General features: G+C 65.0%; 51 protein-coding genes and 3 pseudogenes. 33 read left to right on the forward strand and 21 right to left on the reverse strand.

The annotated features are described in order from the left end of the window. Nucleotides 1-55 precede the first annotated feature (55 nt). From ACFTS5_RS06510 to ACFTS5_RS06525, 4 genes are all read left to right on the forward strand, one after another. Entirely contained in the window at nucleotides 56-289 is a 234-nt protein-coding gene (locus ACFTS5_RS06510) for a hypothetical protein (protein ID WP_378628005.1), read from the forward strand. Between the two features lie 115 nt (nucleotides 290-404). After that, a complete protein-coding gene (locus ACFTS5_RS06515) occupies nucleotides 405-995 on the forward strand; it encodes a DUF1877 family protein (protein WP_378628007.1) in 591 nt (196 codons plus the stop codon). A 491-nt stretch (nucleotides 996-1,486) separates the two neighbouring features. Further along, the gene (locus tag ACFTS5_RS06520; RefSeq protein ID WP_378628009.1) at nucleotides 1,487-2,143 is read left to right on the forward strand and encodes a nitroreductase family protein; all 657 of its coding nucleotides are present in this window, start codon (nucleotides 1,487-1,489) and stop codon (nucleotides 2,141-2,143) included. A 394-nt stretch (nucleotides 2,144-2,537) separates the two neighbouring features. Beyond that, the gene (locus ACFTS5_RS06525; RefSeq protein ID WP_063005764.1) at nucleotides 2,538-2,783 is read left to right on the forward strand and encodes a CsbD family protein; all 246 of its coding nucleotides are present in this window, start codon (nucleotides 2,538-2,540) and stop codon (nucleotides 2,781-2,783) included. 630 nt (nucleotides 2,784-3,413) lie between these two features. Here ACFTS5_RS06525 and ACFTS5_RS06530 read toward each other — a convergent pair. Together ACFTS5_RS06530 and ACFTS5_RS06535 are read right to left on the reverse strand one after the other, a co-directional pair. After that, nucleotides 3,414-3,782: pseudogene (locus ACFTS5_RS06530) on the reverse strand (Lsr2 family protein). Nucleotides 3,783-3,829: 47 nt separating this feature from the next. Further along, entirely contained in the window at nucleotides 3,830-4,246 is a 417-nt protein-coding gene (locus ACFTS5_RS06535) for a hypothetical protein (RefSeq protein ID WP_378628013.1), read from the reverse strand. Nucleotides 4,247-4,701: 455 nt separating this feature from the next. On the opposite strand from ACFTS5_RS06535, the pseudogene ACFTS5_RS06540 reads away from it, so the two are divergent. Then, nucleotides 4,702-4,977: pseudogene (locus tag ACFTS5_RS06540) on the forward strand (tetratricopeptide repeat protein); the annotation flags it as partial. On the opposite strand, the gene ACFTS5_RS06545 reads toward ACFTS5_RS06540, so the two are convergent. Continuing rightward, nucleotides 4,921-5,100, reverse strand: a complete 180-nt coding sequence (locus tag ACFTS5_RS06545; protein WP_378628015.1) for a hypothetical protein — start codon at nucleotides 5,098-5,100, stop codon at nucleotides 4,921-4,923. The pseudogene ACFTS5_RS06540 and the gene ACFTS5_RS06545 overlap by 57 nt on opposite strands. Nucleotides 5,101-5,205: 105 nt before the next feature. After that, nucleotides 5,206-5,502 carry a putative quinol monooxygenase gene (locus ACFTS5_RS06550; protein ID WP_378628017.1) on the reverse strand — a complete coding sequence of 99 codons (297 nt, stop codon included), beginning with the start codon at nucleotides 5,500-5,502 and terminating at the stop codon, nucleotides 5,206-5,208. Nucleotides 5,503-5,857: 355 nt separating this feature from the next. Here ACFTS5_RS06550 and ACFTS5_RS06555 point away from each other — a divergent pair, with 355 nt between their 5' ends. Both ACFTS5_RS06555 and ACFTS5_RS06560 read left to right on the forward strand, forming a co-directional pair. After that, complete coding sequence (locus ACFTS5_RS06555) at nucleotides 5,858-6,997, forward strand: glutathione-independent formaldehyde dehydrogenase (RefSeq protein ID WP_378628020.1); 1,140 nt, start codon at nucleotides 5,858-5,860, stop codon at nucleotides 6,995-6,997. Between the two features lie 140 nt (nucleotides 6,998-7,137). Continuing rightward, nucleotides 7,138-7,551 (forward strand): heme-binding protein, encoded by a 414-nt coding sequence (locus ACFTS5_RS06560; RefSeq protein WP_378628022.1) that lies wholly within the window; start codon nucleotides 7,138-7,140, stop codon nucleotides 7,549-7,551. Nucleotides 7,552-7,938: 387 nt separating this feature from the next. Here the strand turns inward: ACFTS5_RS06560 and ACFTS5_RS06565 are convergent, their stop codons facing one another. Beyond that, the gene (locus ACFTS5_RS06565; RefSeq protein ID WP_378628024.1) at nucleotides 7,939-8,247 is read right to left on the reverse strand and encodes a MerR family transcriptional regulator; all 309 of its coding nucleotides are present in this window, start codon (nucleotides 8,245-8,247) and stop codon (nucleotides 7,939-7,941) included. Nucleotides 8,248-8,401: 154 nt separating this feature from the next. Here ACFTS5_RS06565 and ACFTS5_RS06570 point away from each other — a divergent pair, with 154 nt between their 5' ends. The 3 genes from ACFTS5_RS06570 (at nucleotide 8,402) to ACFTS5_RS06580 (ending at nucleotide 9,772) form a co-directional block, all read left to right on the forward strand. Then, nucleotides 8,402-8,827, forward strand: coding sequence for an Hsp20/alpha crystallin family protein (locus ACFTS5_RS06570; protein WP_378628027.1), 426 nt, complete (start codon nucleotides 8,402-8,404; stop codon nucleotides 8,825-8,827). A gap of 461 nt (nucleotides 8,828-9,288) precedes the next feature. Further along, the gene (locus tag ACFTS5_RS06575) at nucleotides 9,289-9,432 is read left to right on the forward strand and encodes a hypothetical protein (RefSeq protein ID WP_378628368.1); all 144 of its coding nucleotides are present in this window, start codon (nucleotides 9,289-9,291) and stop codon (nucleotides 9,430-9,432) included. After that, nucleotides 9,407-9,772 carry a cold-shock protein gene (locus tag ACFTS5_RS06580; protein WP_378628364.1) on the forward strand — a complete coding sequence of 122 codons (366 nt, stop codon included), beginning with the start codon at nucleotides 9,407-9,409 and terminating at the stop codon, nucleotides 9,770-9,772. The genes ACFTS5_RS06575 and ACFTS5_RS06580 overlap by 26 nt, the downstream gene beginning before the upstream one ends. 714 nt (nucleotides 9,773-10,486) lie before the next feature. Here the strand turns inward: ACFTS5_RS06580 and sigJ are convergent. Next, nucleotides 10,487-11,377 (reverse strand): RNA polymerase sigma factor SigJ, encoded by an 891-nt coding sequence (gene sigJ / locus ACFTS5_RS06585; protein ID WP_378628029.1) that lies wholly within the window; start codon nucleotides 11,375-11,377, stop codon nucleotides 10,487-10,489. A gap of 133 nt (nucleotides 11,378-11,510) precedes the next feature. Between sigJ and ACFTS5_RS06590 the strand changes: the two genes are divergently transcribed. From ACFTS5_RS06590 to ACFTS5_RS06605, 4 genes are all read left to right on the forward strand, one after another. Then, a complete protein-coding gene (locus tag ACFTS5_RS06590; RefSeq protein WP_378628031.1) occupies nucleotides 11,511-12,098 on the forward strand; it encodes an NADPH-dependent FMN reductase in 588 nt (195 codons plus the stop codon). Next, a complete protein-coding gene (locus ACFTS5_RS06595; protein ID WP_378628033.1) occupies nucleotides 12,095-12,583 on the forward strand; it encodes a YybH family protein in 489 nt (162 codons plus the stop codon). Before ACFTS5_RS06590 ends, ACFTS5_RS06595 begins: the two co-directional genes overlap by 4 nt. A gap of 354 nt (nucleotides 12,584-12,937) precedes the next feature. Continuing rightward, nucleotides 12,938-13,393 carry a hypothetical protein gene (locus ACFTS5_RS06600; protein WP_378628036.1) on the forward strand — a complete coding sequence of 152 codons (456 nt, stop codon included), beginning with the start codon at nucleotides 12,938-12,940 and terminating at the stop codon, nucleotides 13,391-13,393. 1,041 nt (nucleotides 13,394-14,434) lie between these two features. Further along, nucleotides 14,435-14,770, forward strand: a complete 336-nt coding sequence (locus tag ACFTS5_RS06605; RefSeq protein WP_378628039.1) for a hypothetical protein — start codon at nucleotides 14,435-14,437, stop codon at nucleotides 14,768-14,770. Here ACFTS5_RS06605 and ACFTS5_RS06610 read toward each other — a convergent pair. The 3 genes and pseudogenes from ACFTS5_RS06610 to ACFTS5_RS06620 all read right to left on the reverse strand — a co-directional run bounded on the left by ACFTS5_RS06610 (nucleotide 14,767) and on the right by ACFTS5_RS06620 (nucleotide 17,845). Next, nucleotides 14,767-15,138 carry an STAS domain-containing protein gene (locus tag ACFTS5_RS06610; RefSeq protein WP_378628041.1) on the reverse strand — a complete coding sequence of 124 codons (372 nt, stop codon included), beginning with the start codon at nucleotides 15,136-15,138 and terminating at the stop codon, nucleotides 14,767-14,769. The genes ACFTS5_RS06605 and ACFTS5_RS06610 overlap by 4 nt on opposite strands. Continuing rightward, nucleotides 15,135-16,565: a PP2C family protein-serine/threonine phosphatase gene (locus tag ACFTS5_RS06615; protein ID WP_378628044.1), complete on the reverse strand. Its 1,431-nt coding sequence runs from the start codon at nucleotides 16,563-16,565 to the stop codon at nucleotides 15,135-15,137. The genes ACFTS5_RS06610 and ACFTS5_RS06615 overlap by 4 nt, the downstream gene beginning before the upstream one ends. A 548-nt stretch (nucleotides 16,566-17,113) precedes the next feature. Further along, nucleotides 17,114-17,845, reverse strand: a pseudogene (locus ACFTS5_RS06620) (transposase). Between the two features lie 389 nt (nucleotides 17,846-18,234). Between ACFTS5_RS06620 and ACFTS5_RS06625 the strand changes: the two are divergent. Then, on the forward strand, nucleotides 18,235-19,365 hold the full coding sequence (locus ACFTS5_RS06625; protein ID WP_378628045.1) for a LysM peptidoglycan-binding domain-containing protein: 1,131 nt from the start codon (nucleotides 18,235-18,237) through the stop codon (nucleotides 19,363-19,365). A 927-nt stretch (nucleotides 19,366-20,292) separates the two neighbouring features. Here ACFTS5_RS06625 and ACFTS5_RS06630 read toward each other — a convergent pair. The 4 genes from ACFTS5_RS06630 to ACFTS5_RS06645 all read right to left on the reverse strand — a co-directional run bounded on the left by ACFTS5_RS06630 (nucleotide 20,293) and on the right by ACFTS5_RS06645 (nucleotide 24,731). Beyond that, nucleotides 20,293-21,288: an SDR family NAD(P)-dependent oxidoreductase gene (locus tag ACFTS5_RS06630; protein WP_378628047.1), complete on the reverse strand. Its 996-nt coding sequence runs from the start codon at nucleotides 21,286-21,288 to the stop codon at nucleotides 20,293-20,295. 1,088 nt (nucleotides 21,289-22,376) lie between these two features. After that, on the reverse strand, nucleotides 22,377-23,312 hold the full coding sequence (locus ACFTS5_RS06635; protein ID WP_378628049.1) for an alpha/beta hydrolase: 936 nt from the start codon (nucleotides 23,310-23,312) through the stop codon (nucleotides 22,377-22,379). 311 nt (nucleotides 23,313-23,623) lie between these two features. Then, complete coding sequence (locus ACFTS5_RS06640; RefSeq protein WP_378628051.1) at nucleotides 23,624-23,992, reverse strand: hypothetical protein; 369 nt, start codon at nucleotides 23,990-23,992, stop codon at nucleotides 23,624-23,626. A gap of 106 nt (nucleotides 23,993-24,098) precedes the next feature. Beyond that, nucleotides 24,099-24,731 (reverse strand): TetR/AcrR family transcriptional regulator, encoded by a 633-nt coding sequence (locus ACFTS5_RS06645; protein WP_378628052.1) that lies wholly within the window; start codon nucleotides 24,729-24,731, stop codon nucleotides 24,099-24,101. Nucleotides 24,732-24,912: 181 nt separating this feature from the next. Here ACFTS5_RS06645 and ACFTS5_RS06650 point away from each other — a divergent pair, with 181 nt between their 5' ends. Both ACFTS5_RS06650 and ACFTS5_RS06655 read left to right on the forward strand, forming a co-directional pair. After that, nucleotides 24,913-25,431, forward strand: a complete 519-nt coding sequence (locus ACFTS5_RS06650) for a nuclear transport factor 2 family protein (protein ID WP_378628054.1) — start codon at nucleotides 24,913-24,915, stop codon at nucleotides 25,429-25,431. 387 nt (nucleotides 25,432-25,818) lie between these two features. Then, entirely contained in the window at nucleotides 25,819-26,763 is a 945-nt protein-coding gene (locus ACFTS5_RS06655) for an FAD-dependent monooxygenase (protein WP_378628055.1), read from the forward strand. 128 nt (nucleotides 26,764-26,891) lie between these two features. Here ACFTS5_RS06655 and ACFTS5_RS06660 read toward each other — a convergent pair whose 3' ends face one another. From ACFTS5_RS06660 to ACFTS5_RS06670, 3 genes are all read right to left on the reverse strand, one after another. Then, the gene (locus tag ACFTS5_RS06660; protein WP_378628058.1) at nucleotides 26,892-28,370 is read right to left on the reverse strand and encodes an aldehyde dehydrogenase family protein; all 1,479 of its coding nucleotides are present in this window, start codon (nucleotides 28,368-28,370) and stop codon (nucleotides 26,892-26,894) included. Between the two features lie 78 nt (nucleotides 28,371-28,448). Continuing rightward, nucleotides 28,449-29,390, reverse strand: a complete 942-nt coding sequence (locus ACFTS5_RS06665; RefSeq protein ID WP_378628060.1) for a LysR family transcriptional regulator — start codon at nucleotides 29,388-29,390, stop codon at nucleotides 28,449-28,451. Nucleotides 29,391-29,469: 79 nt separating this feature from the next. Further along, the gene (locus tag ACFTS5_RS06670) at nucleotides 29,470-30,825 is read right to left on the reverse strand and encodes a phenylacetate--CoA ligase family protein (RefSeq protein ID WP_378628062.1); all 1,356 of its coding nucleotides are present in this window, start codon (nucleotides 30,823-30,825) and stop codon (nucleotides 29,470-29,472) included. 376 nt (nucleotides 30,826-31,201) lie between these two features. Between ACFTS5_RS06670 and ACFTS5_RS06675 the strand changes: the two genes are divergently transcribed. Genes ACFTS5_RS06675 through ACFTS5_RS06700 form a run of 6 tightly spaced genes read left to right on the forward strand, consistent with a single transcriptional unit; the run spans nucleotide 31,202 to nucleotide 36,903 of the window. After that, on the forward strand, nucleotides 31,202-32,347 hold the full coding sequence (locus ACFTS5_RS06675) for an acyl-CoA dehydrogenase family protein (protein ID WP_378628064.1): 1,146 nt from the start codon (nucleotides 31,202-31,204) through the stop codon (nucleotides 32,345-32,347). A 47-nt stretch (nucleotides 32,348-32,394) separates the two neighbouring features. Then, nucleotides 32,395-32,898: a MaoC/PaaZ C-terminal domain-containing protein gene (locus ACFTS5_RS06680; RefSeq protein ID WP_364708891.1), complete on the forward strand. Its 504-nt coding sequence runs from the start codon at nucleotides 32,395-32,397 to the stop codon at nucleotides 32,896-32,898. Between the two features lie 4 nt (nucleotides 32,899-32,902). Continuing rightward, entirely contained in the window at nucleotides 32,903-34,108 is a 1,206-nt protein-coding gene (locus ACFTS5_RS06685; protein ID WP_378628066.1) for a thiolase family protein, read from the forward strand. A gap of 19 nt (nucleotides 34,109-34,127) precedes the next feature. Next, a complete protein-coding gene (locus ACFTS5_RS06690) occupies nucleotides 34,128-34,544 on the forward strand; it encodes a Zn-ribbon domain-containing OB-fold protein (protein WP_378628067.1) in 417 nt (138 codons plus the stop codon). Between the two features lie 51 nt (nucleotides 34,545-34,595). Further along, nucleotides 34,596-35,756, forward strand: a complete 1,161-nt coding sequence (locus tag ACFTS5_RS06695; protein ID WP_378628069.1) for a CaiB/BaiF CoA transferase family protein — start codon at nucleotides 34,596-34,598, stop codon at nucleotides 35,754-35,756. Continuing rightward, nucleotides 35,749-36,903 (forward strand): CaiB/BaiF CoA transferase family protein, encoded by a 1,155-nt coding sequence (locus tag ACFTS5_RS06700; protein ID WP_378628070.1) that lies wholly within the window; start codon nucleotides 35,749-35,751, stop codon nucleotides 36,901-36,903. Before ACFTS5_RS06695 ends, ACFTS5_RS06700 begins: the two co-directional genes overlap by 8 nt. Nucleotides 36,904-36,971: 68 nt before the next feature. On the opposite strand, the gene ACFTS5_RS06705 is transcribed toward ACFTS5_RS06700, so the two are convergent. Further along, nucleotides 36,972-37,652, reverse strand: coding sequence for an AIM24 family protein (locus ACFTS5_RS06705; RefSeq protein ID WP_378628071.1), 681 nt, complete (start codon nucleotides 37,650-37,652; stop codon nucleotides 36,972-36,974). Nucleotides 37,653-37,841: 189 nt separating this feature from the next. After that, a complete protein-coding gene (locus tag ACFTS5_RS06710) occupies nucleotides 37,842-39,062 on the reverse strand; it encodes a CaiB/BaiF CoA transferase family protein (protein WP_378628072.1) in 1,221 nt (406 codons plus the stop codon). Between the two features lie 320 nt (nucleotides 39,063-39,382). On the opposite strand from ACFTS5_RS06710, the gene ACFTS5_RS06715 reads away from it, so the two are divergent. Then, nucleotides 39,383-40,297: an alpha/beta hydrolase gene (locus ACFTS5_RS06715; RefSeq protein ID WP_378628074.1), complete on the forward strand. Its 915-nt coding sequence runs from the start codon at nucleotides 39,383-39,385 to the stop codon at nucleotides 40,295-40,297. Nucleotides 40,298-40,372: 75 nt separating this feature from the next. Here the strand turns inward: ACFTS5_RS06715 and ACFTS5_RS06720 are convergent, their stop codons facing one another. After that, a complete protein-coding gene (locus tag ACFTS5_RS06720) occupies nucleotides 40,373-41,521 on the reverse strand; it encodes a lactonase family protein (protein ID WP_378628075.1) in 1,149 nt (382 codons plus the stop codon). A gap of 28 nt (nucleotides 41,522-41,549) precedes the next feature. Continuing rightward, on the reverse strand, nucleotides 41,550-41,843 hold the full coding sequence (locus ACFTS5_RS06725) for a putative quinol monooxygenase (protein WP_378628076.1): 294 nt from the start codon (nucleotides 41,841-41,843) through the stop codon (nucleotides 41,550-41,552). Between the two features lie 336 nt (nucleotides 41,844-42,179). Here ACFTS5_RS06725 and ACFTS5_RS06730 point away from each other — a divergent pair, with 336 nt between their 5' ends. The 8 genes from ACFTS5_RS06730 (at nucleotide 42,180) to ACFTS5_RS06765 (ending at nucleotide 51,267) form a co-directional block, all read left to right on the forward strand. After that, nucleotides 42,180-43,649: an aldehyde dehydrogenase gene (locus tag ACFTS5_RS06730; RefSeq protein WP_378628077.1), complete on the forward strand. Its 1,470-nt coding sequence runs from the start codon at nucleotides 42,180-42,182 to the stop codon at nucleotides 43,647-43,649. A 29-nt stretch (nucleotides 43,650-43,678) separates the two neighbouring features. Beyond that, on the forward strand, nucleotides 43,679-44,455 hold the full coding sequence (locus ACFTS5_RS06735) for an N-acyl homoserine lactonase family protein (protein WP_378628080.1): 777 nt from the start codon (nucleotides 43,679-43,681) through the stop codon (nucleotides 44,453-44,455). Beyond that, on the forward strand, nucleotides 44,455-45,867 hold the full coding sequence (locus ACFTS5_RS06740) for an MmgE/PrpD family protein (protein ID WP_378628081.1): 1,413 nt from the start codon (nucleotides 44,455-44,457) through the stop codon (nucleotides 45,865-45,867). Before ACFTS5_RS06735 ends, ACFTS5_RS06740 begins: the two co-directional genes overlap by 1 nt. A gap of 32 nt (nucleotides 45,868-45,899) precedes the next feature. Continuing rightward, nucleotides 45,900-47,027, forward strand: a complete 1,128-nt coding sequence (locus ACFTS5_RS06745) for a lactonase family protein (RefSeq protein WP_378628084.1) — start codon at nucleotides 45,900-45,902, stop codon at nucleotides 47,025-47,027. A gap of 187 nt (nucleotides 47,028-47,214) precedes the next feature. Then, complete coding sequence (locus ACFTS5_RS06750) at nucleotides 47,215-48,768, forward strand: aldehyde dehydrogenase family protein (protein ID WP_378628086.1); 1,554 nt, start codon at nucleotides 47,215-47,217, stop codon at nucleotides 48,766-48,768. 69 nt (nucleotides 48,769-48,837) lie between these two features. Beyond that, nucleotides 48,838-49,287, forward strand: a complete 450-nt coding sequence (locus ACFTS5_RS06755; RefSeq protein WP_378628088.1) for a VOC family protein — start codon at nucleotides 48,838-48,840, stop codon at nucleotides 49,285-49,287. Beyond that, complete coding sequence (locus ACFTS5_RS06760) at nucleotides 49,284-50,777, forward strand: aldehyde dehydrogenase family protein (RefSeq protein WP_378628090.1); 1,494 nt, start codon at nucleotides 49,284-49,286, stop codon at nucleotides 50,775-50,777. The genes ACFTS5_RS06755 and ACFTS5_RS06760 overlap by 4 nt, the downstream gene beginning before the upstream one ends. Nucleotides 50,778-50,898: 121 nt before the next feature. After that, nucleotides 50,899-51,267: a nuclear transport factor 2 family protein gene (locus tag ACFTS5_RS06765; protein WP_378628092.1), complete on the forward strand. Its 369-nt coding sequence runs from the start codon at nucleotides 50,899-50,901 to the stop codon at nucleotides 51,265-51,267. Between the two features lie 61 nt (nucleotides 51,268-51,328). On the opposite strand, the gene ACFTS5_RS06770 is transcribed toward ACFTS5_RS06765, so the two are convergent. Continuing rightward, the gene (locus ACFTS5_RS06770) at nucleotides 51,329-52,483 is read right to left on the reverse strand and encodes a low temperature requirement protein A (protein WP_378628095.1); all 1,155 of its coding nucleotides are present in this window, start codon (nucleotides 52,481-52,483) and stop codon (nucleotides 51,329-51,331) included. Between the two features lie 272 nt (nucleotides 52,484-52,755). Between ACFTS5_RS06770 and ACFTS5_RS06775 the strand changes: the two genes are divergently transcribed. Further along, a complete protein-coding gene (locus ACFTS5_RS06775; RefSeq protein WP_378628097.1) occupies nucleotides 52,756-53,121 on the forward strand; it encodes a nuclear transport factor 2 family protein in 366 nt (121 codons plus the stop codon). Nucleotides 53,122-53,236: the final 115 nt, after the last annotated feature.

The following is a 53,236-nucleotide window of genomic DNA, read 5'->3' on the forward strand; positions in this document are numbered from 1 at the left end:
TCAGGGGGTTTCGATCCATGTCTAAATACCCGTGTTTCACACTAGGCTCGCTCGCATGCTCGTGAACCGCATTGCTGCCCTTGCCATCGCGGTCGCCGCGTTCGGCGCCGCCTCCACCGGACTCGCCATCGCCGTGCCCGAAACGCCGACGCAGCCCACCATCAGCCACACCGCCGCACCCGAGCCGGTCGTCCTACAGACCGGCTCGGCTGTAATCGATCTACTCGCGTACATCGCTGCGGGCTGCATCGGCAGCTGGAGCCCGGCCCCGCCCGCACACTGCGTCTGACATCGACCAGGCGGGCCCGTCGGACAATCCGCGGGCCCGCTCCACTGAACGCACGCTCATGCCGATTATGTAATGCCGGGTAGGGCCTGCTCGAGCTGAGTCCTATGGTCTGGGGATGGCCCTCGATGCTCGGTACCAGGCAGTTCCTTACGAACCGCTGCTCGAACGTGCGATGCGTGATCGTGGGGCCGCCGAGAACGCGATCCAGTTCTTCAGCAGCTTGGCTACCAGCGATGGTGCCGATTCGCAGTACTGGAATGACCCGATCTGGGCGGAGCTGGCCCCGGTCGCTCGTCAGATCGTGAGGCAGCGGCCCGACATTCTTAACCGGACTTTCTCCACGCGGGCGTGGGACGCGGCGTACTGGTTGCTTGCGCCCAACCGTCGGAAGCAGGAAGAACGCAATCCAGTCGGGTTGGCTGAGATCGCAGTATTCGGGGCGGAGCCCCTCGCTTCGGGTGCGACTGCGGGGCAAGGAAATCCGCTTCGGTTTGTGCGCCCGACTACTGCGCGAACCATAGCTGACTATGTGGAGAACAATCTGGAGACTGCTTCACATCTGTTCGACGCTGAAGCGATGGAAGCATCCGGTGTCTATAAAGGACCATGGGATCGCGACTACCTTCTCGATCAGCTGGCCCGGTATGCCGAGTTGTACCGACTTGCCGCCGACCTGGACGAATGCGTACTGGTAACACTCGACTGAACCAGCAGCTCGGTCAAGCGATGAGTGTGCCGCGATCGACTCACGACCGGATGCCTCCTGCTGCCTAGACCCGCGCGGCCTGAGATCGTGACGAAAGATCAATAGCACGACATGATCTCGAAAGCCTGCATCGGTGGAACGTCCGCAATTGCCGAGTTGAGCGTGGTTTGACGGGCCGGAGGCGCGGTGCGCCGGATCGAGGCTTGGGCAAGATCTGGCCTGCGGAGCTGATCGCATCGGTGATCAGCGATTTCTTCGTGCCAGGGCTGGCAGGGTGGGAGCGGGGATCGCGGGGCACGCTCATTCTCTGCCCCTCGGGCCGAATTTCTGATAACAGCCGGATCGCCGAGCCCGCGACCGGATCGGCAGTCGGATTCGTGGTGTGCTGGGGGATGGCGATGCCCGTGAAGGGATCTTCGCATACGTTGATGGGCGCACCGTCGACTACATGACGGGGCGATCCTGAGACCGAGCGCAAGATGGGAGAACGTATGACTGTCGAGTTCCCGCATCTCGACCTGTCCGCCGACGAGGTACTGACCACGACCCGGTCGGTGCGCAAACGTCTCGACCTGGATCGGCCGGTGCCGCTGGAGGTGGTCACCGACGCATTGGAGGTAGCGCTCCAGGCGCCGTCGGGCAGTAACCTGCAAGCCTGGCATTGGATCGTGCTGACCGATCCCGAGCCCAAGAAGATCGTGGCGGAGTATTACCGCAAGTCCTACACCGCCTACGCTGCGGCGGGTGCGGCCGTGCGGCAGGCGAAGCCGCCGAAGGACGCCGATACCGCGGAGAAGGTGGCTTCGAGTGCGACCTATCTGGCGGAGGTGATGGAGCAGGTACCGGTGCTGGTGATCGGTGCGATCCACGTTCCGGGTGGGCAGATGCCGGAGGGGAACCAGGCCGGTCTGTGGGGTTCGCTGCTCCCCGCCGCCTGGAGCTTCGCGCTCGCACTGCGTGAGCGTGGCCTCGGGTCTGCGTGGACCTCACTGCATCTGGAGTACGAACGAGAGGTCGCCGAGGCGCTGGGAGTTCCGCCGAGTATTCGGCAGGGCGTGCTCTTGCCTGTTGCCTACACGAAGGGCACCGACTTCAAGCTCGCCAAACGCGCCCCGCTCGAAACAGTACTGCACGTCAACAAATGGTAGTGCTGAGCCGATTCGCCCGAAGCTTCATCGACGTCGGCGGCGAGAAGCTCTACTTGGCAGCGGCGGGTAGATAGGTCTGTCTTTCTGGACTGCGCAACACGTTCACTCTTGCCGTCTCGGTCGGCTGATCTGACACTGTTCGGCTGTGTGCTCGATGGTGTTGCCGAACCCTTCGAATCGATCTCCGCCGAGAGCATGCCTTCAGGTTGATCGCAGAGTCCGGTGACCGAAGCCGACGCTGAGGATCGGAGAGAAATCGTCACCGTACCGGGCCGCAGTCAGCTACTTCGGCGGCGTTGACCTCGACGCTGTTGACTTCGACGACCCTGGTTGGTTCGGAGGAGTCGGGGTATGCCGGAAACGACAGTTCATCCTTGCGACGAGAGGTCAAACTATGCCCGAGCACGGTAATGGAGTTCGCGAAGGCGTCGAAGGCGTCGTCGAAGACGTCAAAGGCAAGGCCAAAGAAGCCGCCGGTGCGCTTACCGGCGACGACAACCTCAAAGAAGAGGGTCGGGCCCAGCAGGACAAGGCCGAGTCCCAGCGCGAGGCTGCCAGCAAGGAAGCCGCGGCGGAGAAAGCACGCGCTGAAGCCGACATCGACGAGGCGCGCCAAGCAGCGCATCAGCGCGACCGCTGATTTGGGCTGCTGACACGGTGGGAGGGGCTCGGACGAATTCGTCCGAGCCCCTCCCACCTCTTGTATGCGTGTCCTGCCGAGAGTTCAGATACCGCTAGTCAAGCGGTGGCCGATGCCTACCGGAAACCGAAGGATCTGGTTTCGAGCCAGGTTTGTCCATCGAGTATGGAATCGCCAGAGCGCCAACTCAATTCGGCCGCCCGTGCGCTGTGCTACTCGAGGATTTACAGCACGTAGGCGCCGCGAGTGATCAGAGGTTGTTGGCCGCTGCACAGACGCAGCTCGCGGTCGTGCGTGCGCACGAGGCCATTGCGGGTGTGGATGTGGTGTCTGCGGCGGCATTGCGAAATCGGGAGGTCGCGTCAACCGGGGCTGATCCGGGTGGCCGCAAAAGAGTTAGTAGGCGACATCGACAGTGGGTGGGTCGAAGTGGTCCGCAGCGTGAAGAACCTCCGTCGACGCGCCGGTAGTACCCGGCCCGGTCGCGTCACCCGAACTGCAGGGAACCACCGCAGGGCTGCTCGCCGTTGGCGGATGGTCGGGACTGGTGTCGCTGACGGGGGTCTCCGCAGGTGGGACGTCGATATCACGGTGAACATCACACAGCTTCGTGCCGACCAACCTTCTGCTCTACGCAGACGCAGCCTCGCAGGCGGCGATAACTTCGGTCGAGATCCGTCCGCGGGGCGACACTGTGTGACCGTTCTTGCTGGCCCATGCGCGAATGTCAGTGAGATCGTTGCGTCGAATCGGTGCGCTCGCAGGAGTTTTCGCGGTGAGTCGGTCAGTGGATGTCTTGGCGCGGCCGATTCGGCGGGCGTAAGGGAGTCACTGGTCGAACGTGTCGCGCAACTTGGTGGCGTTGGTATCGGACAGGCCGATTTCGTAGGTGACTCCGTCGATTCCGAAGGTGACGGTCTCGTCGGCCTCGGAGGTGCCGTGGAAGTCACCGGGAGCGGATGTCGATCGCGTGGACGCTACCGGTCTCGCGGTTGGCAACTAGGCAATGTGTCGGTGGGTGCCGATGACGATTCCGTGCGGTCGGGTCAGTGCGTCACGGCGTCGGCGGAGCGGTCACCGAAGGGATGTCGCCAGGTGCGGCGTGCGCTCGCACTACGCGGTGTCTTCGCGAGCGCGGTCCCCTTCTCCTTCGGTTCGGCCGAAGGACGGAAGGCCCGCTTGCTCGTGCCGGTGCGACGGGCGAGCCGAAGATCGGCCTTGGTCTGACGCAGGCGCTGCGACGAACGGTGCGCGCCGGCGGTGAGCAGGACCAGGCCGAGCATGCCGAGGGCCCCGAGCACGACTGCCCACAGGAACAACGTGCCCGACGTTGCGGTGATGTGGTAGCCGAGCAGGCTGAAGTCGTCGCTGAGCGTGTGGGCGGGTCCGCTGTTGCTCAGCACGCCCGCCGTGCCGATCACCACCGCGGCGATGAGCAGGACCAGGCCGAGGAAAACAATCATGACAGTCTCCGAATCCGGTTACACCGGTATACGTGTGGTGCCGCCCGCCCGCCGGTCGCGTGCGAGTCGAGCCGATGAGCGGACCGACGATCGTGATGCCACGGTGCACAGCGACCCGGCGTCACCGCCCTTCACTCCGTGGAATACCCCGATCCGAGCGGGCGACGCAGCTGCCGGGGCGCGATCGTCGAGATGTCACCGCTGGCGACCGGAAGGCCGGTCCCCGAAAGCCCCACCGCGGGTAAGCGATTCGGGGTGGTACCGGCAGGGCGGGGGCGGCGAACCGCCGCAGCACGAGTACCGCGAAGAGCCCGTTCGGCTCGAGCCCCTCGCCGGCCGCCCCGCCAGATCTTCCGTGGTGGCCTTCCCGACCAGGGAGCACCGGGCCAACCCGCGCCGGGTTGTCGCAGGCTCAAATCCTGTCAGTCTGAGAGGCCAACACTTCTGTCCGGGTCAGGGCTGACCAGCTGGCGGCAGTCGGGCGCCTCGACGATGCGTTGACCGCCGCCGAGGAAGCCGTCGCGATCTATTGCGGGTTGGCCGAGGACAACAACACGGCCTGCCTTCCAGACCTGGCGATGTCATTGAACAATCTCGGCAGCTGTTTGTATCAGGCCGGGCGCCTGAACGATGCGCTTCCCACGGTCAAAGAAGCCGTCGCGCTATACCTTGACCTATTCCAGGACAATCCGGCGGCTTGTCCAGACGCAGCAGACGTTCGGCAAAGCTAGATAGGTTTCGGCTTTTGCCGGGGTGATACCTCCGGGTGGGCAGAATATGATGTCTGGAAGTGGACCGGCGAGCGCTTGCAAAGCTCTTGTGCCACCGGCTGATTCGGCGGGAAAGAATTTCATATGGGTGACGCCGTGTTCGACCAGTGTGATCTGGGGTGGCGTTCAGAGTGTGTGGAGTCTGTCGAAGAGGGTAGAAGTGTTGCGAGTCAACGAGATCGCCGAGTTTCAGAGCTTATTGGCGAGCACGTCGAGCTCGCTGATTTCGGGCGGGGTAGCGAAGAGCTCGTCGGCGCGTTCACCGAGGGCCTTGCCGACCGGCCCATCGAGATGGGTTTCACGGGCAGCCTGATCTGGGAATGCGTCGATGATGCCGAACGTCGAGGGGCCGAACCGTACCGCGAACCAGGGCTTCGTGCCAGGCTCTTGCTCGACGAGTGGCAACGCCGATCGGAGGAATTCCTCGACTGCGTTTTCCTTGCCGGGTTTGGCTTCGAGTCGGACCAGCAGCGCCTTGGTGGCCATGTCGGATCTCCTGTTCGAGGTGGTGGATACGGTCCAGCATCACACCATTTACCTGTGAAGGGAAGGAGGCACCCGAACTCTCGGATAATTAAAACAATTCTCAACCCCTAGCGATCGTGGAGCTATAGGAGGAGACTTCGTGGTGGAGGGAATGCGACGCTCGAAATGCACCCACTGCTCGTCGGCCGTGACGCGAAATATGGTGTGTCAAACGTTTTGGTGTGGTTGTCGTTCCGTGCGATGTCGTGTCGTCTGCCCTCAGGAGCACGATTCATTCGGCCGGTCGCTCGTATGTAGCCCCTTGGCGGTGCGGGCCGGGCATCAATCGGAAACGCGCATGTGAGGGAGTGTCGAGATGAAAGCGCTTGTGTACGACGGACCACGTGAGGTCCATGTGAGGGATGTGCCCGATGCGAGGATCGAGCGACCGACCGATGTGCTGGTGAAGATCACCAGCACCAACATTTGCGGATCGGATCTGCACATGTATGAGGGCCGCACCGACCTGGAGCCCGGGATGGTCCTCGGTCACGAAAATCTGGGGATCGTCGCAGAGGTGGGCAATGCGGTGGTCAAGGTCTCGGCCGGGGATCGGGTGTGCTTGCCGTTCAACATCGGCTGCGGTTTCTGCCAAAACTGCGAGGAAGGACTGACCGCGTTCTGCCTGACGGTGCACCCGGATCCGAAGATGGCCGGCGCCGCGTTCGGTTTCGCCGGGATGGGACCGTTCTGGGGCGGACAGGCGGAGTATCTGCGGGTGCCGTTCGGCGACTTCAACTGTCTGCGCCTGCCCGAGGATGCGCAGGACAAGGAAACCGACTATGTGATGCTCTCCGACATCTTTCCCACCGGATGGCACTGCACCCGCCTGGCCGACATGCAGCCCGGCGATTCGATGGTGATCTACGGGGCAGGGCCGGTCGGTCTGATGGCGGCATACTCGGCGATGATCCAGGGCGCGAGCACGGTGATGATCGTCGACCGTCACCCCGACCGGCTGCGGCTCGCCGAGCAGATCGGGGTCATACCCATCGACGACTCCACTGGCGACCCGGTCGAGCAGGTCCTCGATCTGACCAACGGGCGCGGTGCCGACAAGGGTTGTGAGTGTGTCGGGTACCAGGCGCACGACCCGCAAGGTCATGAAGACGCCGCGATGACGATGAACCGGCTCGTCGACTCGGTGCGCTTCACCGGCCACATCGGCGTGGTCGGCATCTTCCTGCCCCAGGACCAAAACGGCCCCGACGAACTCGAACGCCACGGCAAGATCGCCTTCGACATGGGCAAATTCTGGTTCAAGGGGCAGAAGGTCGGGACCGGACAGGCCAACGTCAAGCACTACAACCGGCAGCTGCGCGACCTGATCCACGAGGGCCGGGCCACACCGTCCTGGATCGTCTCTCACGAGCTCCCTTTGGCCGAGGCCGAGTCCGGATATCGGCATTTCGATGCCCGGGACGACGGATGGACCAAGGTCGTCATGCATCCGTGAGGCGTCCAGGACCGACATGAGCACAACCATGGCAATACCTACAACCATGGCAACGGCACTGCAGGCCAAGCGGATCGCGAAACACGTTGCCGCCGGGCCGACGTCGTCGCGGAGTCCACGACGCCCCAAAGGAGCAGATCATGACAGTGAACCAGACCTCGGTGACCCTCGACGATGCGCAGAGGTTGATCGCCGCCGGACAGGCCAAAGCCGACGAGATCGAGTCGCCGTCGAACATTGCGGTGGTCGATGCCGGCGGCAACCTCGTGGCCCACGTGCGAATGGACGGTGCCTGGATCGCCAGCATCGACATCTCGATCAACAAGGCGTTCACCGCGCGGGCGCTGGACATCTCGACCGAGGACCTCGCGGCCGCCGCCGGTCCGGGCGAGCAGTTCTACGGGATACACGCCTCCAACAGCGGGCGCATCATGATCTTCGCCGGCGGTGTACCGCTGCGGCACAACGGCCAGGTCGTCGGAGCGGTTGGCGTCAGCGGTGGCACCGGAGAGCAGGACAAGACCGTCGCCGAGGCTGCCGTGGCCGCGATGTGAGCAGTGAACTACGTCGACACCGTGTTTGCTTGGTCGACGTGGCACGTGGCACCGAGCTGAACGGCACCAGCCACGCACTGCCCTTCATCACTCACGTCTGACCACGGGCGTGGCTCAGGCCGTGTGGCGGTCGCAGGTGGAACGGACAGCAGGCAAGGGATGTGACGCACAGCGGTCAGCGGCGGGGGTGCGCGTCGTCTACATCAGGGTCTCGACCCTGGACCAGAACACCATTCGTCAACTCGACGGGATCGACGTCGAACACGTCTTGGCCGACAAGGACGCCACCGGCCCGCTCTCGATGAGATGGACATCTGGGTGCTGCCCCTTGACGAACTTGGGCTGCCGCTGGGCGGCGAGCCGGATCGACTGCGGTCGCGCCAATCGTTACTTCGGTTTGGCGCGTAGTCGATCGCGTTCGGCGGTTAGGCGAGCGACGGTGTCTTCGAGTTCGAGTATGCGAGCCACCGCGGTCAGATTGACCCCGTCGCCGGTAAGGGTGGTGATGCGGTGCAGGCGCGTCAGGTCCTCGCCGCTGTAGCGGCGGGTGCCACCGGCGCTACGCGCGGGTGTGACCAGTCCGTGCTGCTCGTACAGGCGCAGGGTCTGGACCCCGATGCCGGCCAGCTCCGCGGCAACGGAGATCGCATACACCGCCTGCGCTGGCGACGGCCCTGAGTTGTGCGGGGAGACCATCTGCGTCCTCTCGATTCCTTCGATTCTCTCCTAGATTACTTGTTTCCAGTACTTGCACTCATCTAGGTGGAGTGCTAGAAAATATCTATGTCAGATGACAGAGGTTATCTGATCGTCATACTAGTGAGAATGGAGTGAGTTGGAGGTGGCGACCATGTTGATGCGCACCGATCCTTTCCGTGATCTGGACCGGTGGACCCAGCAGATGTTCGGCACAGCAGCACAGCCGGCGGCGATGCCGATGGATGCTTGGCGCGACGGTGATGAGTTCGTGGCCGAGTTCGATCTGCCCGGAATCGACCCGGACTCGCTGGATTTGGACGTCGAGCGCAATGTGGTGACGGTGCGCGCGTGCCGACCCGGCCTCGACGCGAATCGGTCGATGATCGCCGCGGAGCGCCCGCGCGGGGTGTTCAGCCGTCAGTTGTTCCTCGGCGAGAGCCTCGACACCGATCAGATCCGCGCCGACTACCGCAACGGTGTGCTGCGGTTGTCGATCCCGGTCGCGGAGAAGGCCAAACCCCGCAAGATCGAGATCGCCCGCGATCACGACCGTGAACCCCAGGTGATCAACGCCTGAGTCGGTGAGGGAGGTCGGCGATGTCTGCCCCGATTACTGACACGATGCCTGGTCGAGCGTGGTGGGTCGATACCGCGCTGGTGGCGCTCGATCCCGACTACGTCGCGTTGATCGCCGAGATCGACCTCATCGGTGTTCGAGCAGGTCGGTCCCTGTGTCGCTTGCGGAAGCCGTCGCGGCATCGCGTGAGAACGCCGACGTTGTCGAGGTGCTGGTCACCGAGGTGGCCGGTCGACGTAGCGCCCACTCAGCGCAGCCCTCCTCGTGCAATGGCGTAGCAGCTACAGCGTCCTCCGATTCGCGACCACTGAGTACCGACAGTGAGGGAGGTGACGGTATCGAACGATCTCCGAAGCCTTTTCGCATGAGCTGAATTCGACTTCTTGCAAGCCGGTGGCCGGGTCTACGGACCGGCTACCGGCTCCACCCGTCCGATATTCGACCGATTCGAGGAGGACCCGATGATCGTTTTACCGACGGCTTTCGCGGTCCACGCTGACGAGTCCGAGCGTGGCGCCGACCTCGCCGACTCAGTCGACCGTATCGACCAAGCCCGGAGTATCCCCTGTGCCGACGATGATGAGCTCTCCTGCCTCGCCTACTGAGCACTGCGCGCACCCGGACCCGCACCAGTGCGAGGCCGGGGAATCCCAGTACTGGCAGCCCGGTCACGTTTCCTGGTTCGACGCCGCGAAAGGGTTCGGTTTCTTGATCCCAGACCGGGGTGGACCGGCGGTGTTCTGCGACTACACCGCCATCGCCTCACCGGGTTTCAAGATTCTGCACGCGGGACAACGCGTGATCTTCACTATGACCGATGTCGGTCGCGGACCCGAAGCCATCCAAGTGCTGACCTATGTCGAGCCCGGTACTGATATTGCGGTCCCGGTTTCGCGGCCACGGGCGTGGGCGCGATCGCTGGTGCGCGCTCGCAAGGACCGATGACACCGAACGCACGCAGTCTGACCTATTGCGGAGGAACAGCAATGCCTACCGATAACGCCGTCGATCGGCAGGAACCAGCGACGCCGACAACCGGAACGACCGTAATCCGGTGGCCCGAACCCAGCCCTCTCGATATGTGGTGGACCGAGATCATGGATGGTGTCTCTCCATTGCACGAACCGCGATTCCGTCGCTGACCGCCACGACCACGGCCCCTTCGGCTGCGGCCACCCGGCCGGACCGCCGCACTCTGGTCGGGTGGTATTCACCGGCGCTGCGGAGCGACGACGGGCGGGAAGCGGTTCTCGTGTGGAGCTGAGCAACGGTGTTGCGCCGTCGCGGTGGGCCTCGGCGGCGCGGCTGGTCGTATTGCTCGGTCGGGCTCGGATACCGTATTCGGCGCACGCTCCTGCGTGGTGAACACAACTGAGTTCGTCCCTGTGGACCCGGTCGTGGTGGTGCTTCATAAGTAGCAGCGCGATGACTGGTCCACCGCGGTTCACGCTGCGGTCTCCGACCCGCCACCAGGCCGACTACCGGCTGGCCTGCCTACGCGGCGCCATGGCTTGCGGCCATGGAGGTGGGTTGCGCCTTGATCGAGCGCCGAAACGCCGACAGCGTCTGCGAAGGGCGCGACGCAGTGAATATCCGATACACCGTGCATTCGGTCAACGGGGCGGCGGCTTCTGACAGTCACGTTTCCGCCGCCACAGTTCAGCCGGTTGTCCAGAGACGTAGTTTCTCCGGGTTGCGGATTGCCCAGATGCGGGTGATGCGGTTGCCGACGATGTCGAAGGCGTAGACCGAGATGACGGCGTCACGCAGCTGGGCGACCAGGCCGGGCTGACCGTTGACTGTGCGCTCGAGCAGCGCTACCCGGGGGCCGCGGGTAGCGATTTCGATCCAGGCGCTGGCGATGTGTTCGCTGCCGGTGATCGGGTCTCGGAAGGCCGGAGCGAGACCGCCGCTGTCTGCGGTCGCGATTGCGGTCGGGTCGAGCAATCCGATCAGGGCCTCCATATCGTTTGTTTCCCACGCCCGTTTGAAGTCTCTGACCACGTCGGCGCGCTGGGCGCTCGATGGGCGCTGCGAGGTATCGATGCGGCGGCGGGCGCTGTAGGCGAGCTGGCGGCATGCCGCGGGGGTTCGGCCGACGATGTCGACGATCTCGGCGAAGGAATAGCGGAACACGTCGTGCAGGACGAACGCCACTCGCTCGGCCGGCGTCATGGAATCGAGCACGACCAGGAAGGCCATCCCGATCGACTCGTCGAGGGTGACCCGGTCGGCGGGGTCACCAGGGGCGAGACCACCCAACCACTCGGAGTGGTTGGGTATCGGCTCCGGAATCCATTCGCCCACATACTGTTCCCTCCTGGCACGCGCCGAGCCGAGCAGGTCGAGACAGATGCGGCTGGCGACTGTCGTCAACCACGCCCCAGGGGTCACGACGTCCTGTCGCTGTCGCTCGGAGAGCGCGTACCACCGCACGTAGGTCTCCTGCACCACATCCTCGGCTTCGGCCAGCGAGCCGATCAGGCGGTAAGCGAGATTGATCAGTTGACGGCGTTCGTCGATCACCGCGCGCAGGTGCGGATCGGTCATGGTGTTGGGCTCCTCGTGTCGACAGCACTCACTGATCCGACGAAACAGCGACTCGAATTGTGAGGCCTGACATTTGTCCCGGCTACGTCGTCGGAAGGTTGTAACGGTCTCAGCAGAGCAGGAGTTTCCGGAAATGACCAAGATCGGCATCATCCTCGGCAGTACCCGGTCCAACCGCAATGGCCCGCAAATCGCACAGTGGGTTCTGGACACGGCATCGCAGCGTGGCGACGCCGAGTTCGACCTGATCGACCTGATCGATCACCCGCTACCGCATCTGGACGAGTCCGCGCCGCCGATGTTCGGCCCGTCGGCGCACGCGCACACCCGCGCGTGGGCCGAGCGGATCGGCCCGTTCGACGGCTTCGTGATGGTGACCCCGGAGTACAACGGCGGCATCCCCGGAGTGCTGAAGAACGCAATCGATCACTTGTACGTGGAATGGACCGACAAGGCGGTCGGCTTCGTCTCCTATGGGGTGAGCGGCGGTGCCCGTGCCGTGGCGCAGCTGCGGGTGGTCTGCAGCGGGCTCGGTTTGGCGGATGTGAGCCGTCCGGTAGAGATCTCTCTGCTCACCGATTTCGAGAACCACGTCACCTTCATACCGGGCGACCACCACATCGCCGCCCTGAACAAAACGCTGGATCAGGTCATCGCCTGGAGTGCTGCGCTCGCGCCGCTGCGGGCGGCGCAGGAGCAGTTCATGGGGAGTCGATCATGACCGCATCCAACGACTTCCAGTCACGCGCTGACCGCATCGAAGCCGATGGCGCCGAGATCCGGCGGCAAATCGACAAGGCGATCGAAGGAGTACGAGCTAAGGATCTCGAGGTTCTGAAATCGCTGTACACAAGTGACGTCGTGTCCTTCGATCTCGAGCCGCCGCACCGGCACGTCGGGAGAGCGGCGAAACTCGAGAACTGGGCGAGAGTGTTCCTGTTCTTTGAGAGTGTGACCTATGACGTTCGCGATCTGACGCTCAGTGTCGGCGATGGTGTGGCCTTCGGGCATGCCTTTGCACGTCTGCGCGGCACACTGAGAAACGGCGAGGCAACGAACGGTATATGGGTCCGGGTCACCTACGGACTGCAGAAGATCGCCGACACCTGGTTGATCGCACACGACCAGGTCTCGGTGCCACTCGACATGGCGAGCGGCAAAGGCGTGGTCGACCTCGATCTAGGGGGCGCAGAGCGCCCGTATTGACCGGTCAGCGACCCGGTTGCGGTGCGACCGGCTAGCACGCTCGACGCCGAATGCGAACTCGATGTCGGGATAGGGTTGCTCGGTTTCGAGGACGCGGCGGGTGAGCTTCGATGCTCACCCGCCGCGCGGACCTCGCCGAGGTAGGGGCCCGACACGGCGCTGCCACTGTCCCCTTTGCTGGCGGTCGGCCTGACGTCCGCTCATGCCGATGAGCGGTCACCTCGCGCCACCGAGCTGCGCGGCGGATCGCGCACATCCTTGCCCCGAGCTTGGCCGACCTCTGCTTCGCTAGGTCGGCCCGGTGCGCCGGCCAGCGAGAAAACGGGCGGATCGCGCAAGATCATCTAAGACACGATGGAATGTGGAAGGCCCTGGATCGAACGGATTATCGAACTGCGGGCAATCAATCAGTTGCGAAACCGCGCCGTGCACTACAACGCGGGCCTGGACAATACCGATGCCCGCGACGCCGCTCTCAAGGCTATTCTCGCCGTGCAGGACATCATTGCCGAGATGTTCCCGGCGTTAGGTGGGCCACCACGATTTGTCGCAGGCACCTCCGGCCATGCGTTTATCAGTAGCGACGCGGAGAAGCAGCCGCTGATCCGGCGTTTCTATCTCCCTTCGTCGGTCCTTGTCTCGCCCACGTTCAAGATGGAATTCTCCCGGTTCAGCCCTGACACTCTCGCGGTGCAGGTCTTTGATGACGAGACCTACCACGACAGTTTCCCGACACTGACCGACGAGGAGTTCGCTCACCATCGCACCGATCCCGAGCACTTCCAGCTGGCGACACCGGCGAGCGAGTGACGTTCCAGCGCCTGGTCGCACAGCTGTGCGGTGTCCCCTCTCGCCCGCACAGCGTGCAGGTTGCGCTGCGGACCGACAGAGCAGGTCTTTTCGGTCAGTGGTGTCTGGCATGTTGCGTGCAGGGGAGCGGGCGGGCGTGGGAAGCGCCCCACAGAAACCCCACACTTTTGACCGGAATCAAAGCGAATTGATGCGACATGCTGAGAACGGTCGATTCGTGAAAAAGCTTGGTGCTGAGCACTATTGGGTACTGATGGGTAAGGTCTGGACAACTGGAACCTGCGCCCGGTTGTCGCAGGTTCAAACCCTGTGAGTTTGATGGGCCAACACTTCTGTCCGGGCCGGTGCTGTTGTCGACCAAGGTGCTGTACTGCAACGCTGCTGTTTGCCATCAGTGCGAACCTGCTGGTGTGAGGTCGGGATGCCTCGCGCGGGGTGGCGACGAAGATCTGTGCGGTTGCGGGCAGTGCGTCGGCGACGAGAAGCGGGGACTCGCCGGCGGCGGTCTGTTCGTTGTCGACGGGTAGCAGGTTGGGTGTCTCGCAGTACTGAGATCCGCGCGGCCTCTCGCTGGTACATCGTGCAGACGAAGAAGGCCTCGATCTGATGATCGGGGCCTTCTTTGCGTGTCCGGAGGGCGATTCGACCACTACGCACACCAACTAACCCAGCAGACGTCGTTGGTGGTGGGCTGACGCATGCGGTGGGGGAGGCCTGAGACGGTCTGTTTCCACGACGGGGAGGGGGCCGATACGCTGTGAACGCCAACCATTAGCTTGCATCGAGCCTGTGTGCGGCCGATTACCCAATCACGAACGCTCCGAGCTGGTTGCTAGCGAAGCTCGGGGCGTTCGGCGCTGTGCGGCCGGGATAGGCCGGTACATGGAGCAGGATCGGCGGATCGAATGCAGGGGCCAGTCGACGGGGCCAGACGGCCGATAAATACTCCTTACCCAGGGCTGCTCGCCGGTGTAGAACAACCGTGTCGAGAACTCCGCGGCATCACCTGACCGTTCTCAGTAAGTCGGGCAAGATGGCGTCATGACAGACCTCAACGGCCAGTTGATGATTCGGATCAGCGGAGACTTCAACGAGCTGTTCCGGCTACTGGGGTGGTTCTGCAACGACGATGCGCTACGCGGCCGGGTCAGCCTTCCCGCCCCTGGCGGCCTATCGGTCGGGCACGATTCTGTCGCCGACGACTGTGGGACCGACACGGCGCACCTTGCGGAGATCACCGTACTGCACGTCGGGATTCTTGATGCGGGCCAACAGGTCCCGGTCTATCCGGTAGGGCAGCAACTTCCTCTGCCGGTCGCGCCATTGTTCGACCGGTTCGTTGATGCGTACGCAGGTGGAGCACGGAAACCCGGTTAGGTGTTGGCGGTGTCTTGGCTGGAGGTGTGGGCGGTGCGGGCGTCGGCGGTGGTGGGGTAGGCGGGCATCAAAACATCGAGCCCGGTGAGTTCGAGTAGTCGCTGAATTCGGCCGGGGACGGTGGACAGGGCCAGGCTCCCGTTCGCAATCTCGGCGCAGCGGGAGATACCGACGAGGGCGTTGAAGCCGGAGGAGTCGCAGTAAGTGACCGCCTGCAGGTCCAGGATCAGGTGGCGGTGGCCTTGCTCGATCAGCGCTAATGCCTGTGCGCGCAGGTGGGGTGCGGTGGCATGGTCGATTTCCCCGGCGATGTTTGCCACGGCGAGGTCGCCGTCGGTGTGCTGGGTGGTCAGACAGAAGTCGGTCACGGTTGGCTCTCCGGCATCTCGCCGACGGGGGCGAGGGTATGGGCGGTGGTGGTAGCGCCGATGCTGTCCGCGGCCTCAGCGAGGGGGACCGATAGGGCCAGCAAGGCGATGTCATCGGCGGCGCCGTGGGGTGTGGCGTCGATGAGAGCGACGATGTCCTCGATGAGAGCCGTGGCAGTGATGGTTGCGGTGCGCGCGCTGAGGAAATCGCTCACGCCCTGCTCGCCGATCATTGCTCCGCTGGCGGTGCGGGCCTCGGTCAGCCCGTCGGTGTAGAGCAGCAGTCCTTCGCCCGGGGCCAGATGGAAAGTGCGCGAGGCGAAGCGGGCTTCGGCGACTGCGCCGATGAGCATGCCGCCAGGGTGGATCGCTTCCACCATCCCTTGGCCGCGCAGGTGATACGCCGGAGGGTGGCCGCCGGTGGTGACAGTGACAGTGAAACCTCCCCCCTCGTGCGGGGTCAGCACGCCGAACACGGCCGTACAGAACCGGGTACCGACGGCCGGTTCGAGCAGCAGCGCGGTGTTGAGCGCGGGGAGCACTGTGTCGGGGTCCGGGTCGATCAATGCCGTGGCGCGCAGGGTGTAGCGGGTTAAAGAAGTCAGTGCGGCGGCTTCGGGACCCTTGCCGCACACGTCCCCCAGGAAGAATGCCCATCTGCCGCTGTGCAGGGGGAAGACGTCGTAGAAGTCGCCGCCCACCTCCTGCAGGGAGGCGGTGGCGTAGTGACACGCAAGCTCGAGCCCCGCCACCATCGGCAGCGCCGGCGGCAGCAGAGTCTGCTGGAGGGTGGAGGCGAAAGCCTGGATAGCGGACTTGTCGCGTTCCGCGCGCTCGCGGGCTTGCTGCTGCTCTAGGCGCCGCTCTTGTTCGACGCGCAGGCTGTGCAGAGCCGAAAGGCGCATCTCCAGCTCGTCGAGCACGATCGCGGCCAGGTCTGCGAGGGTGGCGGTGTCGTCTTCGGTGACCAGGCGTGGACGAGTGTCGAGGATATTGACGGTGCCCAACCGGTACCCGTCGTGGGTGATGATCGGGGCAGCAGCGTAGAAGCGGACTGCCATCGGCCCGGTGACCAGACCATTGGAACAGGCGACCGGGTCGATGCGGGTATCGGGAATCACCAATGTCTCATCCGACAGAATTGCCGAGGCGCACAAGCCCGGCTCCCGACTGATCTCGCTTACGCCCTCCAAACCATGGGCGGCCTTGAACCAGATCCGATCCTCGTCCACGATCGTCACGCTCGCCACCGGCACCTTGAACAGCCGGGCCGCCATCGCCGCGACCCGGTCGAACGCACCGTCGGGCGGAGTGTCGAGGATGTCATAGCGGCGCACCGCGTCCATCCGGCGCGCTTCTTCTACCGCGCTGAGCGCTCGCTGCCCCGGTCGATCTGCAAGGTTGGCCGCGTATTCCTCTTGCGGCATCGGTTACCTCTCCTCGTCCGCCGGTCCGGTGACCAGTGCTACAGAGAGGTTAGTCCGGTCGTCTTCCTGCCCACGCCGCAACCGCAGCTGACGCATTCAACGCTGCCGGATTTTGCGCTCATCACTCGGTTTCGTAGGCGACGTCGGCGACCTCGCGAAACTCGTGATGGCAGATTGGAGCGAGGTCGTCCGCACAAGGCCGCCGCTGATGTCGTCGATGATGCGCTGACCGCTCAGTCGCGAATCGGCCGCCCACCCACGGCACCACGAACACCGCGCCGAACACAACAGGATCGCTTCCCGGCGGAAGGCAAGTGGACTTCCAGAAGAGAAGCTGAGGCCGTGCACCACTCCCATCGGGTCATGACGTGTTCTGGACGGATGGCTCAACGCTGGCACCTTGCCGACCTGGCCACACCTGTGGGCCGTTGTCCGCGTGATGCATCAGAACCTGTCGGCTCCTAGCTATCCCGCTGATGGAATCTGGACAGCTAAGGGATGTCCCGTAAGTCTGGATCGGTGATAGTGGCTGGTCCGTCGATTCGGAATCAGTGAGCATGAGCGAGGTTGGCCAGCCTCGCCACTCCTGCCATCGCGATACCCACCCCGTCGCCACGAAGACGGCAGTCGCGCAGGATCTTCCAGGTCTTCATCCGGGCGAAGGCGTGTTCGACGCGAGCACGGACCTTGCGGTGGGACTTGTTGTGGCCTGTTTCCATTGCGGCAGCTCGACACCCGGTGAGCGGCGGCGCGGGATGATCAGACCGGTGCCTCGGTAGCCGCCGTCGGCCATCACTACGGCGTTGCGGCAGGTATGAGCGGCACCGGACTCGGTCCAGGCACGACAGTCGTTGCGGTTGCCCGGTAACGGTTTCCCCAACGCGACGACGAGTTCGGTGTCAGCGTCGATCACGACCTGGTGGTTGGTCGAGTACCGGTAGTTCTTACTCGGCACTGCGACCTTGTGATCTCGGGTCGGGACCAAGGTGCCGTCCACGATCAACACCGCACCCCGTGGAAACCGGGCACGGGGCCGCAGCGCCAACGCCGGCCCCAGATCCTCGATCACCCGGGCCGCGGCCGACTTCGACACCCGAACACCGCCGCGAGCTGCCGCATCGTCAGATTCGTGCGCCAGTAGGTGGCCACCAGCAGCACCCGATCTTCGAAACACAATGCTCAGCGCCGACCTCGCAGCGGCCGGTCGACGCCTCGCGCCGCAATCCGGTGATCAGGCGAGCGAACGTGCGAGGCCGCAGCCCGGAGAACAACTCCACCATCACTGGATCGGACGCCGAGATCACCACCGCCGACACGATACCTGTTGCTGTTCAGCGACTTACGGGACATCCCTTAGGTGGACTTGTTCGCGCTGTCAGAAGGGACCGCGCCCAATCCATGAACGAACTCACGCGCGAGTTTCCGCCCTGCCTCGGTTGCCGCGTCGGGTGTGCACATGGAGCGGGGTTGATCCGATGTGGTCATAGTCCTAACCCGGTGCGCGCCGGAGTCGGGGACGATGTCCGATCGCGACGGTGTCGATATCGGCGCAATATTGGAGTACTCCACCATTTGAGTCAGTTCTGCGTGGTAATGGAATCGTCGATGCTGATCCCAAGGACGAGAGGTCGATCATGGCTATCCGCTACACGGTTGCTGCACGCGACACATGTCGGCGCTGGCCAGCCGCTTCTACGGCGACTCGTCGCTGTATCCGATGATCGCGATCGCAAACCGGATCGCCGACCCGAACGTGATCAGGGTCGGTCAGGTGCTCATCGTTCCCGGGCTCACCGCCACCCACACAGTGGTCGTAGGCGACACACTGTCCGGTCTGGCCGAGCGGTTCTACGGCGACCGCGCGCGGTTTCCGCTGATCGCGGCCGCTAACAAGCTCGCCGACCCGAACATGATCATCGTCGGGCAGACCCTGATCATCCCCGACCTGACACTCGCCAAGCACACACTGTTCTGTGTGCCCGGCACGTGGGAAGCCGTCGCCGCCGCCAACGCCAATCCGGGCGGAATCAGCCCGTCGGACCCCATCGGCATGCTGACCGGCATCACCAACGCCCTCGATCCGCAATGGTTCGACATCGAATACGTGAACTATCCCGCCAGTTTCGGACCCGTCCCCGGCGGCGGCGACGCCCTGCTCGACGCTCTGGGCCGACCGTCCTACCGCGCCTCCCGCGACATGGGTATCGCCGAACTGACCAGACTGATCAACGCGCACGAGGGGTCGTTCGGCCTGCTCGGCTACAGCCAGGGCGGGGCAGTGGTCTCGCTGGTCGGTCGCGACATCGTGTCCGGTTCACTGCAGGGCCGACGCGGCGACTGTCACTGGGTACACGCCCTCGCCTCACCGCATCGCGGGTTGGGCCGTACCTTCTATCTCGGCAATTTCCTGGCCTACCAAGGCATCTCGGGCGACAACATCACCGAAACCCACCCCATCGACTGGTTCGACTACTGCCTGCCCGGAGACATCTACGGCAATGCCAACATCGCGGGCACCTACTTGAAACAGGCCTACGACATCGCCACCGAATTCACCCTCACCGACCCGGTCGCCATGATCACCGGGATCGCCGAACACATTGTCGACTGGGTGAACTCAGGAATTCTGGGACCGATCGATCCCGCCCGCCTGTTCGCCACCGCAGTGGACCTCAACAACTTCCTGCGCGACTTCCCCCACGACAAATACGGAATCTGGGACATCATTCCCGAACGCACCGTACTCGCCCACTCGGCCGCTCACCTCAACTACTGGGGACCACACATCGCACCGGCCTGACAGCGCACGGCTGTCGGCCGCCAGTCTCTAGTTCTGGGGCGCTCAACGATCGTTGTGACGAAGGTCGAGAACAGCCTCGAGTGAGGCTCGACGGTGTGCCCTCGGTTCTGACCAGTGGAATGAGGTGGTCGCGATGGTGCCCCCACAGCTCTCGGACGGTCGTCGATCCGGACAGTGCTTCGTCGAGATCAGCACGGATACCGGCAACGGTGCGCAGCACTGCTTCGATGGCGCGTTGTCGGTGCGGTCCGGGACCAGACGGCCCTGAGTACTGAGAATGAGGGGCAAGACAGGGGGTGCCGTCGCGTCGTCTACCTGAGGTGTCGCGGAACCAAACCGGTGCGCTCCAGTGACCAGGCCACCGCGCTCCGCAGGCGGCCGCGAATTTCGGTGGCCACCCACGTCCGCCCCACGATGTGCGCTACGCACGCGCCGAGGAATTCATCGATGTGCCTCTCGCATTGTGGGACAGCTGAGCAGCGCCGTGATCCCCTCGCCGCCGCCCCGGCAAGGGGTTCAGGGGCGAAGGGAAGGCTGGAACTGCTGCGCCACGCCGCCACCGAACGCGACGACTTCCGGCTGGCCCTGCGTGGGGAGGCAAACGCAGTCGAAAAGTTGGCCCGGTTCGCACGCAAAAGCCCTGCGTCACTTGGCAATGCACTGCAGGTAGGTTCAATCTCGGATCTGATTGCGGCTGGCGCGGCGCCTGTGTGCGTGAGGCTCGGGCGCCTAGGATTGGTCCTGCCCCGCGACGTGGCGGCGGCGCGTGGGTGAACGGGGAAGGCTCGCCTCGAACGGTTGACCGTTCGAGGCGAGCCGCATCGCCTCACGAATACCGAGGGCCTCAGTGATTGCTGCGAATCGGCAGCGAAAGAACCGGCGCGGCCGGCAACGGGACGGGTCCGGGGAGTTCGGCGCCGAGCGTATTCAGTTGAACAAGTCGAGAAGCGAACCCTCGTTGTCCGAGCCGATGATTCCGACCGGCTTGCTGCTGGCGTCGTCGAGGATCGCGTCGAGGTTGGCTTGGATGTCCTCGGGAGTTGCCTCAGGGTTGGTGTAGCCGTTGTTCATCGTGAGCGCGAAGCGTTGCATCAAGCCACCCTGGCTGAGCAGTGTCTCGCCGGTGATGGAACAGTCCTCGTGTGCGAGGTAAGCGACCGTGGGGGAGACCATCGCGGTGGTCATAGTCTTCTCGAGTCGCTGTTTGAGATCGTCGGGAATCTCCGCCTCCGCCGCCATTCGCGTGTAGGCGGTGGGGGCGATCGCGTTCACGCGAATACCGACCTTGAGCGCTTCCATGGAGAGGGTGCGGGTGAACGAGAAGATGGCGCCTTTGGAGGCGACGTACGCGCTCTGCTGTTCGAAGCCGACCAGCGTCGGCGACGCGGTGTTGACGATTCGCCCCGCGCCGGACGCGATGAGATGGGGCCATGCAGCGGCAGTCACGGCTGCGGTGCCGAGGAAGTTGACCTCCATGTGCTGGCGGATGCCCTCGATCGCTTCCGGACCGAAGGGCGTCATGTGGTTGATGCCGGCATTGTTCACGACGATGTCGAGACGTCCGAATGCCTCGACCGCGGTCTGCACGATCGCTTCGGCGCCTGTCGACACACTGTCGTAGTTCGCCACGGCCTTTCCGCCCGCCGCGATGATCTCTGAGACCACGTCGTCAGCCGGAGAGGTGTCGAACCCGTTGCCTGCGGCAGAAGTTCCGAAGTCGTTGACCACGACCGATGCTCCTCGTGAAGCCAGCAGCAGCGCGTGCGAGCGGCCGAGCCCCCGACCGGCGCCCGTGACGATGGCGACCTTCCCGTCAAAACGCAACATGGTCTCTCGCTTCCCTCCATGCGTGGCATGGACGACAGGTTGACGGGACGCCTGGCGCCTCGTCGCATCTAAAATATATTTGATAGTATATGGCATCTTGGTTGCGGCGACGCAAGAGAATGAGCGAAATCAGCCGACGCTGTCTGTCCTCGGCGTGCGGCCGAGGTGCGCTCGGGAGGGTGCGAGCAGCCTTCGTCTGTCGGGTGCGGGTGGCGGCGAGACGCTGGAACTCAGCAGTCCGTAGCGGTCCGTCGTGGTCGGGCTGGCATGGCTGGTGGGCGAGATCGTCGTGCTGGTGTTCGGCCACCCGCCACCTGATGACATCGATCGCTTGCCGGCTCGCTAGCGTAAGTACGCGTCGTCGTCGGCGTTCGCACTGCGCCCGCACGCCCCTGAATCGGGCGCGCTCGCCGACCTCTACCTACGTGAAAGCCGCGACGATCTCCGAAATCGGAGCCACCGCCCACGCCATGGCCGATCTGGACCTGCTCGCGGCACTGGCCGCGGAACGATACTGCTGACCCCTGCGCGACCGGACCACACGATTTCGGCACCTTCTCCGCGCGGATCCGCCACACCATCGGGATATGTTGTCGTCGTGTTCCTGCGAAGTCTTGTCCCGCGGTTGCGGTCGCATGCGCTGCATTTCTGATGCTGACGGCAATCATGGTCGGCTTGCATCGAGGTTGGGTCGTGACGGAATTATGGCTGCTGGCGCTGCCGGTGCTCGTAGGGGGTGATCGTGATCGTGCGCTATTCGCGGTCGCATGGTCCGTGCTCGCAAGCAGGCGCAGCGATGGCCATTGGTGATCACCGCGGCGATGGCCGTGGTGAGAATCGGAGCACCGGCTCTGTTCGTTGCTTGTCCCGAGGTCGGGGCGTCGACCCGATTCTGGCTCGCGCGACCGGCGTTCACTGCGGTGGCCGCGTTGGAGACTGCGGACGACGACGGCTATTACGGCAGTCCCTTACCGCGCCACTTGTGTTTTGTATCGGCGAATTGCGAAGTGGCGGCTATCAATACCGTTGGGGGACCTCCGGTGCGGTTCGTGCCCGACTACCTGGGAATCCCCGACGGCGTGGAACTGGGCGGTGGATGGTGGTGCCTCGGCGGGTTGTCCGTAGAGGCGGGCACAGCGAGGGCCACCGGTGTTCCGGTGGCCCTCGCTACATGAATAGAGCGATCAGCTCAGGTGCTTGCCGAAGAACGGCACCAGGCTCTCCAGCGCTTCGCCGGTAGGGCCGGGCTGGTCGTAGAGGTCGTAGTGCGAGGCACCCTCGACCACGACGAGTTGCTTGTCCTTCGACGCGGCACGACCGTAGAGCTCCATGCTCAGTCGCTGCGAAGCGAAGGCGCCGGGCTTGTCGCCGATCACCACACACAGCGGCTGCGTCAGGAACACCTCGACGCGGTCGTAGGCGTCCCAATCGGCCAGGGCGGCTTGGCGACCGAAGTTGAAGCTGGTCTTGCCACCGGGGGCTTGGCCGCGATCGGTCTTGTAGTAGTCGGTGGCCTCGAGCACATCGATATCGGTGACGCCCGCCTGCTTGGCCGCCTCGACCGACGGAGGCAGCAGATCGTTGATCACCTGGGCCTGGCCGCGCGCCTGCGCGGTGCGCTGCGCGGCGATGGCCTCGAGCATGCCCATCGGGTTGTACTCGGAGAAGCCCTCGCGCATCAGCCGGCCGACGTTGCTGCCGACGACGGTGCTGAGTGCCTTGATCCGGCGGTCGATCTTGGTGGCCGCTACCGCATAGCCGGCGCCGCCACAGATCGCGAGCACACCGATGTTGTCCGCGTCGACATACGGCAGCGTGACGAGGTGGTCGATCACGAAGCTGAAATCGCTGGTCCGGAAGCCGGGATCCTCGACCGAGCGCGGATCGCCACCGCTGTCCCCCTGGAAGCTCGCGTCGAAGGCCGCTACCACGTAGCCCGCTTCGGCCAGGGCCTTGCCGTAGATGTTGCCCGATGTCTGCGCTTTGCAGCTGCCGGTGGGGTGGGCGGAGACGATGGTGGGATACACCTTCGACTCGTCGAACCCCGGCGGGAAGTAGATATCGGTTGCGATGTCCCAGGCCCAGCCCTTGACCGGCACCGTTGTGATGTTGTCTGCCATGACCTTCTCTCCCGTTCTGTAGCTATTCGCTGGCTACAACAGAAATCTACGGCCGTTTCGGCAGTCGAAGAAGGTCAGAACACTGCCTAGGAACGATCTCTCCCAGTCAGGCCCGGGGCTGAACTTCGGCCGGGCCGGATCGTCGCCGACCAGAAGTCGAGGCGGGGCCGCCCGACGAATTGCCCTTCGGCAACGTGGGGCAGGAGCCGATGCTCCCGCCCCACGCTGTGTGCCATCAGATCAATTCCAGCCGCCTGGCGAGGTTGCGATTGCCACGCTGTCGCTGCCCGGGCTAGCCATCGGCGAGTCGATCAAGCGTTGGAGACGGTACCCAAGACCGCCGGATCGAGCTCCAGGCCGATGTACTCCTCGGCATGCGTTGCGAAGCCGTTCTCAGTTTTCACGATGATGGTGTTGTGGATCTTCTGGCCATTGAACTCGCCGGAAAACTGCACGAGGAAACCAGTATCGGTCACGGTGAAGCGGCGGTTGGTCATCGTGGGCAGACCCCCGACAGTGTGTACGTTCTCGATCGCCTTTTCGAACGAAATCCAGACGTTGTCGTTGGAATGCCAAACCTGTGCGCCGGGCGCGCAGAGCGGGGCGAAATTGTCGACGTTGTCCAGTGCGTCGAGCCATGCCTGCGCGAGTTCTGCGTTGGTACGGGTGCTGGTTGTCATCGTTGACTCTATTCTCTTGGCCCGACGGGGTGCCGGGATTTTGTGAATTGCTGTGCGGATCAGGTGTTCCGACAGCGGTGATATTCAGTTGTGGTCCGGTGGGATCTCAGACGGCTCGCGTCCACGTGTGTAAGGCGTCGAGATCGACGAGCGCGCCGAGTGCGGTGCGCATGATGCTTGCCATATCGACTGCGTCGGGTTGCACGGCCCACTGCAGCTGCACGCCGTCGAGCAGGCCGATCACGCTCGACGCGGCATCCGCGTGGGAGAACTTCCCGCGGTATATCCCTCGCTCGTCAGCCAGTGCGAAACGCTGGGCCAGCAAGTCGCGGTAGGTGTTTCGGCGAGAGCGAAAGTGTTCGTAGGCCGGATGTGCGGGCGAGGTGGCCTCGGCGACGAGCATGACGTACACCCGAACCAATTCAGGCGTGTGACTCAGGGCGTCGGCCAGATCGATGATGCCGAGTAGTAAGCCGAAGTCTCCGGGCCGGAACGCGACAGTCTGCGCCCACTCGTCGCGCTGCTCCAGCACCGCTAGAAGCAGCGCTTGTTTGTCGGCGAAGTGATGGAAAATGTTTGCTGGACTGATGCCGGCATGCTCGGCGACGTTGCGCAATGTGCCGCACGCATAGCCCGAATCAGCGAACACCTGAAGTGCGCTGGCCAGAATGGCCTCACGCTTCGCCTCGCTCTTGGCGTAGCGGCCGCGCGTCCCGCAGCGGGTTCTGAGCTGGGTCATCGTCGTCCCGTCCATGTGCCCGGCAGGCCGGGATGAAAGCACTATATTAAATATCTACCAGATGTTCAATATTATATTTTGTGTGACGAGTGCGTGCTAGCTTCAGCTCGGCAGCCGCCACACGGAACATCTTTCGACCCTGGTGCCCCCGATGAGGGGAACCGACAGAACGGAGCAGTCGGTGCCAACTGCCTTGGAACGATTGATCGCGATCGAGGACTGCAAGCAGGCCCGATACAACTTCCACCGGTCTCTTGATACCAAGGACCGTGACCGCTACCTCTCGACAGTGTCAGCCGACCTGGTGTTCATTCCGAAGGACGCGAACAACCTCGACCTTCCCGAGATCGTCATGAACGGAGCCGACACGTTCTGGGGTTTCGCCGAGCAGGTTCTGCTCTCGCGCAAGTCGATCCATCTCGGCGTCGCGCCACAGATCACGGTGATCGACGAGAACAACGCCACCGGGTTCTGGTACATCTACGGCTATGGCGAGCTCACCGAGGCGGAGGCGGCAGAGAAGGCCGCCGAGGCGAAGGAGATCGATGAACACGCCAAGCAGGCACTCGAGATCTTCGCCGCGGATGCGGGCGGCAGCAAGAAGAGCCTCGCCTTCGAGAGCATCGAGGACGAGTATGTCCGGATCGATGGCAAGTGGGTCATCTCGAGGATCCTCGTAACCGCCCTCGCGAGCCTCTGAGTTCGAGCCACACGCCGAAGATGTTCGGTCACCGCAGGTACGCGCCTGCGGTGATACGGAATCTGGTCCGGGTGTTCGCGGCGCTTCCTGGGAACAGATTCTCCCCTGCAACGGGTGGTCGGCGGGTGCCACCATCGACTCGGACATCGCCACGGCGCGACGCTGTGGGCCGTGCGCCACCCACCGTCCGGACGCGGATAAGCGGTTGGCGCCGAGTGGATCGAGGAGACCGTCATTTCTACCGATATTTCCGAGCACCCGTCGCTCCATGCGGCGACACTGATCGTCGGTGGCTCGTTGGGTGGGTTGACCACAGCGCTCGCGCTGGCGGCTCGCGGAAGGGCGGTCACCGTTCTCGAGCGGACAGGTGGGCGCACACAGCGGGGCGTGGCCATTTTGGTATCCGGCGCGAGCTTACGTGGGGCGCTCGGTGCGCAAGCGCGCGAGATCGTCGGTAAGGCACTCGGTCCCGCGTCGATGCGGCAAGGGGCCTACCCACACTCCTGGTGGGACGTGTATTCGGCACTGCGCGATGCCGCCGATGCGGAGCCGCTCATCACAGTGGTCGAGAACGCTCACGTCACCGAGGTCGGACAGGACGACGACGCTGCCTGGGCCCGCCTAGCGGACGGATCGGTGTGGACCGGCGACGTGCTGCTGGGCGCCGACGGCTACCGCAGCGTGGTTCGCCGCTGGGTGGATTCGGCCCGGCCTGTCGCAGACTACGCGGGATACGTTGTGTGGCTGGGGCAGTCGGATCTGCCGGAGTACTACCTCAAGCGAGCCGGTGGCCCCGATTTCTTCTCCGGGGAGGACGACATGCTCGCCGTGTACCCGCTGATCGATCGTGACGGCGGCGTCACCCGCTACGGATGGGGCTGGTTCGATCCGCACCACACCTCGTTGTTCCGGCGGATCGGAGCAATCGACGGTGCGGAGGTCAAGTACACGCCGCGCGTGGACGCTGTCCCCGGCGAGGTCTACGACGAAATGATCCGCACCGCCGAGACTCGGTGGCCCGAACCCTGGCGCACGGGTGTCGTCGAGGCGTTCCGGGCGAGGGATGTGGTGGCCACCCCGATCACCGAATACCTACCGCATCGGGTGGTCAACGGCCGCATCGGTGTGCTCGGTGACGCCGCGCACGCTCAGACGCCCATGACCGGTGCCGGATTCGAAGAAGCAGTAGCGGATGCGGTCGCGCTGGCAGAGGCGCTCGACGGCGTGGATGCCGAGCAAGGCCTCGAACGCTATGAAACGGCCCGGTTGGCCGGAATGCGCAGTCGGGTATCGGCAGGGCAGTCCTTCAGCCGGTCCTTCGCGGGCATCTAGAATTCTTCGGAGCTGCGAGAATCATGGTCGTCGAACTCGATGTGATTGCGGCGCAACAAGATCCACCCTGACGCCGCAAGCGGGCCTCGACCGGTGTCGAGCCCCGCTTGCCGTGCCGGTGCGGCTCGTCAGTCCAGGTTGATGTAGACCGCTTTCGGGTAGAGGTAGGACTCCACGTGTTCCTTGGCGCCCTTCCATCCGTATCCGCTCATCTTGTACCCGCCGAAGCCGATCGAGGGGTCGAGGACGCCGTAGCAGTTCACCCAGATCGTGCCGGCCTGGATACCGCGGGAGACGTTGTGCGCGGTGGACAGGTCACGGGTCCATACCCCGCCCGCCAGTCCGTATTCGGTGTCGTTGGCGATGCGGAGGGCGTCGTCGACGTCGTCGAAGGGAATGACCGAAGCGACGGGCCCGAAGATCTCCTCGCGCGCGATGGTCATGGTATTGGTGGCATCAGCAAAGATGGTCGGTTCCAGAAAGTAGCCCGCACCGAGTTCGTCGAGGCGCTTGCCGCCGGCGACCAGTTCGGCGCCCTCGGTGCCGCCGATCTGGATGTACTGCTGCACCCGGTCGAGCTGACGCTGATTGATCAGCGGTCCCAGCTGCGTGTCCGGGTCGAGGCCGTCGCCGACGCGCACGGTCTTGGTGAATTCGCCGATGCGGGCGACGAATTCGTCGTAGATCGCGCGCTGCACGAGGATGCGGGAGCCGGCGACGCAGACTTGACCGCTGTTGGTGTAAACGCCCATAGCGGCTCCGGGCACGGCCTTGTCCAGGTCGGCGTCGGCGAAGACGATGTCGGGTGACTTGCCGCCCAGTTCCAGCTGCAGTCGTTTGAAGTTGGTCGCCGAGGCGCGCACGATCGACCGGGCGGTGCCGACCGAACCGGTGAACGCGAGCCGGTCCACATCGCGATGCTCGGACAGCGCCTGGCCCGCTTCAATGCCGTAGCCGGTGACGACATTGATCACGCCGTCGGGTACGCCGGCCTCGGTCAGCAGTTCCGCGATACGCAGTACTGACAGCGAGGCATCCTCAGCGGGCTTGAGCACCGCGGTGCAGCCGGTAGCGAGCGCGGGCCCGAAGATCCACCACAGGCCGATCAGGGGGCCGTTCCACGGAATGACGCCGCCGACCACGCCGACGGGGGCGAGGTGCTTGAGGGTGAGGAAGTTGCCCGGCAGTGAGTTGGGGGGAGTGGAAGCAGTCGCGAGGTCGCACTGGGAGGCGAAGAACTGCAGGACCTGCGAGGTCCATTCGGCCAGCCCGCGCGTGCGCTGCAGGGGGGCGCCCATGTCGAGGGTCTCGATGGTGGCGAGCTCCTCGAAGTTGTCGAGCACCACATCGTGGACCTTCAACAGCAGCTTGCGTCGCTGGTGCGGCGTCCAGCGGCTCCACTCACCTTCGAACGCGCGCCGGGCGGCGGCGACAGCGCGGTCGATATCGGTGGCATCGCCCGCGGCGATCTGCGAGATGACCTGCCCGGTGGCCGGATTGACGACATCGATCTGTCGCCCGGAGGCGGCGTCGACCCACTGGCCGTCGATGAGATGGCGCTTCGGGCCGGAGATGAACGCGGGCACTTCATGAACTGATGCAAGCATATCGGGCATAATATATTCTCCTTGAGGCGCTTATCGCCAGCCCTCGGGTGGAACCGGGGATCGGTAGTGGTGTTGGGATCAGAGATCGTCGTCGAGGTGGTCGTCGTCCACGGGGCGGGTCAGCAGCTGTTCGATGAAAATCTTCGTGGCGGGGCTGAATTCGCGTCCGCGAGCGGTGGCGAGGTGGATCCGCCGCTCGGCCCATGGCTCGTCGAGGTCGAGTACGGCGACGCGACCGGTCCATTCGTGGCCCACCAGGCATTCGGGCTGCACGGTGACGCCCAGCCCGGCATTGACCAGGCTGATCGCGGCGCCGCCGCTGCGCAGGACGTGCTTGGGCGCGTACGCCTCGCCGACACGCTGGGCTGCCGCGCGCAGCGCCCCGACCAAGGCGCGTGGAGCGATCAGATTCTCCGGCAGCAGATCCCGGATCGTCACGCTGGTCTGCCCGCTGAGCGGGTGCCCGAGTGGGACCACCGCGACGATGCGGTCGCGCCGATACGGGGTCACCTCGACACCGTCGAGGTCGAGTCCGTACGCCGAGGCGAAAACGCCCAGGTCTGCCTCGCCTCGTGCAACCTCTTGGACGATGTCAGCGTTCTCGACCTCGTGCACGACCAGATCGACCAGCGGGTATTCGCGGTTGAAGTCGCCGAGCTCACGGGCCAGGAACGGCACGATCACCGACCTCGCCGACACGATGCGCAACTCGCCCTGCACGCCTTCGGTGAGCGAGGCGAACTCCGTGCGCATGTCGTCGAGACTGTCGAAGATCATGCGCGCGTGGCGGGCCAGGATCGCACCCGCCGGACTCGGCGCCACGCCCTTCGGGGTGCGGTCGAGCAGCTTGACCCCGGCGATGTTCTCGAGCACCTGGATCCGCTTGGTCGCGGTGGACGCGGCGATGTTCTCGCGGATCGCGGCCAGGCCGATCTGCTGTTCTTCGATCGCGGAGAGGAACAGTCGCAAGGTGAACAGGTCGACCTGTCGGATCAGGTGCAACCGGTTGAGCGTGCCCATGTCACCTCCGCGGACGATCTGTGGCCGGTGACTCCGAGCATAGTCCAGACGCCGACAAAGAATATTTAATATCTCGCATTCAGGAAGTCGGCACCCGTTCGATGAGAGCGACCTTGACATGGTCGGGTCGTTTCAGTGTGCCATCGGGCACCAGCTCCACGACCGACTTCACATTGAGCGCCGAACGCACTCGTCCTTCGATGGTGGTGCGCAGGTCCTCGCGCTGCTCGGCGCTCAGATCGTGGGCGTACTCGACCACCAGCGGCAGTGGACGCTGGGTCGAATGACCCTCGAAGTCGGCTCGGATGCGCATCTCGCCGGTGGTCGCGGGAACCAGCTCCATGACGAGCTCCTTGACCGCCGACGGGAACAGGTTGATGCCACGCACGATGAGCATGTCGTCGGTGCGTCCGACACAGCGCACCTTGTAACCCGTTCGGCCACAAGCGCAGTCGGTTCCGGTCACCACCACGTGGTCGCGAGTGCGGAACCGCAGCAGGGGAGAGGCCTGGCGGCGCAGGGCGGTGTAGACGAGCTCACCGCCGGCGCCGGCGACCGGCGCCACCTGTTCGCCGGTCTCCGGGTTGATGAGTTCGGCGATCATCAGATCCGGCGACAGGAAGTGCATGCCGTCGCCGACCTCGCATTCGCCCCAGTAGGTGCACGCGATATCGGTGCCACCCAACATCTCCCGTGCCGTCGCGCCCCAGAGCGACTCGAGCTTCTCGCGCACCGCGGGCAGCCCGCCGCCGGGTTCGCCGCCCACGCTGATCGCGCGCACCCCTAGCTCGGCGGCGGCGCGGCCGACGATCTGCGGAGCCTGCTCGGCCAGGTGGGTGAGGAAGTAGGGGGTGCCGATCAGGGCGTTGGGGCGCTGATCGGCCTGCACACGAAGCAGTCGCTCGGCGCCGGCCTCCGCGCCGATCGGGATATCGACGATGCCCATGTACTGCAGGATCTGCACGATCGGCAGGCCGCCGACAAAACCCTTGCTCATGCCGAAGCCGTGCAGCAAGCGGTCGCCGGGCCGAAAACCGTTGGCGTACAGGGCGCGTGCGCCCAGCTCACTCCAGGTGCGGATATCGCTGACGGTGAGGCCGACGTAGGACGGTGAGCCGGTGGTGCCCGACGAAGCCTGGATCTGCACGATATCGGCATCGGCGGCCGCCACGTGCGCACCCAGCGGCGGAGCGGCGGCGAGGCTGTCGCGCAGTTCCTGCTTCTCGGTGAACGGGAGATCCGCCAGATCGGCAACCGTCTCGATCTTGCCGACGTCGACACCGTGCTCGGCGAACTTTGCCTGGTAGAACGCGCTGTTTGCGGCCAGATAGGCGAGCTGCTCCCGGAGGCGCTCGTCTTGGACCCGCCGCGACTGAGTCGCCGACAAGGTCTCGACGGCACTCCAGTACTGCGCCGAGAAAGGAACACTTCTCATGATGACTCCCGAATGGCCGTTGCAACGTCGCCGCGCTACCGTTGCGGTTCGGCGACGATTGTTCCCTGACCATAGTTGGGCTATTACAGCTATTCAATTCACTGTCTTCGAACTACCACTTCGGAATTTTTCACTTGCTAACAGACTGGGTGCGGGTCAATCTCGAACTATCGGCGGCATGCCTGCCTGACCTGCTGGTTCGTGGGTGGTTGTGGGTAGGCCGGATCGAATGGTCGAGTATCGGACCACCCGCCGCGGGATTCGAAGCTGTCGAATGACGAATTCGAAGATCATCACTTGGCGCCCGAGTGGGCGGGAATTAACGTACTGCTCGGCGAAACAATTATCCGAAACCATCGCATTACGGAGCGCAAGAATGAATTCGAACTTCCTGGACGAGTCGCAGGCCGACTGGCTCGACACCGTGAACAAGTTCATGGACAACGAGATCACCGTGGAGTACGTGCGCAAGTGCGACACCGGCCGGGAGTACCCGTACGAGGCATACGAGAAGATCGCCGCGCAGGGCTGGCTCGGCATCCTCATCGACGAGGCCGAGGGTGGCTCCGGCGGTGACATCTTCGACTACTCGCTGATGGCCGAGGGCCTGGGCAAGTACGGTTTCGACTTCGCCTGCTCGGTGCTGGTGCCGACCTTCACCGCGATGAACATTCTCAAGTACGGCACCGACGAGCAGAAGGCGCGCTACGTCAAGCCGTTCATCGACGGCCAGATCCGGTTCTCGGTCTCGATCTCCGAGCCCGACGCCGGTTCCGACGCCTCCAACACCAAGACCCGCGCCCGCCAGGAAGCCAACGGCGACTGGGTGATCTCGGGCCAGAAGCTGTGGTGCTCGGGTGCCGCGGCCAAGGACACCGTCATCGCGATGCTGGTGCGCACCGATGCCGACGACAAGCACGGTGGTCTCTCGGTCCTGCTGATCCCGAACGACACCCCGGGCCTGGACATTCGCAAGCTGCCGACCCTGTCGCGTCATGCGACCGGTACCACCGAGATCTTCCTCGACGAGGTGCGTGTGCCCGCCGACGCGCTGCTCGGCAAGGTCGGACAGGGCTGGAAGATCATCACCGATCACCTCGAGCTCGAGCGTTGTGCCGTCGCCGCGGCTTACGTCGGCAACGCCCAGGAGGCGGTGCGCGCGGCCAACAAGTACGCCCATGAGCGTATCCAGTTCGGCAAACCGATCTACGAGTTCCAGGTGCTCAAGCACATGCTGGCCGAGAACCAGACCCGCGTCGACGCCGCGCGTCTGCTCTGCTACCGCGCCGCCAAGATGAAGGCCGCCGGTCTGCCCGCCGCTCGCGAGACCTCCATGGCCAAGCTCTACGGCTCCGAAACCCTCAAGCAGTGCGCCCTCGACGGTATGCAGATCCTGGGTGGCTACGCCAACCTGCCCGAGGCCGACATGGAGCGCTACCTGCGCGAGAGCGTGCAGTCCACCATCGGTGGCGGCACCTCGCAGATCCAGCGCACCATCATCGCCAAGTCGATGCGCCTGTAGTCCGGCGTGTAAACCACCCTCCCGAAAGCACTCTGAGGAGACCTTCGATGGCCACCATCAACAATCGCATCGACATGCCGCTCGACGAGATCGAGGTCGGCACCGTGTTCCGCTCGGGCGGACGCACCATCACCGAAGCCGACGTCGTGAATTACTGTGCGCTGACCGGCAACTGGATCGAGATCCACTCCAACGTGCACTACGCCGCGCAGACCCGCTTCGGCAAGCGCCTGGTGCAGGGTTCGCTGACCTACTCCCTGATGACCGGCCTGATCCAGTTCGGCCCGTCGATCCAGGCGAACTACGGCATCGACAATCTGCGCTACCTCAAGCCGGTGCTGATCAACGACACCATCTACGTCACCGCCGAGGTCATCGCCAAGAAGGACAAGGACGAGAAGTTCGGCGTCGTCACCTTCCTGATGAAGGCGCTCAACCAGGACGGCGACGTGGTCCAGCGCAGCGAGTGGAGCCTGCTCATGCTGCGCAAGCGCGAGGACCTCGACGCACTCGTCGGCGCCTCGCTGCCAACCGAAAAGGTGCGGGGCTGACCTCATGACCGCACAACCCGTCGCAGCGATCGTCGGCATGGGCGATGCCTATGCCACGCGCGCCAATCGCAAAGACCCGCTGCAGCTGGCCGTCGAGGCCACCGTGGCGGCACTCGCCGACGCGGGGATCACGAAGGATCAGGTGGACGCCCTGTTCACCGGTCGTTCGCCGTGGGCCGACAAACGCTCGCAGTGGAACAACATCTTCGCCTCGCACATGCAGATGCCGTTGACGTTCACCAGCGAACTCACCCTGCACGGCGCCGGCCTCACCGCCACCCTTGCCCAGGCATCACAGATGATCGCCGCGGGCAAGGCGGCATACGTGCTGTGCCTGCAGAGCGACGCGACGGAGTTGTTCGTCGACGCCGTGGCCATGGGCGCGGAGGCCGACGCGGATCCGCAGTTCGAAGTGATGTACGGACCGACGATCCCGTCCCTCTACGCCCAGGCCGCGCGCCGGTACTTCCACGAATTCGGCATCACCGAAGCCGATCTCGCCGAGGTCGCCGTTGCCAACCAGCGCTGGGGCGCCCACCACCCGCACGCAGCCAAGGCCAAGCACGGCGAGATCGATGTCGCCACGGTGCTCGCCTCGCCCTACGTGGCCACCCCGTTGCGCCGGTGGATGTGTTCCACCTGGGGCGGCGGTACCGGCGGTGCACTGGTCGTCACCGCGCCCGACAATGTGAGGGCCGACCAGAAGCCGGTATACCTGCACGGGTACGGCTCGGCCACCACCCACGAGTACCTGTCGGACCGGATGAACATGCGCACCTGCAAGTTCGCCGACTTCGGCACCCTGCCCAACCTCACCCACACCGCCACCATCGAGGCGGCGCGGCAGGCCTACGCGATGGCCGATCTCGGCCCCTCCGACATCGACATGGTGCAGATGTCGGTGAACTTCGCGCACATGGGCCCGATCGTCATGGAGGACTTGGGTTTCGCGAAGAAGGGGCGTGGTATCGACGTCTATCGCGAAGGCCGCACCGGCGTCGACGGCGACCTGCCGACCGACACCAACGGCGGCTGGCTGTCCTTCGGCCAGCCCGGCATCTCCTGCAACATGGACACCATCATCGAGACCGTGCGCCAGCTGCGCGGACAGGCACTGGGACTGACGCCGACCCGCAAGCCGGAAACCGCACTGGTGCAGGGCGCGGGCGGCATGTTGGCGGCGGGCAGCGTCCTGGTGCTGGCGTCCTGAGCGGGAATCGGAGAACATCATGAGCGAATCAACCAACGACTGGCCGCAGCCGTACCAGCTGCTCGACGCCGCGCCCTATTGGGCGGCGCTGGACGATCAGCGCTTGACCTTTCAACGCTGTGCCGACTGCGCCGAAGCCGTCTGGCCCGCGCATTCGTATTGCCCGTACTGCGCCTCCGCAGCACTGGCCTGGGAGGAGTCGGCCGGACGCGGCACGGTCTATTCCTTCAGTACGGTGATGCGCGGCCCGACCCCGGTGTGGGCGTCTATCACGCCCTACACCGTCGGATTCGTCGAGATGGCGGAGGGCTACATGCTCTTCGCCCAGATCGAAGGCGACCCGGAGTCCATCGCGATCGACCAGGACGTCACCGTCCGCTTCGTCGAACGTGGCGCCCAGACCATCCCCGTTTTCACCGCCGCGAACCCCGGGTAGAGGTGCACGATGACACAAGACGATCGATCACGACCAGGGCAGGAGTAGGCGATGCAGAACGAACTTCCGCTGGCCGGGATCGTCGTGGTCGAGCTCGGTGACAGCGCCTCGGCGCCGTTCACCGGCAAGATCCTCGCCGAACTCGGCGCCGAAGTGTGGAAGGTCGAGCGGCCGACCGGGGATTCGTCGCGAGGCTGGGGCCCGAGTATGTGGAAGGGCAGCGGCGCTGCGTTTCACGCACTCAACCGCGGTAAACGGTCCATCAAGATCGACATCAAGGACCGCGATCAGCTTGCGCTCTTGCACCAGTTGATCGCAGAACGCGCCGATGTGTTCCTGCACAATCTGCGACCGGGCTCGGCGGCCAAATACGGCCTGGATGCCGAAAGCCTGCGGGTGACCAAGCCCGAGCTCGTGCATTGCGAGGTCGGTGCCTTCGGACACAGCGGGCCGATGAACATGCTGCCAGGCTACGACCCGCTGATGCAGGCATTCTCCGGAATCATGAGCATCACCGGCGAGAACACCGGACCGCCGGTGCGCGCGGGAGTGTCGATCATCGACTTCGGCACCGGCATGTGGGCCGCGATCGGTATCCTGGCCGCGCTGCATCGCCGTCAGTCCAAGCTCGACGGCGCCGCGGTGAACGCGTCGCTGCTGGAAACGGCGATCGGATGGATGTCGATCGGCGCGGCCGGCTACAACGCCGACGGCGCACCCGGCGAACGCCGCGGATCCGGCGTCGCGTTCATCGTGCCGCACCGCGCGTACTCGGCCGCCGATGGCGATCTGATCGTCAGTTGCGGCAACGACGGCCTGTTCGCACACCTGAGCCGGGCGTTGGATCGGCCGGAGTGGGCGAGCGATGAGCGGTTCGCCACGAACGCGGGACGGCTGGCCAATCGGGCCGAGATCGACCGGCTGATCGGCGATCGGCTGGCCGAACAACCGCGCGAATACTGGCAGAAACGGTTGCAGGACTTCGGTGTCCCGGTCGCGCCGGTACAGACGACCGCCGAGATGGTCGCTCACGAGCAGACCAGGGCGCTCGGCATTATCGGCGCACCCTCCGAAGAAGAGCTCGGGGTCGTGGGTCTGCCGTTGTCGTTCGACGGCAAACGGCCACCACCGTTGGCGGCCGCGCAAGATATCGGCGGAGCCGACGACCAACTGCGCGACAGTCTCCGAATGGGTGGAAACGGCAATGGGTAGTGCCAGTGGCCCGCTCGCGGGCATCCGCATCGTCGAACTGGGCGGGGTCGGACCGACCCCGTTCGCCGCGATGCTGCTGTCGGATCTGGGTGCCGACATCATCCGGTTGGATCGCCCCCCGGGCTACGACGGTGGCGCGCCGATCAACGCGCGGTTCAATCTACTCAACCGGGGCAGGCGCAGCGCGGTCTTCGACTTGAAGAAGCCCGCGGCGGTCGAAGCGGTGCTGCGACTCGTTGCCGAGGCGGACGTGGTGCTCGAAGGATTTCGGCCCGGCGTCGCGGAGAAGCTCGGCCTCGGCCCCGAACAGTGCACGGCGGTCAATCCGGCGCTGGTCTACGGCCGGATGACGGGCTGGGGCCAATTCGGCCCGCTCGCACAGGATCCCGGCCACGACGTCAACTACATCTCACTGACCGGCGTCTTGCACTCGGTCGGCCGCGCCGGTGAACCGCCCGCCATCCCGCTGAACCTGGCGGGTGATTTCGGCGGGGGCTCCTTATATTTGGCGCTGGGTGTGGTGTCCGCGCTGCTGGAAAGCCGCACCTCGGGTCGGGGCCAGGTGGTCGACGCCGCCATGGTCGACGGCTCGGCCTCGCTGATGACCCTGTTCTACGGCCTGTTCGCCGCCGGCTACTGGAGCGACGAGCGCGGCGTGAACCGGCTCGACTCGGGCGCGCCCTGGTACAACGTGTACGAAACAGCCGACTGCGGCTGGATCAGCTTGGGCGCCAACGAATCCCGCTTCTGGCGCAACCTGCTGCGCATCATGGACATCGACGAATCGGAGATGCCCGACCAGCACGACAAATCGCAGTGGCCGTCGGTGCACAAACGGTTCACGTCGGTATTCCTGACGAAGACCCGCGACGAATGGTGTGCCCTCGCAGAGGGGCAGGAGGCGTGCCTGGCCCCGGTGCTCTCGCTCACCGAAGCACCGCGACACGCGCACCTGCGTGCTCGCGGGACCTTCGTCGACATTGACGGAGTGGTCCAGCCCGCTCCCGCACCGCGATTCAGCCGCACACCGGGCATGATCCAGCGCCCACCCGCCGAACCCGGCGAGCACACCGACGAGGTTCTGCATGACTGGGGCTTCACTGCTGCCGAGCTCACCGCCCTGCGTGATCAACAGGCCATCGCCTGACCTCAGTGTGACCGACGAAGCGCTCGGTGCGAAACTTCCGCCGAGCGCGTTCTCGTTGCCCGGTGTGGCTACTTCGAGCCTGTCGGCCCGAAGTTGAATTCCGAGGGTTGGAGAATGACAAACCCTTCGCCGAGGAATCGCACCTGCGCGACCTCACCGGACCCGCCGCGCAGCATCGATCCGAAACTCTGGGTGCGCACGATGGAGGTCTGCAGGCCCGAGGACCAGCCGATCAGGGCATCGGAATCGGCGAACACCGGTTGCTGGTGACTGACTGGGATGACGATCGGCTGACCGTGGCTGGTGATCGCCAGCCGACCCTGTCCTTGGAACACACAATTGAACAATCCGCCACCGACGAAAGCACCTGCGCCGGAGACCATCTGGATGTCATAGCCGAGTGAAGGCTCGTAGACGAGGATGTGTTTGCCGTTGATCGACAGTGAATCGCCGGGGTCGAGGTCGATCAGAAAACACTCCGAGGAATGGTGCGCGAACCAGACCTCACCCTGCCCGCGGCAGCTCATCAACGGCACCCCCTCACCGGTCGCGAACCGCTTGACCAGGTTGCGCAGCCCCTGGCTCTTGACCTCGAACGCGAATTGCCCGCGGTAGCCGATCATGGCACCTTGGCGGGCGTACACCTCGCCGTTCACGCAGGCCTTCACACACCTGGAGTGCTGCAGGGTGATGCCGAGTTGCGTTGCCTGCTGGGCCATATTGTCGGCGTGGAAGATCTCACTGCGCATGCGCGTCTGTGCTCCTGAACGATTGCGGGGCAGCCTGTTCGGGCCGGCGCGGGTCGGCCGAGCGCCTGCCCCACGATACCGAGCTGCCGGATCGGTGCCCATCGCGCGATCTTCGGTATCAGCGGGTGAGTTCGCTCGTTAGCCGACGATGTGGTCCTCCTCGGCTCGAGGCGGGTCGCATCGGGGTTGTCAGACGTCGGTGCGAATCTGCAACGTCTCGGGCGTGAAGGCCGCGCCGGTGGACACCAGATGATCGATCTCGTCGGCACCGAACCCGTACTCGCTGAGTACCTGGACCGAGTTCTCTCCGAGTCGCGGTGCGGGATAACGCAATTCGGGTGCGTCCTCGCTCCACTGCTGGGGGATGCCCAGCGACCGGAGTAGTCCTTCGGTCGGGTGCTCCTCCTCGACGAAGAAGCCGACATCTTTCATGTGCGGGTCGTCGAGCAGGGTTTCGGGTGTGTTCATTTCGATGGCGGGGATGTCGGCCTCGGTGAGGATCTGCACCCATTCCGCTGTCGTCTTGGTTTCGAGTACTTCGGCGAGGAAGCTGTAGAGCAGGGCAATGTTCTCGGTGCGGCCACCGATATCAGCGAAGCGGGGGTCCTGCGACATTTCCGGTTTCCCCGCCAGCGCGAAGAATCGGTGCCAGTGCTTGTCGTTGTAGACGTTCACGCCGAGATAGCCGTCGCGGGTCCGGTACGGGCGTCGGTCGGAGTTCATCATCCGGGCATATCCGGAGGTGCCGATCGAGGGGATGAAAGTGTGGCCGTAGAGGTGGTCGCCCATGGCGAACTGGGCGAAGGTCTCGAACATCGGGACCTGCACCTCCTGGCCGTGCCCCGAGCGCTCACGGCGGTACAGCGCGGTGGTGATCGCGTTCGCCGCGGCCATCCCGACGACGCGGTCGGCGATCGCGGTGGCGATGTAGGTGGGCTCACCGGTTTTGCGGCTCTGCAGTACCGGCATGCCGACGGCGGCCTGGATCAGGTCGTCGTATGCGGGCCGGTCGGCGTACGGGCCGTTCTGGCCGAAACCGAAAGCGCCACAATAGATCAGGCGCGGATTGCGCTCGCGCACCTGTTCGTAGGCCAAGCCGAGACGGGCCATCGACTTCGGGCGCAGGCTGTAGAGCAGCACGTCGGCCGAGGCCAGCATGCGCTGCAACGCGGCATTGCCGTCCGCGGATTTGAGGTCGAGTACCACACTGCGCTTGTTGCGGTTGAGGTGCAGGAAGATCGCGCCCATGCCGGGGTTGCGGCGTGGACCGACACCGCGCGTGGTGTCACCGGCGGTGGATTCGATCTTCACCACATCGGCGCCCATGTCAGCGAGCAACAGGGTCGCGAAGGGGCCCATGAAGTTCGAGGTCAGGTCGAGGATGCGCACGCCGTCGAGCGGTCCGGTCATGTGTTCGTCTCTTTTCGTGGTGCGGGAGACGCGGCCGGGCTGCGCCACCGGCAGCGATCATCGATCGTGCCGGGAGAACCCGAGGTCCGGTCACCGGCTCCTCTCATCGTAAAACGCGAGTGCTATCGAACCCAGTGACATGTTACGAAGCCCGAATTCGCGGAGGCCGAATCAGTCGGCGCTCGTGATCTGACAGTAGTTCTTACTGGGGGTGGGGGTTCATGGGAAGAATCTTTCCCATTGTCGGGAGGTTCTGCCGGAGAGAAGGTTGTCGCATCGGCTTCGAGCCGGAGCAGATCTCATCGAAAGGATCGTGCCTGATGCGCACAAGCGTCAACTTCTCGAGCAACGGCCTGCGCCTGGCGGGCATCCTGTTCACCCCCGACAACCGCACGGGTGAGCGCCTGCCCGCCGTGGTGGTGTCGCACCCCGGCGGTGGTGTGAAGGAGCAGACCGCCAGCATCTACGCGCAGCGACTGGCCGACAAGGGCTACGCCGCGCTCGTCTTCGACGCCGCCTACCAGGGTGAGAGCGAAGGCGAGCCCCGCTTCCTGGAGGACCCCTTCCAGCGCAGCGAGGACGTCAAGTCCGCGGTCACCTTCCTGACCACCCGTGACGATGTCGACTCCACCCGCATCGGCGCCCTCGGTATCTGCGCCTCTGGTGGTTATGTGCCCTTCGCCGCGCAGACCGACCACCGCATCAAGGCCGTGGCCACCGTCAGCGGTCTCGATATCGGCGACTACCTGAGCAACGGCCTCGGCCGCACCCAGGACCCGTCGGTGCTGCAGGAAATGCTCGACGCCGCCGGTGCGCTGCGCACCGCCGAGGCGCAGGGCGCGGAGCCGAACTACCAGATCTGGGCGCCGCCGAGCGCCGAAGGTCTGGAACAGGCGCCGGAACTGTTCCGCGACGCGCACGACTACTACCGCACCCCTCGCGGGCAGCACGAGCGCTCGGAGAACAAGTGGCCGCTGCAGAGCATCGACCGAATCGCGCAGTTCGACGCGTACGCCAAGATCGCCATGATTTCCCCGCGTCCGCTGCTGATGATCGTCGGCTCCAAGGCTGACACCGCCTACTTCAGCGAGGAGGCCGTCGCCAAGGCCGCCGAGCCGAAGGAACTGTTCGTCGTCGACGGCGCGACCCATGTCGACCTGTACGACCTGGACCAGTACGTCACCCCCGCCCTGGACAAGCTCGACGAGTTCTTCGGCAAGGGTCTGGCCGGCTGATCCCGGCCGACGCTCACACAGGCGTCTGCCCCGCACGGGTGATCCTCGTGCGGGGCAGACGTTTTCGTGTATCGGTCAGGGGGTCTTCACCAGGATCGGACCGTCGCCGAAGATGGTTCCGGTATCGACCGAGGGCAGCGCGGATCGGGTCAGCGTGCCGTCGGCGTTGACGTCGAAGATGTGGATCTTCGTCGTCACCGTGGTGGGCAGGCAGTCGGCGACGTAGAGGTGGCGCTCGTCGTCGCTGAGTTTCACCAACCCGGGATAGGACCCGGCCGGCGCCCGGTACGGCGAACCGGGCAGCGGCGTCAACGCACCATCCGGACCGATCGAGAATCCCGCGATCGCACCGCCGGCGACCTCGGGAATGTAGACATAGCGTCCGTCCGAGGTGACCTCGGCCGCGTGCGGCATCCCGCCGGTGGCGTACGGCGAACCGGGGGTGGGCGTCAGGCTTCCGTCGTCGCCGACCGCGAAACCTGAGACACTGCTGCCTTGTTCGTTGCTCACGTAAACGAACCGGCCGTCGGGCGTGTAGCCCGGATTGACCGGGAGCCTGCCGCCGGGCACGGGATCGCCGAGCGAGGTGAGCTCGGCGTCCGCACCGATCGCGTAGCTGTGGATCTTGGCGTCGGCAGCACTGGTGAAGCGCAGATAGCGGCCGTTCGGGTCGACGGTGATCATCGGGAAGACAGCGAATCCGTCGACCGTGGTCTCGCGCAGGAAGGTCAGCGCCCCGGTGGGGGAGACGGCGTAGGTGCTGAGCCGTCCCGGTACCCCGCCCGCGCCGATGAACAGGAATCGTCCGTCGGGCGTCAGGATCGAGGTGACCACCGGGCCGCCGCTGAACGCGACCTCACCACCCGGGATCGGATGCGCCGTGCCGTTGTCGTCGAGGTGGTAGCCGGTGACGCGCTGCGCGCCCACCTGAGTGACATAGACATCGCGGCTCTCGGGTGCCGCGGCCACCGACAGCACGGCGGGACCCGCGCCGAACGGTGAGCCGGGCACTGCGGACAACCCGCCGTCGTCGGCGATGCGCAGGACCGCCACATTGCCGGTGGCGGTGCCGCCCATCAGCAGGAACTGTGACTGTTGACCGGGTGCTCCGGCGGCGGTGCCTGCCGCCCAGCCGGCGCCGAGGACCACCGCCGCGAGCGCGGCGGTCGGCTTGAGGAGCAGCTGGGCGCGACGGCCCGCCCTACGTCGTGGGAATGTCGTCATCGACTACCTATCCGAACTATCCGCTGTGTCAGACGCCGAGGAAGTCGTGGTAGCGGAAGGTGATTTCACCGTCGAGCATCTCGAGCAACTCGGCGATGACGCCGGACTCGTCGCGCCAGGCGAGATAGGCCTCGAAGTTCGCGCGGGTGTCCCACTTCTCGACGAAGAGAATCCGGGCGGGTTCGTCCTGATTACGTGCGACCTCGACGCTGATATTGCCCGCGAAGCTGCGGGTACCGGGCAGGTTCTTGATGAACCATTCGCGCAGATCGTCGAAACGGTCGGCTTTGGCGGACATGTCGATTGTTACCTGAACAGCCATGGAAATGCAGACTCCTGTCGGCAGGAAAGGGAATGTTCGGCGGAAACTTCGGCAGCGAACGGAATGACCGTAACGTGCATCACAGTCCAAGCCAATTGGTGAATCGGAAAGTAGCGATTCGATCAGCGTGAAGTAGCTGTTCGGGGCGGTCTGGCGCGGGTTCGGGGTCGGTGAAGCGGGGGTTCGGAAATCGTCAATTGATTACCCTCGGGGTCTGGATATGATCGAGGTCACTCATTCGGAAATGATTCCGGGAGTTTCCTTTTGCAGCGTGGCAACGGCCATCTCGTCGATGGTGCAGTGCGTTCGGCTGTATTCGTTCGGCAGGAGTTCGATGTGGCGGTGCGGCGAGAAAACCGTTCGAGTCTGTATATCGGCGGTCAATGGGTCGCCCCGGCGACCACCGATACTTTCGAGGTCGTCTCACCGTTCACCGGGCAGCCGATCGGCCGCGTAGTGGCCAGCTCTCGCGAGGACATGGACCGTGCGGTGTCCGCCGCCAGGTCGGCGTTCGACACCGGCCCGTGGCCGCGGATGAGCCTGGCCGAGCGGATGGCGGTTCTGAGTCGGCTCGGTCAGGCGATCGCCGAGCACCGCGGCGAGATCGCGGCGTTGATCACCGAGGAGATGGGCTGCCCGATCACGCAGACGCTGGCCTCCCAAGCAGGCGCGGCGATCGCGCTCATCGAGACCAATCTCGAACTGGTGCAGGACTATCCGTGGCGGACTGTGCGGCGTTCGGCGATCGGCAACGCGCTCGTCACCAGGGAACCACTCGGTGTGGTCGCGGCGGTTGTGCCGTGGAACGCGCCACTGTCGGTGGCGATGCTGAAACTCGCGCCCGCGCTACTGTCCGGCTGCACCGTGATCCTCAAGCCGTCGCCCGAGGCGCCGTTGAGCGCGTATCTGCTCGCTGAACTCGCTGATGCCGTCGGCTTTCCGCCCGGCGTCCTGAACATCGTGGTCGCCGATCGCGCCGAGAGCGAATACCTGGTCACCCACCCCGGGGTGGACAAGGTGTCGTTCACCGGCTCCACTGTGGCGGGACGTCGTATCGCCGCGCTCTGCGGCGACGACCTGCGCCGCTACACCCTCGAATTGGGCGGCAAGTCGGCCGCACTCGTCCTCGACGACGCCGATCTGGCTGCCGCCGTCGCCTCGCTGCGCACGCTGTCGTTCCGCTACAACGGGCAGGCGTGTACGAACAAGACCAGCGTGATCGTCTCACGTTCTCGCGCAGGCGAACTCGTCGAGCGCCTCGCCGACGCGGTGCGTGGACTACGGATCGGTGACCCCGCCGATCCGGCGACCGAGATCGGTCCGCTGGTCAGCCGCCGCCAGCGCGCCCGCGTCGAGGGGTACATCGCCGGCGGCCGAGCTGACGACGCGAAAGTCGTTGTGGGCGGCGGCCGCCCGGATGGCTTCGAGCACGGTCTGTTCGTGGAGCCGACCGTGTTCGCCGAGGTGACGTCGGACATGGCCATCGCCCAGGAGGAGATCTTCGGCCCTGTCGTCGCGGTCCTGGCGTGCGACAGCGAGGACGAAGCGGTCGCGATCGCCAACGACACCGTCTACGGGCTCAGCGGCGCGGTCTACAGCGCCGATACCGACCACGCTCTCGCGGTGGCTGCCCGACTGCGCACCGGCAGCGTCGAGATTAACGGCAGCAGTACCGGTTTCCACGCGCCGTTGGGCGGGTTCAAACACAGCGGCATCGGCCGTGAAGCCGGCCTCGAGGGGTTCGACGTGTTCGTCGAACCCAAGTCCTACGGCATCTCCGGCGACATCGCCGACGCCCTGTCCTGAACGTCACCCGCACTCCGAAAGGCACGTCAATGTCGACTGCACAACGTCTGTGGCCACTGGCCGGGGCGTCGATCACGCTGGACCACGGACTCATCACCATGGGTCAGCACGGTCCACTCACGGTGCCGATCCCGACCTTCCTCATCGAGCACGAGCGCGGGCTGGTCCTGTTCGACACCGGCTTGGTGCCCGAGGCATGGAACGATCCGCGCGCCGTCTACGGCGACCTCGTCGATGTGTTCGCGCTGGACTGCCCGCCGGGCAACACCCTGGAACTGCAGCTCGCCAAGGCCGGGTTCGCGCCGTCCGACGTCACGCACGTGGTCATTTCGCACTCGCACTTCGACCACACCGGCGGCATGTATCTGTTCCCCGACGCCGAGTTCTACATGTCGGAAGTGGATCTGCGCTATGCCTTCTGGCCCGACCCGCCCTACCAGGGCTTCTACCGGCCGCAGGATCTCGAGCTCACCCGCTCGTTCGCGTGGAATCCGCTGCGCGAGGACTACGACCTCTTTGGTGACGGCAGCATCCAGATCCTGCAGACCCCAGGACACACGCCCGGCGAGGTGAGCCTGCTGGTGACGCTGCCGTCGCGGAAATTCCTGATCACCGGAGACGCGGTTCACCTGCGGTCGGGTTTGGTCTCGGAGTGCCCGTGCCCGGTCGACGTCAACGCCATCCAGGCCGTGCAGTCGATCCAGCGGATCATGCAGATCAGTGCCGCCCAGCAGGCCGAGGTGTGGGTCCTGCACGACCCGCAGGACTGGGAGCGGCTGGGCACCGTCGAAGGCGGATACGCCTGATGACCAGCTCCGGTACCGGATCGGTCGGTGTCACCGCGCGACTGGCCGAGCACGTGGCCGCCGTGGCGAATTCCGCACTCGGTGCCGACGACGTCGAGGCGATACGGCGACTGTTCCTCGACAACTTCATCGTCTCGCTGTGGGGCAGTACCCGACCTGCGGCAGGTCGGGTGCGGGAGTGGTCGAGGCGCTTCGCGGGTACCGGCGGAAGTCCGGTGCTGCAGTCTGATTGGTGTACCGAAGCGTCGGTGGCGGCGTTGGCTCACGGGACGGCGGCGCACAGTTACGAGCTCGACGACACCCATGACGTGACCACCAGTCACCCGGGGTCGGTCGTGATCCCGGCGGCGCTGGCCGTCGCCGCGGAGACGGGCGCTTCGCAATCCGAACTGTTCCGGGCGGTGGCCGCGGGCTATGAGGCGATGGTTCTGATCGGCACGGCAGCGGGTGGTTTGGAGACCGTGCATCGGGGGTTCCATCCGACGTCGGTGTTCGGTGCGTTCGGTGCGGCCACGGCAGCGGTGAGCCTGCGTGCTTACCGCGATGGGCAGCTGGTCGATCCCGAGATCCTGGTGGCGGCATGGGGCCACGCGCTGTCGCAACCCAGCGGGTCGATGCAGTTCTCGGTCGAGCCGACCGGTGGTGAGGTGAAACGGGTCCACGCCGGGCTCGGCGCCCGAAACGGTGTGCTGGCGGCGGATTTCGCGCTGATACCGGAGCTGACGGCGCCGCGTCTGGTCGTCGAGGGCACCTACGGTGCCGCGGCGAGTTTCGGCGGTCCGCTACGCGAGGTGACGCCGGGAGACCAGCTGCGTATCCACACCATCAGCTACAAGCCGTACGCGTGTTGCCGCCTGTTCCATTCGACGATCGACGCGCTGGCCGAGGTGACCGACGGATTCACGATCCCGGTCGAGCGGATCACCGAAATCGTGGTCAGCGGGCCACAACTGGTCGCCGACCAGCATATGACCGAGGCCGAGTCCACGATGACCGCGCAGTACAGCTGCCCGTACATCGTCGGTGCGACGCTGGCCTACGGTCCGACCCGTTACGACGCCTACGGCGAGGAGTTCCTGAGGGACGAACGGATCCTCGCGATCGCCGCGAAGGTCCGCTTCGAGGTCGACTCGGATCTCGAAAAGCGCTACTACCCAGAGCATTTCGCCTCGTCGGTGCGTCTGCGATTCGCTGATGGCAGTTCCGCGTCCGCGACCGTGATCGACAGCGTCGGCACCGTGGCGGCTCCCATGACCACCCCGCAGCTCATCGCGAAAGGCGCCGGGCTCGCAGCCCGTGACCACGTGCCCGACGGAACCCGGATCGCCGCCCTGCTCTGGGACGACGCCACCGATGGCCGAGATCTGGCCGCGCTCCTCGCGGCTGGGCATTCGACGAAAGAACAAGCGTGAGAATTCGAGACCGTATCGGCAGAAGCCGGCGCATGATGTCGCTGGGCGTCCTCGCGACCGCCGCTCTGCTGATACTCCTGCCCGCCTCCCCGGCCCTCGGTGCCCCCGGCACCGAGTATCTGTATGTGGCAGGTGCCGCCTCGGACCGACTGCTCGGCTACCGGGTCGGCGCTGATGGGGCACCGCGACTCGTCGCGGACGTACCCACCGGATTCGGCAACCTGTCGGTGAAGGAGTCGGCGGATCACCGCTTCCTCTATGTCCTGACCATCACACCGGCCGCGGCGATCTTCGCCTACGAGATCGGTGCGGGCGGCGACCTGTCCCCGGTCCCCGGCACCCCGACCGTCCTCTCGGAACCGCCGCTCGGGATGAACCTCTCACCCGACGGCAAGCATCTGGTGCTGCTCACCGGACCCAGCCTCGACGGCGGTGCCCACCTGCAGGGCTACTCGGTGGCCGCGAACGGGGCGCCGACGCCGCAGGGCGTTCCGGTGGCGATCGGCCCGGCCGGCATCGCGGGTGGCCCGGTGCCGATGCCGGTGGTCTCACCCGACAGTCTGAACGTCTACGTGTCCAACTATTCCGGCGGCACAATGACTCGGTTCGAGCTGCGTTCCGACAGCACGGTCTCAGCAGCCCGCGAGTCGGTGCGTACCGGCGGCGGACCGGTCAGTCCGACGTTCTCACCGGATGGCCAGTTCGTCTATACCTCGAACGAACATACGTCGAGTGTGTCGGCTTTCCGGTACCAGCCGACGACCGGCGCGCTCGTCGAGGTGCCCGGATCGCCGTTCCCGGCGACGGGGTTGACCCCGCACGGCATCGGGCTCAGCCCCGACGGGAGGTTCCTCTACACCCCGAACGCGCTGACCGATGATGTCACCGGTTTCGCGGTCCAACCCGACGGAGCGTTGCGGCCGTTGCCCGGTTCGCCTTTCCCCGGCGGACCCGTCGGCACGATGCCCGGTCAAGTGTTCGTTTCCTCTGATGGTCAGCGGCTCTACGCCGTCGATCTGGCGGGTACCTCGCCGACGCCGACCGTCGCGTTGCGTGGCTACCGCATCGAGCCCGACGGCGCGCTGACACCGGACGCGGGCGAAGCGGTCGGCACCGGACTCCTTTTTTCCGCGGCTTCGCTGCTCGTGGCCGGTCGGTAGCGGAGATACATCGCGTCGACTGTCCAGAAACATGGACATCCGCGCGTCCCGGATGTCTCTACCGTCGAGATATGGGACATGGTTCGCGAAGATCGTTGCGATCATGAATTCAATTGTCCCACTGTGTAATTCGTTCACATACCTGCTCGCCGGAATCGCCGGCGACACAGATCCCCAGAGGTGAGAAATGACTGCCACCCTTCCCGCTACGCCGGCTGTCGACCGTGACGGCGTGCCGCACTACCGGCTCTTCATCGACGGTTCGTGGGTGGATACCGACACCGCGATCCCGGTGATCGACCCGGCCACCGAGGAGGTCGTCGTCACCGTCGCCCGGGCCGATATCAGCCACGTCGACGCCGCGGTAGCCGCAGCGAAGCGGACCCACGAGTCCGGTGTCTGGCGCAACACCCCGCCCGCCGAGCGGGCCGCCGTGATCGACCGGGTGATCGCCGCGCTGAGCGCCAAGATGGACGACCTCGCGGTGCTCAGCGCCAAGGAGACCGGTATGCCGCTGCGGCTGGCGGGCGCCATCGGCGTCGGCTTCCCGCTGATGCACCTGGGCCACTACGCGGAGCTGACCCGCACCTATGAGTTCGAGCGTTCGGGACCGGTCGCCGGTCAGGTGCTCTCGGCGAGCTTCATCCGTAAGGAGCCGGTCGGGGTGTGCGCGGGCATCGTCCCGTGGAACTTCCCGGCGGTCATCGCCGTGTGGAAGTCGATCCCGGCACTGGCCGCGGGCAACACCGTGGTGCTCAAGACCGACGAGAAGACCCCGATCTTCGCCCTCGAGCTGGCTCAGCTGCTCCAGGATGCCGGACTGCCCGACGGCGCGCTCAATGTCGTCGTCGGTGACGGCCCGACCGTCGGCGGCCACCTGGTCAAGCACCCCGATGTGCGGCTGGTGTCCTTCACCGGGTCCACCGCCACGGGCCGGCAGGTGATGGCAGACGCGTCGGGCACCGTCAAGCGAGTGCTGCTCGAACTCGGTGGCAAGGGCCCGAACATCGTGCTCGACGACGCCGATATCACTGCGGCAGTGGATGGTTCGATCTACGCCTTCCTGCTGCACGCGGGCCAGGCCTGTGAGTCCGGCACCCGCCTGCTGCTGCCCGCCTCGATCCACGACGAGTTCGTCGCCCGTCTGGTGGAGCGGCTGAAGACGCTGAAGATCGGCAGCCCGCTCGACCCGGCCACCGACATCGGCGCGGTGATGAACAAGACCCAGCACGAGCGGATTCTCGGCTACATCGAGAAGGGCAAGGCCGAGGGCGCGACCGTGGTCATCGGTGGCGGTGTGCCGACCGGCGAGGGCTTCGACAAGGGCTACTGGGTGGAGCCGACGGTGTTCACCGGTGTCACCAACGACATGACCATCGCCCGCGAAGAGATCTTCGGCCCCGTGCTCTCGGTCCTGAAGTACGACTCCGAGGACGAGGCGATCAAGATCGCCAACGACACCGAGTACGGCCTGGCGGCCGCGGTATGGAGCCGCGACAACCAGCGTGCTCTGGAGGTCGCCCGGCAGATCGAGGCGGGTTCGGTGTGGATCAACGACTACCACAACATCTCCCAGTACCTGCCGTTCGGCGGTTTCAAGCAGTCCGGCACCGGCCGTGAGCTCGGCCCCGACGCGCTGAGCGAGTTCACCCAGGACAAGGGCATCACGATCGACCTGTCCGGCGACGTGAGCCGGCGCGCCTACGGCCTCGTCCTCGGCACCCCGCCCTCGGCCGAATAGCAGTTTCCGCAGTACCGGTGCGCGCCCGAGCATCGGGCTCGTGTTCGAGAAGATCCAACGGAGAATCTTATGATCAAAGGTCAGTTCACCAATTTCAAGCTGATCGTTCGCGATCTCGACCGCTCGCTGGCGTTCTACGCGTTGTTCGACCAAAAGGTCGGCGCGCTGCTGGAATTCGTCGACCCGGAACTCACCGAAGTGATGCTGGAGGATTCCGAGGGCGTCCGCACCCTGGTATTGCTCCACGGCGACCTGCTGCCCGCACCCGACCCGATTCCCGGATACGCGCCGCTGGTGCTGGTCGTGGATGACGTCCACGCGGCGGCGGCGGAAATCAAGGCCGCGGGTCACGAATTGCGGGTCGAGCCCACCGATTTCGGTCCGGTCAGCCTGGCCATGGTCGCCGACCCCGACGGTTACCTGGTCGAGCTGGTCTCCGGTGACCCGAACGCGGTGCAGAGCCCGCCGCCGGGCACCAAGATCCCGCACCCGGTTCCCTACATCCACGATCACGCATGAGCTCGGTGGTGACCGTGGAAGCGGCGGTGCGGCCCGCCTTCGGTTCCGACGGCGGCGGGCACCTGCTCATCGATGGTGAGTGGGTGCCCGCCGCCACGGGTGCGACGTTCGAGGTGATCGATCCGGGCACCGAACAGGTGGTCGGGCAGGTCGCCGAGGCGTCCGCGGCCGATGTCGATGCCGCGGTGCGGGCCGCGCGGCGCGCTTTCGACGAGGAGCGCTGGCTGCGCCTGTCCTCGGCACAGCGCGGTGTGGTGCTGTGGCGGGCGGCTGATCTCATCGAGGCCAGGTCCGAGGAGCTGGCGCGACTGGAGAGCCTCGACGTGGGAGTACCTGTCTCCCAAGCGAAGCTGATGGTGGCCGAGGCGGTCAACCAGTTCCGCTACTTCGCGGGCTTGGCCGACAAGATCGTGGGCACCACCGTCGACCTCGGCACCGCCGAGCGCCGGATGCAAGGTGCCACCTACCGGGAGCCGGTCGGTGTCGTGGCGATGATCGTGCCGTGGAACGCACCACTCATCGCCATGTCGATGAAGCTGGCGCCGGCGTTGGCGGCCGGGTGCACGTGTGTGCTCAAGCCGTCAGAGGAAGCACCGCTGTCGGCGCTGGCCTTGGGCCGGATCCTGCTCGAAGCGGGCGTCCCGGCCGGTGTGGTCAACATCGTCACCGGTTTCGGCGCGACGGGCGCGGCGATGGCCGAACATCCCGGGGTCGACAAGATCAGTTTCACCGGTTCCACCGAGGTCGGCCGCAAGATCGTCGCCGCGGCCACCGGCAACCTGAAGAAGGTATCGCTGGAACTGGGCGGCAAGTCACCGGTGATCGTGCTCCCCGATGCCGACCTGACGGCCGCCGCGGCGGGAATCGCCCTCGGCGTGTTCTGGAACTCGGGGCAGATCTGCACCTCGGGCACCAGGCTGTTCGCACACGCCGACATCTACGACGAACTCGTCGAAGGGATCGCCGAACAGGGCCGTGCTATGAAGATGGGCTACGGCACCGACCCGGATGTGGTGCTGGGACCGCTCATTTCGCGGCGCCAGCTCGATCGCGTCACCGGGTACGTCCACGGCGGGATCGCCGCGGGCGCCCGGGTGGTCTGTGGCGGCAAGCGGGTGGGCGAGACCGGCTTCTATTACGAGCCGACCGTTGTCGCCGACGCCTTGCCCGAGATGGCGATCGTCCGCGAGGAGATCTTCGGACCGGTCATCGCCGCCCTGTCGTTCACCGATCTCGACGAGGCGATCCGTTCGGCCAACGACACGGAATACGGCCTGGCGGGCAGTGTCTGGACGCGCGATGTCGCGCTCGCGCATCGAATCGCCCGACGACTGCGTGGTGGCCGGATCGGGGTGAACATCCATCGGGCAGGCGGGGTACAGATGCCCGTCGGTGGATTCAAGCAGTCCGGCTGGGGCCGAGAGAACGGTCCCGACGCGCTCGAGGGATACCTCGAGACCAAATCAGTCGTCACGCTGCTCGACCGCTGAAGGCGCGGTTTCGCCGTTACCGTCAAACGACACCCGAAAGTTGTATTGCAATGACAGAGCACGAGAATGACCTGGAGCAGATGACCCGGTGGGTCGTCGACCTCGAGGAAATCAAATACTGATGGCGAAGTACTGCCACGGTATCGACCAGAAGAACGAAGAGACCTTCCTGAGCATTTGGTCCGACGATGCCGATTATCTGCTGCCGCGAGGCGCGGGCCACGGTATCGACGGGGTCAGGGAACTGGTGCGCAAGGTATGGCGCGAGGTCCCGCAGTGTCATCACCACATCACCAATCCGGTGATCCAGATCCAGGGCGACACCGCGACCGCGGCGACCGATGTCTTCTATTTCCGACTCACCGCGGACGGTACCCGGGTATTGCTCTCGGGCCGATACACATTCGAGTTCGTCCGGCGTGACGGAGAGTGGAAGACCAAGCGGCTGGAATTCGCGAGCTTCGTGTCGGACAGCCCAGTTTTCGCGTAGCACCGACCTATGCCTGAGGCCCTGCGACAGTCGTCGCAGGGCCTCAGGCGTCGCATCAGCGTCAGTGGCCTTCGGCTCCAGCGCTCGACTCGGCGGTTGCCGCGCGGGACAGGCGCACGGCCAGACCGCCCAGGATCAGTACGAGGGCTACGATGACTAGCCACGGCGGCAGCCAGTAGGCCGCGCTCGCCGTGATACCGAGCACCGCGGCGCCCACCACGCGCGGGAGCCAGCCGGTGCCGGTCTCCCGGCGGAAGTAGAAGGCCTGCGACAGCAGATACACCGCAGGACCGATCATGATCAGCACACCCGCGACGCCGGCGCGATCGGTGTGGGCATGCCCGAGTACAGTTTCCGCACCCGCGGCGAATATCACCAGGCCGGCAACCACGCCGTAGATCGCACTGAGCCCCAGGTGTACCGCGGCGATCGGGTCGGCGGTGCGGGCGATGTCGCGGACCACGTCGCTCTCGGCGCGGGCGAAGTAGATCTGCCACAGGCAGACCAGCGCCAGGAAACAGCCGAAGGCGAGCGTGAGCACCAGCGCGTCGTCGTGGTGTTCGGTGATCACCCGGCCCAGTGTCAGCACGGTCTCGCCGAGCATGATGATCAGGAACAGTCGCATGCGCTCCACGACGTGCTCGGCGTCGGACGCCAGCTGCCGTGAATCGATCCGTCGACCCGGCACGGGATGCGCCAGCCACGTACCGATCAGGTCGACAGCGGCCGCCGCGGCCCAGAACCACAGGCGCGTGCCGGGCTCCACCATCGCACCGATCAGCCACAGCGGGGTCGAGACCATGAACCACAGCAGGACCCGCAGATAGTGCCCGCGCAGCGCGTCGTCAGGTGCGGTGACGGCGGCGTAGACGCTGGGCCCGATGAGCGCCGCCAGCATCGGCACCACGAACAGCCACGGGCTGTCGTCGAAGGCATGCGCGATGCCCGCATTGGCGAACAGCCCGAGGGCCATCACTGCCACAGTGATCAGCTTCGTGCCCTTGCGCTCGATATCGAGCATGGTGATCTCGAAGGTGGTGAACGTCCAGATGCCCACCACCGCGATCAACGCCACCAGCGTCTCCGCCCCGCCCCGCCAGGTCAGATGCGCGACGAAGTGATGGGTCAGCTGGCCCAGCGCCAGGACGAAGACCAGATCGAAGAACAGCTCGAGGGGCGAGACCGCACGTGAGAGCGGCAGACGCGGTGCGCTCATGGCTTCCTCCTAGGTGACGCCGTGCTCGAGCACTTCGCAACGCAGCCTCAGCGTACCTATCCGCGGGTGCGCGAGTCGTTAGCTGCACGCCGGTGCAACCTCGATTCACAGCGGCCATTGCACACGAGAAGCGCCCGGCGTTCAGAGGAGGGGTTTCCGCAATTCGCAGACTGTCCAATTTCCTGGACAGATGTGGACGAGAGGCGACCGTAATCTCCTGGAATCGGCACGACGGAGTTCCCGTGCAGCCGTGGAGAGTTGGGTAATCACACATGAGCAAGATTTCCGAGGCAGACAAAATTGCCGAAGCGTCGATGGCGGTCGTCGACCGGCACATCGCCGCGATGGGCAGCCGCGACGTCGACACGATCGCCGCGGACTATTCCGAGGACACGGTCATCATCACGACATTGGCCCCGGAGCCGCTCGTCGGCAAGGCCGCTATGAAAGCCTTCCTGGCGACGCTGTTGGCCGCTGGAGCCGACGAGCTCGATGCCGCCGCCGCACCTACTTTCACGCGCAAAGAGGCTGTCGGCGAATACGTCTACCTCGCTTTCGATCTGGGCAACGGCAAGACCGCGACCGAGACCTACCACGTCAAGAACAACGAAGTCGTGTTCGAGACCGCCACTTTCTGACAGTGGTGACGACGAAGTAGCCGATCGTGGCATCGGGGGACCTAAGCCCCCAAGACACGAAAAACCTACCACAGCGCGGTTTTATGGGTGCTGGTCGCGTATGAAAAGCGCGGGG

It is taken from the genome of Nocardia sp. NPDC056952, assembly GCF_042674185.1.
Lineage (GTDB): Bacteria > Actinomycetota > Actinomycetes > Mycobacteriales > Mycobacteriaceae > Nocardia.

What these genes read in the sequence shown, in the direction of transcription:
- ACFTS5_RS06545 (WP_378628015.1), bottom strand. Translation starts at nt 5,100, where the DNA reads ATGAAATTCTTTCCCGCCGAATCAGCCGGTGGCACAAGAGCTTTGCAA.
- ACFTS5_RS06670 (WP_378628062.1), bottom strand. Translation starts at nt 30,825, where the DNA reads ATGAGAAGTGTTCCTTTCTCGGCGCAGTACTGGAGTGCCGTCGAGACC.
- ACFTS5_RS06640 (WP_378628051.1), bottom strand. Translation starts at nt 23,992, where the DNA reads ATGACAACCAGCACCCGTACCAACGCAGAACTCGCGCAGGCATGGCTC.
- ACFTS5_RS06615 (WP_378628044.1), bottom strand. Translation starts at nt 16,565, where the DNA reads ATGCCGCAAGAGGAATACGCGGCCAACCTTGCAGATCGACCGGGGCAG.
- ACFTS5_RS06680 (WP_364708891.1), top strand. Translation starts at nt 32,395, where the DNA reads ATGGCCACCATCAACAATCGCATCGACATGCCGCTCGACGAGATCGAG.
- ACFTS5_RS06695 (WP_378628069.1), top strand. Translation starts at nt 34,596, where the DNA reads ATGCAGAACGAACTTCCGCTGGCCGGGATCGTCGTGGTCGAGCTCGGT.
- ACFTS5_RS06685 (WP_378628066.1), top strand. Translation starts at nt 32,903, where the DNA reads ATGACCGCACAACCCGTCGCAGCGATCGTCGGCATGGGCGATGCCTAT.
- ACFTS5_RS06510 (WP_378628005.1), top strand. Translation starts at nt 56, where the DNA reads ATGCTCGTGAACCGCATTGCTGCCCTTGCCATCGCGGTCGCCGCGTTC.
- ACFTS5_RS06525 (WP_063005764.1), top strand. Translation starts at nt 2,538, where the DNA reads ATGCCCGAGCACGGTAATGGAGTTCGCGAAGGCGTCGAAGGCGTCGTC.
- ACFTS5_RS06710 (WP_378628072.1), bottom strand. Translation starts at nt 39,062, where the DNA reads ATGACCGGACCGCTCGACGGCGTGCGCATCCTCGACCTGACCTCGAAC.
- ACFTS5_RS06745 (WP_378628084.1), top strand. Translation starts at nt 45,900, where the DNA reads ATGATGTCGCTGGGCGTCCTCGCGACCGCCGCTCTGCTGATACTCCTG.
- ACFTS5_RS06600 (WP_378628036.1), top strand. Translation starts at nt 12,938, where the DNA reads ATGGAATGTGGAAGGCCCTGGATCGAACGGATTATCGAACTGCGGGCA.
- ACFTS5_RS06775 (WP_378628097.1), top strand. Translation starts at nt 52,756, where the DNA reads ATGAGCAAGATTTCCGAGGCAGACAAAATTGCCGAAGCGTCGATGGCG.
- ACFTS5_RS06625 (WP_378628045.1), top strand. Translation starts at nt 18,235, where the DNA reads ATGTCGGCGCTGGCCAGCCGCTTCTACGGCGACTCGTCGCTGTATCCG.
- ACFTS5_RS06560 (WP_378628022.1), top strand. Translation starts at nt 7,138, where the DNA reads ATGACAGTGAACCAGACCTCGGTGACCCTCGACGATGCGCAGAGGTTG.
- ACFTS5_RS06765 (WP_378628092.1), top strand. Translation starts at nt 50,899, where the DNA reads ATGGCGAAGTACTGCCACGGTATCGACCAGAAGAACGAAGAGACCTTC.
- ACFTS5_RS06535 (WP_378628013.1), bottom strand. Translation starts at nt 4,246, where the DNA reads ATGATTGTTTTCCTCGGCCTGGTCCTGCTCATCGCCGCGGTGGTGATC.
- ACFTS5_RS06725 (WP_378628076.1), bottom strand. Translation starts at nt 41,843, where the DNA reads ATGGCTGTTCAGGTAACAATCGACATGTCCGCCAAAGCCGACCGTTTC.
- ACFTS5_RS06755 (WP_378628088.1), top strand. Translation starts at nt 48,838, where the DNA reads ATGATCAAAGGTCAGTTCACCAATTTCAAGCTGATCGTTCGCGATCTC.
- ACFTS5_RS06515 (WP_378628007.1), top strand. Translation starts at nt 405, where the DNA reads ATGGCCCTCGATGCTCGGTACCAGGCAGTTCCTTACGAACCGCTGCTC.
- ACFTS5_RS06715 (WP_378628074.1), top strand. Translation starts at nt 39,383, where the DNA reads ATGCGCACAAGCGTCAACTTCTCGAGCAACGGCCTGCGCCTGGCGGGC.
- ACFTS5_RS06595 (WP_378628033.1), top strand. Translation starts at nt 12,095, where the DNA reads ATGACCGCATCCAACGACTTCCAGTCACGCGCTGACCGCATCGAAGCC.
- ACFTS5_RS06590 (WP_378628031.1), top strand. Translation starts at nt 11,511, where the DNA reads ATGACCAAGATCGGCATCATCCTCGGCAGTACCCGGTCCAACCGCAAT.
- ACFTS5_RS06645 (WP_378628052.1), bottom strand. Translation starts at nt 24,731, where the DNA reads ATGACCCAGCTCAGAACCCGCTGCGGGACGCGCGGCCGCTACGCCAAG.
- ACFTS5_RS06520 (WP_378628009.1), top strand. Translation starts at nt 1,487, where the DNA reads ATGACTGTCGAGTTCCCGCATCTCGACCTGTCCGCCGACGAGGTACTG.
- ACFTS5_RS06575 (WP_378628368.1), top strand. Translation starts at nt 9,289, where the DNA reads ATGATCGTTTTACCGACGGCTTTCGCGGTCCACGCTGACGAGTCCGAG.
- ACFTS5_RS06735 (WP_378628080.1), top strand. Translation starts at nt 43,679, where the DNA reads ATGTCGACTGCACAACGTCTGTGGCCACTGGCCGGGGCGTCGATCACG.
- ACFTS5_RS06690 (WP_378628067.1), top strand. Translation starts at nt 34,128, where the DNA reads ATGAGCGAATCAACCAACGACTGGCCGCAGCCGTACCAGCTGCTCGAC.
- ACFTS5_RS06750 (WP_378628086.1), top strand. Translation starts at nt 47,215, where the DNA reads ATGACTGCCACCCTTCCCGCTACGCCGGCTGTCGACCGTGACGGCGTG.
- ACFTS5_RS06630 (WP_378628047.1), bottom strand. Translation starts at nt 21,288, where the DNA reads ATGCCATATACTATCAAATATATTTTAGATGCGACGAGGCGCCAGGCG.
- ACFTS5_RS06580 (WP_378628364.1), top strand. Translation starts at nt 9,407, where the DNA reads ATGAGCTCTCCTGCCTCGCCTACTGAGCACTGCGCGCACCCGGACCCG.
- ACFTS5_RS06565 (WP_378628024.1), bottom strand. Translation starts at nt 8,247, where the DNA reads ATGGTCTCCCCGCACAACTCAGGGCCGTCGCCAGCGCAGGCGGTGTAT.
- ACFTS5_RS06740 (WP_378628081.1), top strand. Translation starts at nt 44,455, where the DNA reads ATGACCAGCTCCGGTACCGGATCGGTCGGTGTCACCGCGCGACTGGCC.
- ACFTS5_RS06605 (WP_378628039.1), top strand. Translation starts at nt 14,435, where the DNA reads ATGACAGACCTCAACGGCCAGTTGATGATTCGGATCAGCGGAGACTTC.
- ACFTS5_RS06635 (WP_378628049.1), bottom strand. Translation starts at nt 23,312, where the DNA reads ATGGCAGACAACATCACAACGGTGCCGGTCAAGGGCTGGGCCTGGGAC.
- ACFTS5_RS06570 (WP_378628027.1), top strand. Translation starts at nt 8,402, where the DNA reads ATGTTGATGCGCACCGATCCTTTCCGTGATCTGGACCGGTGGACCCAG.
- ACFTS5_RS06700 (WP_378628070.1), top strand. Translation starts at nt 35,749, where the DNA reads ATGGGTAGTGCCAGTGGCCCGCTCGCGGGCATCCGCATCGTCGAACTG.
- sigJ (WP_378628029.1), bottom strand. Translation starts at nt 11,377, where the DNA reads ATGACCGATCCGCACCTGCGCGCGGTGATCGACGAACGCCGTCAACTG.
- ACFTS5_RS06550 (WP_378628017.1), bottom strand. Translation starts at nt 5,502, where the DNA reads ATGGCCACCAAGGCGCTGCTGGTCCGACTCGAAGCCAAACCCGGCAAG.
- ACFTS5_RS06555 (WP_378628020.1), top strand. Translation starts at nt 5,858, where the DNA reads ATGAAAGCGCTTGTGTACGACGGACCACGTGAGGTCCATGTGAGGGAT.
- ACFTS5_RS06665 (WP_378628060.1), bottom strand. Translation starts at nt 29,390, where the DNA reads ATGGGCACGCTCAACCGGTTGCACCTGATCCGACAGGTCGACCTGTTC.
- ACFTS5_RS06770 (WP_378628095.1), bottom strand. Translation starts at nt 52,483, where the DNA reads ATGAGCGCACCGCGTCTGCCGCTCTCACGTGCGGTCTCGCCCCTCGAG.
- ACFTS5_RS06705 (WP_378628071.1), bottom strand. Translation starts at nt 37,652, where the DNA reads ATGCGCAGTGAGATCTTCCACGCCGACAATATGGCCCAGCAGGCAACG.
- ACFTS5_RS06660 (WP_378628058.1), bottom strand. Translation starts at nt 28,370, where the DNA reads ATGCTTGCATCAGTTCATGAAGTGCCCGCGTTCATCTCCGGCCCGAAG.
- ACFTS5_RS06760 (WP_378628090.1), top strand. Translation starts at nt 49,284, where the DNA reads ATGAGCTCGGTGGTGACCGTGGAAGCGGCGGTGCGGCCCGCCTTCGGT.
- ACFTS5_RS06675 (WP_378628064.1), top strand. Translation starts at nt 31,202, where the DNA reads ATGAATTCGAACTTCCTGGACGAGTCGCAGGCCGACTGGCTCGACACC.
- ACFTS5_RS06720 (WP_378628075.1), bottom strand. Translation starts at nt 41,521, where the DNA reads ATGACGACATTCCCACGACGTAGGGCGGGCCGTCGCGCCCAGCTGCTC.